General features: G+C 54.3%; 53 protein-coding genes and 2 riboswitches. Of the genes, 32 read left to right on the top strand and 21 right to left on the bottom strand.

The genetic code is table 11. The features are described 5' to 3' along the window. A partial coding sequence (locus tag D467_RS0118635) for an IS3 family transposase (RefSeq protein ID WP_018916814.1) occupies positions 1-260 on the top strand: 260 nt, incomplete at its 5' end. A gap of 76 nt (positions 261-336) precedes the next feature. Here the strand turns inward: D467_RS0118635 and D467_RS0118630 are convergent. Beyond that, a complete protein-coding gene (locus D467_RS0118630) occupies positions 337-2,010 on the bottom strand; it encodes a peptidoglycan DD-metalloendopeptidase family protein (protein ID WP_040460670.1) in 1,674 nt (557 codons plus the stop codon). Between the two features lie 815 nt (positions 2,011-2,825). Between D467_RS0118630 and D467_RS0118625 the strand changes: the two genes are divergently transcribed. Both D467_RS0118625 and D467_RS0118620 read left to right on the top strand, forming a co-directional pair. Continuing rightward, positions 2,826-3,737: a LysR family transcriptional regulator gene (locus tag D467_RS0118625; RefSeq protein ID WP_018919056.1), complete on the top strand. Its 912-nt coding sequence runs from the start codon at positions 2,826-2,828 to the stop codon at positions 3,735-3,737. A gap of 101 nt (positions 3,738-3,838) precedes the next feature. Then, on the top strand, positions 3,839-4,834 hold the full coding sequence (locus D467_RS0118620; RefSeq protein ID WP_018919055.1) for a glutathione S-transferase family protein: 996 nt from the start codon (positions 3,839-3,841) through the stop codon (positions 4,832-4,834). A 100-nt stretch (positions 4,835-4,934) separates the two neighbouring features. On the opposite strand, the gene D467_RS0118615 is transcribed toward D467_RS0118620, so the two are convergent. Together D467_RS0118615 and D467_RS0118610 are read right to left on the bottom strand one after the other, a co-directional pair. After that, positions 4,935-5,417 (bottom strand): PRC-barrel domain-containing protein, encoded by a 483-nt coding sequence (locus D467_RS0118615; RefSeq protein ID WP_018919054.1) that lies wholly within the window; start codon positions 5,415-5,417, stop codon positions 4,935-4,937. A 142-nt stretch (positions 5,418-5,559) separates the two neighbouring features. Further along, positions 5,560-5,757 (bottom strand): CsbD family protein, encoded by a 198-nt coding sequence (locus D467_RS0118610; protein ID WP_018919053.1) that lies wholly within the window; start codon positions 5,755-5,757, stop codon positions 5,560-5,562. Positions 5,758-6,283: 526 nt separating this feature from the next. Here D467_RS0118610 and D467_RS0118605 point away from each other — a divergent pair. Further along, a complete protein-coding gene (locus D467_RS0118605; protein WP_018919052.1) occupies positions 6,284-8,017 on the top strand; it encodes a DEAD/DEAH box helicase in 1,734 nt (577 codons plus the stop codon). Between the two features lie 138 nt (positions 8,018-8,155). After that, the gene (gene nfi / locus D467_RS0118600; RefSeq protein ID WP_018919051.1) at positions 8,156-8,866 is read left to right on the top strand and encodes a deoxyribonuclease V; all 711 of its coding nucleotides are present in this window, start codon (positions 8,156-8,158) and stop codon (positions 8,864-8,866) included. A 35-nt stretch (positions 8,867-8,901) separates the two neighbouring features. Here nfi and D467_RS0118595 read toward each other — a convergent pair whose 3' ends face one another. Then, positions 8,902-9,624, bottom strand: a complete 723-nt coding sequence (locus D467_RS0118595; RefSeq protein WP_018919050.1) for a glutamine amidotransferase — start codon at positions 9,622-9,624, stop codon at positions 8,902-8,904. A gap of 193 nt (positions 9,625-9,817) precedes the next feature. On the opposite strand from D467_RS0118595, the gene tpx reads away from it, so the two are divergent. Beyond that, positions 9,818-10,321: a thiol peroxidase gene (gene tpx / locus D467_RS0118590; protein WP_018919049.1), complete on the top strand. Its 504-nt coding sequence runs from the start codon at positions 9,818-9,820 to the stop codon at positions 10,319-10,321. Here the strand turns inward: tpx and D467_RS0118585 are convergent. Both D467_RS0118585 and D467_RS0118580 read right to left on the bottom strand, forming a co-directional pair. Next, positions 10,311-10,994, bottom strand: coding sequence for a gamma-glutamyl-gamma-aminobutyrate hydrolase (locus D467_RS0118585; RefSeq protein ID WP_018919048.1), 684 nt, complete (start codon positions 10,992-10,994; stop codon positions 10,311-10,313). The genes tpx and D467_RS0118585 overlap by 11 nt on opposite strands. 50 nt (positions 10,995-11,044) lie before the next feature. Beyond that, positions 11,045-12,052, bottom strand: a complete 1,008-nt coding sequence (locus D467_RS0118580; protein WP_018919047.1) for an amidoligase family protein — start codon at positions 12,050-12,052, stop codon at positions 11,045-11,047. 177 nt (positions 12,053-12,229) lie between these two features. Here D467_RS0118580 and D467_RS0118575 point away from each other — a divergent pair, with 177 nt between their 5' ends. Continuing rightward, complete coding sequence (locus tag D467_RS0118575) at positions 12,230-14,656, top strand: mechanosensitive ion channel family protein (RefSeq protein WP_018919046.1); 2,427 nt, start codon at positions 12,230-12,232, stop codon at positions 14,654-14,656. On the opposite strand, the gene D467_RS0118570 is transcribed toward D467_RS0118575, so the two are convergent. Then, positions 14,576-15,004 (bottom strand): hypothetical protein, encoded by a 429-nt coding sequence (locus D467_RS0118570; protein ID WP_026285846.1) that lies wholly within the window; start codon positions 15,002-15,004, stop codon positions 14,576-14,578. The genes D467_RS0118575 and D467_RS0118570 overlap by 81 nt on opposite strands. A gap of 38 nt (positions 15,005-15,042) precedes the next feature. Continuing rightward, positions 15,043-15,978, bottom strand: coding sequence for a J domain-containing protein (locus D467_RS0118565; protein ID WP_018919045.1), 936 nt, complete (start codon positions 15,976-15,978; stop codon positions 15,043-15,045). A 112-nt stretch (positions 15,979-16,090) separates the two neighbouring features. Between D467_RS0118565 and D467_RS0118560 the strand changes: the two genes are divergently transcribed. Beyond that, the gene (locus tag D467_RS0118560; protein WP_018919044.1) at positions 16,091-17,515 is read left to right on the top strand and encodes a hypothetical protein; all 1,425 of its coding nucleotides are present in this window, start codon (positions 16,091-16,093) and stop codon (positions 17,513-17,515) included. A 74-nt stretch (positions 17,516-17,589) separates the two neighbouring features. Here D467_RS0118560 and D467_RS0118555 read toward each other — a convergent pair whose 3' ends face one another. From D467_RS0118555 to D467_RS0118520, 8 genes are all read right to left on the bottom strand, one after another. Further along, positions 17,590-18,714, bottom strand: a complete 1,125-nt coding sequence (locus D467_RS0118555) for an aminotransferase class V-fold PLP-dependent enzyme (protein ID WP_018919043.1) — start codon at positions 18,712-18,714, stop codon at positions 17,590-17,592. A 219-nt stretch (positions 18,715-18,933) separates the two neighbouring features. Then, positions 18,934-19,341 carry a cytidine deaminase gene (cdd, locus tag D467_RS0118550; RefSeq protein WP_018919042.1) on the bottom strand — a complete coding sequence of 136 codons (408 nt, stop codon included), beginning with the start codon at positions 19,339-19,341 and terminating at the stop codon, positions 18,934-18,936. 43 nt (positions 19,342-19,384) lie between these two features. Further along, positions 19,385-20,110: a purine-nucleoside phosphorylase gene (gene deoD, locus D467_RS0118545; protein WP_018919041.1), complete on the bottom strand. Its 726-nt coding sequence runs from the start codon at positions 20,108-20,110 to the stop codon at positions 19,385-19,387. Between the two features lie 32 nt (positions 20,111-20,142). After that, positions 20,143-21,387 (bottom strand): phosphopentomutase, encoded by a 1,245-nt coding sequence (locus tag D467_RS0118540; RefSeq protein ID WP_018919040.1) that lies wholly within the window; start codon positions 21,385-21,387, stop codon positions 20,143-20,145. Between the two features lie 27 nt (positions 21,388-21,414). After that, on the bottom strand, positions 21,415-22,743 hold the full coding sequence (gene deoA, locus D467_RS0118535; RefSeq protein WP_018919039.1) for a thymidine phosphorylase: 1,329 nt from the start codon (positions 22,741-22,743) through the stop codon (positions 21,415-21,417). Between the two features lies 1 nt (position 22,744). After that, on the bottom strand, positions 22,745-23,548 hold the full coding sequence (gene deoC / locus D467_RS0118530) for a deoxyribose-phosphate aldolase (RefSeq protein WP_018919038.1): 804 nt from the start codon (positions 23,546-23,548) through the stop codon (positions 22,745-22,747). Between the two features lie 107 nt (positions 23,549-23,655). Beyond that, positions 23,656-24,939, bottom strand: coding sequence for a NupC/NupG family nucleoside CNT transporter (locus D467_RS0118525; RefSeq protein ID WP_018919037.1), 1,284 nt, complete (start codon positions 24,937-24,939; stop codon positions 23,656-23,658). 36 nt (positions 24,940-24,975) lie between these two features. Then, positions 24,976-25,740, bottom strand: a complete 765-nt coding sequence (locus tag D467_RS0118520; protein WP_018919036.1) for an outer membrane protein OmpK — start codon at positions 25,738-25,740, stop codon at positions 24,976-24,978. Positions 25,741-26,152: 412 nt separating this feature from the next. On the opposite strand from D467_RS0118520, the gene D467_RS0118515 reads away from it, so the two are divergent. The 6 genes from D467_RS0118515 (at position 26,153) to cyoE (ending at position 32,008) form a co-directional block, all read left to right on the top strand. Next, positions 26,153-26,947 (top strand): DeoR/GlpR family DNA-binding transcription regulator, encoded by a 795-nt coding sequence (locus D467_RS0118515; RefSeq protein ID WP_018919035.1) that lies wholly within the window; start codon positions 26,153-26,155, stop codon positions 26,945-26,947. A 280-nt stretch (positions 26,948-27,227) separates the two neighbouring features. Then, on the top strand, positions 27,228-28,214 hold the full coding sequence (gene cyoA / locus D467_RS0118510) for a ubiquinol oxidase subunit II (RefSeq protein ID WP_018919034.1): 987 nt from the start codon (positions 27,228-27,230) through the stop codon (positions 28,212-28,214). 2 nt (positions 28,215-28,216) lie between these two features. Next, a complete protein-coding gene (cyoB, locus tag D467_RS0118505) occupies positions 28,217-30,193 on the top strand; it encodes a cytochrome o ubiquinol oxidase subunit I (protein ID WP_018919033.1) in 1,977 nt (658 codons plus the stop codon). Further along, the gene (cyoC, locus tag D467_RS0118500) at positions 30,193-30,807 is read left to right on the top strand and encodes a cytochrome o ubiquinol oxidase subunit III (RefSeq protein WP_018919032.1); all 615 of its coding nucleotides are present in this window, start codon (positions 30,193-30,195) and stop codon (positions 30,805-30,807) included. The genes cyoB and cyoC overlap by 1 nt, the downstream gene beginning before the upstream one ends. Continuing rightward, the gene (cyoD, locus tag D467_RS0118495) at positions 30,804-31,127 is read left to right on the top strand and encodes a cytochrome o ubiquinol oxidase subunit IV (RefSeq protein WP_018919031.1); all 324 of its coding nucleotides are present in this window, start codon (positions 30,804-30,806) and stop codon (positions 31,125-31,127) included. The genes cyoC and cyoD overlap by 4 nt, the downstream gene beginning before the upstream one ends. After that, on the top strand, positions 31,085-32,008 hold the full coding sequence (gene cyoE, locus D467_RS0118490; protein ID WP_026285844.1) for a heme o synthase: 924 nt from the start codon (positions 31,085-31,087) through the stop codon (positions 32,006-32,008). Before cyoD ends, cyoE begins: the two co-directional genes overlap by 43 nt. 100 nt (positions 32,009-32,108) lie before the next feature. On the opposite strand, the gene pta is transcribed toward cyoE, so the two are convergent. Together pta and D467_RS0118480 are read right to left on the bottom strand one after the other, a co-directional pair. After that, positions 32,109-34,301, bottom strand: a complete 2,193-nt coding sequence (gene pta / locus D467_RS0118485) for a phosphate acetyltransferase (protein ID WP_018919029.1) — start codon at positions 34,299-34,301, stop codon at positions 32,109-32,111. Beyond that, positions 34,298-35,482, bottom strand: coding sequence for an acetate/propionate family kinase (locus D467_RS0118480; protein ID WP_018919028.1), 1,185 nt, complete (start codon positions 35,480-35,482; stop codon positions 34,298-34,300). Before D467_RS0118480 ends, pta begins: the two co-directional genes overlap by 4 nt. 153 nt (positions 35,483-35,635) lie before the next feature. On the opposite strand from D467_RS0118480, the gene D467_RS0118475 reads away from it, so the two are divergent. From D467_RS0118475 to D467_RS0118455, 5 genes are all read left to right on the top strand, one after another. After that, entirely contained in the window at positions 35,636-36,556 is a 921-nt protein-coding gene (locus D467_RS0118475) for an EamA family transporter (protein ID WP_018919027.1), read from the top strand. Positions 36,557-36,661: 105 nt separating this feature from the next. Beyond that, the gene (locus D467_RS0118470; protein WP_018919026.1) at positions 36,662-37,171 is read left to right on the top strand and encodes a porin family protein; all 510 of its coding nucleotides are present in this window, start codon (positions 36,662-36,664) and stop codon (positions 37,169-37,171) included. A gap of 219 nt (positions 37,172-37,390) precedes the next feature. Then, positions 37,391-38,452 carry an HlyD family secretion protein gene (locus D467_RS0118465; protein ID WP_018919025.1) on the top strand — a complete coding sequence of 354 codons (1,062 nt, stop codon included), beginning with the start codon at positions 37,391-37,393 and terminating at the stop codon, positions 38,450-38,452. Continuing rightward, positions 38,442-39,533, top strand: coding sequence for a DUF2955 domain-containing protein (locus tag D467_RS0118460; RefSeq protein WP_018919024.1), 1,092 nt, complete (start codon positions 38,442-38,444; stop codon positions 39,531-39,533). Before D467_RS0118465 ends, D467_RS0118460 begins: the two co-directional genes overlap by 11 nt. 112 nt (positions 39,534-39,645) lie before the next feature. Next, complete coding sequence (locus D467_RS0118455; RefSeq protein WP_018919023.1) at positions 39,646-39,825, top strand: CsbD family protein; 180 nt, start codon at positions 39,646-39,648, stop codon at positions 39,823-39,825. A gap of 68 nt (positions 39,826-39,893) precedes the next feature. Here the strand turns inward: D467_RS0118455 and D467_RS0118450 are convergent, their stop codons facing one another. Beyond that, positions 39,894-41,612, bottom strand: a complete 1,719-nt coding sequence (locus tag D467_RS0118450; RefSeq protein WP_026285843.1) for a hypothetical protein — start codon at positions 41,610-41,612, stop codon at positions 39,894-39,896. 314 nt (positions 41,613-41,926) lie between these two features. Beyond that, complete coding sequence (thiC, locus tag D467_RS0118445) at positions 41,927-43,837, bottom strand: phosphomethylpyrimidine synthase ThiC (protein ID WP_018919021.1); 1,911 nt, start codon at positions 43,835-43,837, stop codon at positions 41,927-41,929. A 74-nt stretch (positions 43,838-43,911) separates the two neighbouring features. Then, a riboswitch (TPP riboswitch) is annotated at positions 43,912-44,028 on the bottom strand. A gap of 151 nt (positions 44,029-44,179) precedes the next feature. Between thiC and D467_RS0118440 the strand changes: the two genes are divergently transcribed. The 6 genes from D467_RS0118440 to D467_RS0118415 are packed head-to-tail and all read left to right on the top strand — an operon-like array spanning position 44,180 to position 50,412. Next, a complete protein-coding gene (locus D467_RS0118440) occupies positions 44,180-45,175 on the top strand; it encodes a 3-oxoacyl-ACP synthase (RefSeq protein WP_018919020.1) in 996 nt (331 codons plus the stop codon). After that, the gene (locus D467_RS0118435; protein WP_026285842.1) at positions 45,172-46,176 is read left to right on the top strand and encodes an NAD-dependent epimerase/dehydratase family protein; all 1,005 of its coding nucleotides are present in this window, start codon (positions 45,172-45,174) and stop codon (positions 46,174-46,176) included. The genes D467_RS0118440 and D467_RS0118435 overlap by 4 nt, the downstream gene beginning before the upstream one ends. Further along, complete coding sequence (locus tag D467_RS0118430; protein WP_018919018.1) at positions 46,173-47,021, top strand: MBL fold metallo-hydrolase; 849 nt, start codon at positions 46,173-46,175, stop codon at positions 47,019-47,021. The genes D467_RS0118435 and D467_RS0118430 overlap by 4 nt, the downstream gene beginning before the upstream one ends. After that, positions 47,011-48,246 (top strand): hypothetical protein, encoded by a 1,236-nt coding sequence (locus tag D467_RS19500; protein ID WP_018919017.1) that lies wholly within the window; start codon positions 47,011-47,013, stop codon positions 48,244-48,246. Before D467_RS0118430 ends, D467_RS19500 begins: the two co-directional genes overlap by 11 nt. Beyond that, on the top strand, positions 48,239-49,399 hold the full coding sequence (locus tag D467_RS19495) for an ATP-grasp domain-containing protein (RefSeq protein ID WP_081621253.1): 1,161 nt from the start codon (positions 48,239-48,241) through the stop codon (positions 49,397-49,399). The genes D467_RS19500 and D467_RS19495 overlap by 8 nt, the downstream gene beginning before the upstream one ends. Continuing rightward, positions 49,399-50,412, top strand: a complete 1,014-nt coding sequence (locus D467_RS0118415; protein WP_018919015.1) for a Rieske 2Fe-2S domain-containing protein — start codon at positions 49,399-49,401, stop codon at positions 50,410-50,412. The genes D467_RS19495 and D467_RS0118415 overlap by 1 nt, the downstream gene beginning before the upstream one ends. An 18-nt stretch (positions 50,413-50,430) precedes the next feature. On the opposite strand, the gene tenA is transcribed toward D467_RS0118415, so the two are convergent. Next, positions 50,431-51,099 carry a thiaminase II gene (gene tenA, locus D467_RS0118410; protein WP_018919014.1) on the bottom strand — a complete coding sequence of 223 codons (669 nt, stop codon included), beginning with the start codon at positions 51,097-51,099 and terminating at the stop codon, positions 50,431-50,433. An 86-nt stretch (positions 51,100-51,185) separates the two neighbouring features. After that, positions 51,186-51,348, bottom strand: a riboswitch (TPP riboswitch). Between the two features lie 124 nt (positions 51,349-51,472). Here tenA and D467_RS0118405 point away from each other — a divergent pair. The 7 genes from D467_RS0118405 to D467_RS0118375 form a co-directional block, all read left to right on the top strand. Continuing rightward, positions 51,473-52,075: a class I SAM-dependent methyltransferase gene (locus tag D467_RS0118405; protein ID WP_018919013.1), complete on the top strand. Its 603-nt coding sequence runs from the start codon at positions 51,473-51,475 to the stop codon at positions 52,073-52,075. 439 nt (positions 52,076-52,514) lie between these two features. Continuing rightward, a complete protein-coding gene (locus tag D467_RS0118400; protein WP_018919012.1) occupies positions 52,515-53,270 on the top strand; it encodes a hypothetical protein in 756 nt (251 codons plus the stop codon). Positions 53,271-53,375: 105 nt separating this feature from the next. Continuing rightward, entirely contained in the window at positions 53,376-54,266 is an 891-nt protein-coding gene (locus D467_RS19775; RefSeq protein WP_040460665.1) for an FRG domain-containing protein, read from the top strand. Positions 54,267-54,397: 131 nt separating this feature from the next. Beyond that, complete coding sequence (locus tag D467_RS0118390) at positions 54,398-55,018, top strand: hypothetical protein (protein ID WP_018919010.1); 621 nt, start codon at positions 54,398-54,400, stop codon at positions 55,016-55,018. A gap of 103 nt (positions 55,019-55,121) precedes the next feature. Beyond that, on the top strand, positions 55,122-55,895 hold the full coding sequence (locus D467_RS0118385; protein ID WP_167324164.1) for an ADP-ribosyltransferase domain-containing protein: 774 nt from the start codon (positions 55,122-55,124) through the stop codon (positions 55,893-55,895). 94 nt (positions 55,896-55,989) lie between these two features. Beyond that, positions 55,990-56,766 carry a hypothetical protein gene (locus D467_RS0118380; RefSeq protein ID WP_018919008.1) on the top strand — a complete coding sequence of 259 codons (777 nt, stop codon included), beginning with the start codon at positions 55,990-55,992 and terminating at the stop codon, positions 56,764-56,766. Between the two features lie 109 nt (positions 56,767-56,875). Further along, a partial coding sequence (locus D467_RS0118375) for a transposase (RefSeq protein ID WP_018918092.1) occupies positions 56,876-57,207 on the top strand: 332 nt, incomplete at its 3' end.

Raw genomic sequence — 57,207 nt, 5'->3', positions numbered from 1 at the left:
CTGCTTACCGGCGCAAACTCGCGGAGTATGGTGTGATCCAGAGCATGTCACGCAAGGGAAATTGTCTCGATAATGCCGCCATAGAGAGCTTCTTTGGAACGCTGAAGTCTGAATATTTCTACCTGAACCGGTTCGACAATATTGAACAGTTACAGGCGGGCATCCGACGCTATATCCATTACTACAACTACGAGCGCATTAAGACCAAGCTAAAAGGCCTGAGTCCGGTACAGTACCGAAATCAGGCCTTGGCCGCTTAGTTTTTTTACTGTCCAAATTTATGGGGTCAGTTCAATTTGGGCGGCGTTTACGCGTGTAGCTTAAGCGGGCTGCAGGTCAATCAGTGTCTTGCCCTGGCTGGTAGCCTGCAACGCTGATGGTACCGGTTTGGCCGCTTTCAAGCGCCGCAAGCATTGGTTCAGCCTGGGCCTGGAAAGCAATCAGCGTATCGCCACTTAGCCCCATGTTTTCAGGCAACTCCACTGACATTGCATTCACCGGAGAGTTGTTAACGATGACTTCATAATGCAGGTGAGGGCCCGTGCTGCGGCCTGTGTTACCCGAAAGCGCGATACGCTCGCCCATGGTCACCCGATCGCCCTGGCTAACCAGCGGCTGGGAAAGGTGCAGGTAGCGCGTGCGGTAGCCGTTATCGTGGCGTACAACGATGTAGCGCCCGGCAGCCGGGTGATTGGCCACCCGCTCGACGCGGCCGTTGGCCGGAGCAATGACGGAGGTACCAATCGGCATGGCAAAATCGGTACCGTTATGTGGGCTGATGCGGCCGGTGACCGGATGCTTACGCTGAGGGTTGAAGCCCGAGCTCATACGGTAGCTGCCCTCAAACGGGTAGCGCGCAAACGAGGGGTCGAGGCTATTGCCATCAGGTGTATAGAAGTGGTTGTCGGTGGCATTGCGTACTACGGTCAGGTCCATGCGCTCGCCGTTGTATTTCACCGCCAGAACGCGTGAATCGAGAGCTTCGCCTTCAATCATGTCGGATTCGACCAGCACCTGGAATTGATCGCCCCGGCGGCTGTCACGACGGAAATCCAGTTTCTTCTCCAACAACTTGGTCAGCTCGGTGACTGAGCCGCTGCTTAAACCAGTGGCTTGAGCGGAGCGAGCAAAACTACCGCTAACGCTACCTGCATATAGGCGCTGAACCGGCTCGCCCTGGCGCTCGATGGCAGTCACGGCAAACTGGCTGTCTTCGCTTTCGACCAGCACCCCGTCGCGGGTGTTTTTCATCATGCGAAGCGATAACAGGCGACCGTTCTCGTCGAGCATATAGTCGAAACTATGGCCTGCCCGCCAATTAGTCAGCATTCGCGGTTCGGGCAAATCATCAAGCAGAGTTAATACTTCGCTATAACCTAAGCCCAGCTCATTTTGCGCCAGCACGGCAAAGGTTTCACCGGATTCAACAATATGTGTTTTCCATTCCGGTACAAACGGCTCTTCCGCAGCAAGTTCTAGCTCCAGGAACGAGACGTCGTCAAACAGATCGATTCCGTAATCTTCATACGAAGTGGCATCGGCGATTTCGACAGAAGAGCTGGGGTCGATATCGAGCATGCCGCTTGTCAGCGTACCCACAACAATGGCCATATGCAGTGCGCCGTTATCGATAGGGCTGTTGTGTAAGGCAGGGGGGCTGGACGAATGATGATCCGCTAAAGAGGCCTCTGCACTTGAAATAACGTCGAGATCAACAATCTCTTTAACGGCTAAATCGCTTAACGGAATATGTTCGCGGGTAGCATCAATCGCGCGGGTGGCCCGGTTGATGGCATCCGCGACAGGCGTTCGTTCTTGATGAAGGGAAGGAATGCCCGGCGCAGAATCGCTGGGAAGCGGCACTAAAACGCTTTCCAGTGGAGTATGAGGTTGGTTCAAATCTTGATACGTAGTGATTAACTTTTGTGCGCCCAGCACTGTGACCATCGTCGCCACAGGTAACAGTAATAATTTATGCGTGCGGGGCAGCGAATGGAGGATTCGCAACATGGGTAAATAGGCCGCCAAGTTCGTGATCAAAAAAGTAACATGAAAGTAGACGGAACCATACCCCATGAGTGAGGGGGTTCATAGACTGTATATCTATACATAAAAGATACTTCTGCTAAAAAGCAGAAATAGCTAACTAACCTTAAGATTTTTGAACACTGTTTGCTAACAAAGGTAAACGAGTAGCTGCCATATTCGTTTCGAAGCACTTACTCTGCTACCTTTGCCAAGCTTAAACAAGTGCTAATTAATGACTTAAGCATAGACAAGCACATCTCGATGTAAAGGTTGTATAACGTTTATTCATCATAGAAATATATGTGTTAGCTCAAATTTCAATTATTTTTTATTAAAAATCAATAAATTAAATAAGTTCTAAAAATAATTAACTGATTTCTTGACCCTTGGGAAAATTAGTCTGAAGCTAACCTGCATCATATCGGACGTAGAACGCACAGCTTAAAAGCATTTTTTTTGTAACAAAAAGTTAACCGAGAGGTTTTTGAGGCAGTTTACGCTCTGAAGCGTTCAGACTGATGGTTATTAATGGGGCCAATATGATGGCCTATCAAGCGCTCAGGGCGATTGAAGTGAGAGAGTGAACGCGCACAGTGGGCAATCAAGGCTTACTAAGGCTGCCTCATACCCCCGAAGACGCGAGGTTGCTTGTAACAATATGCTTAAGTCTTATTGAGCATTAATTTTGCTGAATAAATTCTAAATTAGCAGTGCTTATTTATGATTACTGGCATTCTAGGCATGGTTTTTCGAATATTAAGCGGATGGTTTCGCGATTTAGTATCGAGGGAGTCGAAATGTCCCGGGTGACACTTGCACAATGGAAAATGCTGGCAGCCGTCGTTGATCATGGTGGATTTGCGCGTGCGGCAGAGGTTGTACATAAAAGTCCCTCTACTCTGAATCATGCGGTTCATAAGCTTGAGGAGCAGTTAGGTGTTCAGGTGCTTGAGCCCATTGGGCGTCAGGTTCGTTTAACCGAAGCGGGGGAGTTGTTGCTTCGCCGTGCGCGTCAGCTCATCGAAAGTGCGGCTTCACTTGAAGATGTTGCCTCACGGCTGGCGGAAGGCTTGGAAGCTGAAATCGTGTTGGCGATTGACCAGGTTTTTCCCGCCGCCGCACAGGCCAAGGCCATGGAGCGCTTTTCCGAGATGTATCCCCAGGTACGCGTTCAGCTGCACGAGAGTGTACTCAACGGTGGTACGGAAATGCTTTACGATGGGCGCGCCGATTTAGTGATATCGGGTATGGAGGCGCAAGGCTTTTTAGGCGAACCGCTGGTCAGCGTACGCTTTATCGCGGTGGCGCATCCTGAGCATGCGCTACACCAGCTAGATAGAGCACTTGATTTACGTGATCTGGCTCAGTATCGCCAGCTTGTCGTGCGCGATTCAGCGCTACGCCAATCGACCGACGCTGGGTGGTTAAAAGCTGAGCAGCGCTGGACGGTAGGGCACTTGAACACGTCGCTTGATATGTTGAAACGCGGCCTGGGGTTTGCCTGGATGCCCGAAACGCGTATTGCAGATGATATTCGCCGTGGCGAGTTAAAGCCGCTGCCATTAACCGCGGGTAGTATCCGTGAAGTGCCTATTCAAATAATTTTTCGTGACCGTGATCGCGCGGGACCTGCGGCTCATGCGATGGCCACCGCGTTAAAGCAGGCCGTTGGCGAGCTATGCCCCGAAAGGTTCGATTCTCTCGAATGAAGCGCCTTAAAACATCCGCTTGAGCATCTGCTCGACAGGGTTATGCTTAATGAATACTAGGCCTATAGCTGGCTTTTAATCACCCTGTCAGGAGATTCTTTATGGGTCTGCTCGTTAATGGCGAATGGCAAGATCAATGGTATGACACTAAAAAGAGTGGCGGCGAGTTTGTTCGTGAGTCTGCTCAGTTGCGCGATTGGGTCGGCGTTGAGCCAGAAACCGACGGTGCTTGCTATCCTGCTGAAAAGGATCGTTATCATCTATACGTTTCGTTAGCCTGCCCCTGGGCACATCGCGTATTGATCATGCGCAAGTTGAAAGGGCTTGAGCCTCTGGTAGGTGTATCGCACGTAAGTCCTCTGATGCTTGATAAAGGCTGGACCTACCATCAGGATGAAGGCTCAAGTGGCGATGCGGTTAACGGCGTTGATTACCACTACCAGCTATATACCATGACTAATCCTACCTATACCGGCCGGGTCACGGTGCCGGTACTGTGGGATAAGCAGCGCAGTGCCATCATCAATAATGAGTCTGCGGATCTGTTACGTATTTTTAATCGCGCTTTTAATGAATTCACTGATAATCGTCTGGATTTCTACCCAGAGGATTTACGCGAAGCAATTGACGCGGTAAATGCCGATGTTTACGACCATATTAATAACGGCGTATATAAAACGGGCTTCGCCACGGAGCAGGACGTTTATGAAAAGCACGTAAACGCACTGTTTGAAGCGTTAGGTCGAATGGAAAAGCGTCTGGATACCCAGCGCTACCTGGCGGGTGAGTGGCTAACGGAAGCCGATATTCGTCTGTTCACTACGCTTATTCGTTTTGATGCGGTGTATTACGGCCACTTCAAATGCAATTTCAAACGTATCGAAGACTTCCCTAATTTGGCTAACTACGTGCGTGAGATTTATCAGTGGCCGGGCGTTGCCGAAACGGTCGATATGGATCATATAAAGCGTCACTACTATTACAGTCACGATACGATCAATCCAACACGTATCGTACCTGCAGGGCCGATGCTTGATTTTGAGCGCCCCCATGATCGTGAACGGCTGCCGGGGCAGGGCATATGGATTAGTCAATAGTGATAAAGCAAGCAGCAAATCTGCTGAATGATGCCATGAAAAAAGGGCTGCCGTTAGGCAGCCCTTTTTATTTTAAACTTCATCAACCAATAAACCGGTACTACTCGTTATTGGATACGGCGTCGCGTGTCGACTGCCAAGCACTTTGTGCACCATCCCGAGTAGTGTCCCAGGCATCGCGTGCATTAGCCTTGGTTTGTTCCCACCAGTCACGGTCGTAGGCTGGGAAGCCTTCGACTTCTTCGGCGGTCGCATCAAGAATAATACGATGCTCTGTGTCACCATCACTTTCGGTGTGCGTTTCAAGCGAGAAGTAATCGGTGCCTACTACAATTTCCCGGCCGCCAAGGCCCAGTACCGCGCCGCTTTCAATGACTAGCGCGTTAATACGCATCTCTTCATCAAACAAGATGTTTTCAACTTCGCCAATCTCATCGCCCGAACCGTTGGCAAAATACACCTCGGCATCAAGAATGTCTTCGGCGGAATACATGCCTTGCGGCTCTTGGGACGCTTGCGCACCAAACGCCAAGCTGCCTAATAGTGCAGTTCCGATAGCGGTTGTCAGCATTGATTTACGCATAGCATCTCTCCATGTCGCTAGTAATATCAGTAAGTACCGATGGGGATTCCTATTAATCACCAATACTTATAATCATCAGTACTTAGTAAATCGGTTAACCAAACATTAATGACGATATCAATGATTAGAGTTTTTTTGGTGATTACAGACCGTTGGCCCAGTCATCGGCACGCTTTTCAGCCTGCTCGCGCTCAAGACCGTACTTTTGCTGAAGCTTGCCAACCAGTTGATCCTTTTTACCACCAATCTGATCAAGGTCATCATCGGTAAATTCACCCCAGCTAGCGCGGGCTTTACCTTTCATTTCAGTCCATTTGCCTTCGATTTGATCCCAGTTCATATATCACTCCTTGAATTGCTGAACATGTTAAGGCACCTATTAAGTTAGACCATATTTAAACAAGTGCAAGTAATGTTGTTTAATTTGGGTAAAGTAAAAAGACTAGCCATTCGTCTATTGCGGTGTTAGGATGCGCGCTCCTCGCATGTGTTGACCCCTCCATCACGACGATAAGCGTTTGCCTACGTAGTTTTTACATCTGGGTAGTTTTTATATCTGGATACGTAGCAAGGCTTGCGGGAACATCTCGATAGCTGCAGATGTTCATTGCTGTGAAGATGGCGCGCCTCCAGCATTTCACCAAACGGGTGAAATCGGCGCAGAAGGTCGCCACAGCGGTTGGCCCGTAATGACGGTATTGCCAACCGGATGCTAGGTGCGACCGGCGTCTCCGACTCCACTGATGACATTATCCGTTTAACGGAACCTGTTTTTCGATGCTGCCTTTTTGTGGCGCGTCGATGTCAGAGTCAGAGACGCTTATGATGTTTTTTGCCGGTACGACCGGCCTACCAAGGTGTGATTAATGACCTCGACTTCTGTCGCCTCGCCGAGCTTCGGCGATCTGGCTCTATTGCCTGCCGTTCTGTCTGCTGTTGAAGCACAGGGCTACCTAATCCCTTCGCCAATCCAGGCGCAAACTATTCCTGCGCTGCTGGAAGGCCGCGATATGCTGGGCCAGGCACAAACGGGTACCGGTAAGACCGCTGCGTTTGCACTGCCATTATTGTCGCGTTTAGAACTTACACGTCGCGAACCACAAGTGTTAGTTATGGCTCCGACCCGCGAGCTTGCTCAGCAGGTTGCAGCCTCATTTAGTAAGTATGGTCAAAACCTGCAGGGTCTTGAAGTTGCGACACTGTGTGGTGGTCAAGAGTATCGTGAGCAGTTAGGCGCGCTGAAGCGCGGTGCCCAGGTCATCGTTGGCACCCCCGGCCGTATTATCGATCACCTGGACCGTGGCAGCTTGAAGCTGGATGGTTTGTCAGCCCTCGTATTAGACGAAGCTGATGAAATGCTGCGCATGGGCTTTATCGACGACGTTAAACGTGTGGTCGCCGATACCCCGAAAGATGCTCAGCGTGTGTTCTTCTCGGCAACCCTGCCGACTGAAATTGAACGTATTGTTAACCGCTATTTGGTTGACCCGGTAAAAGTGGCGATTGAGTCGCGCACGACGACTGGCGAAAACATTGAGCAGCGCATTGTACGTGTTGATGGCGGTGCCAAGCTTGAAGCGCTGTCTCGCATTCTTGAAGTCGAGGCGGTTGATGCGGCGATTGTGTTCGTTCGCACCCGTGCGGCGTGTACTACGCTGGTTGAGCAGTTAACCGCACGTGGCGTTAACGCTGCAGGCCTTTCTGGTGATCTTGACCAGAGCCTGCGTGAGCGCACCATTACACGCTTGAAGCGTGGCAAGGTTGACGTGCTGATTGCAACCGACGTTGCCGCTCGTGGTCTTGACGTGCCGCGCATTACGCACGTTATCAACTACGACCTGCCGCAAGACGCAGAAGCCTACACGCACCGTATCGGTCGTACCGGCCGTGCTGGCCGTAGCGGTATCGCGATTACGTTTGCCGGTTTCCGTGAAGGCCGTAAAGTAGGCTGGATGGAGCAGGCAACCGGTCAGAAAATGACCGAAATGCCGCTTCCTGACGAAGCCGCTATTCGCGCTCACCGTGACGAAGTCTTCCACCACCGTGTGGTTGCCGCATTGACCAAAGGTGCTGAAGAGCAGCTGGCACTGGTTGAGCGTCTGGTGGCAGAAGGCCATGACCCGATCGTGCTGGCCTGTGCATTTGGTGCAATGGCGCGTGCTGATGAAGCACCGATCGGTCGTCTGCAGGCGCCGCGTAAAGAGCGTGCACCGCGTGAAGGCGGTAGCAGTGCCAAACCGGGTGCTCGTCGTGAGCGTGGTGCAGAACGTGGTGGTGAGCGTGCTCGCACACCCAGCGAAGGCATGACCCGCTATCGTGTATCCGTTGGCCATAAAGATGGCGTCAAGCCAGGCCAGCTGGTAGGCGCGCTGGCCAATGAAGGCGGTATTGAAGGCGCACGTATCGGTCGTATTGATATTCGTAACGCTTTCTCTGTTGTTGAGTTACCTAGCGGTCTGCCCGCTACTATCCTGACCAAGATGGCCCGTGCGCGTGTCGCCGGTCGCCCGCTTGAAATCAGTGAAGACAGCGCGCCGGATCGCGCTCCGCGCCGTCGTCGTGACGATGGTGACGCGCCGGTCCGTCGTCGCGAAGCGTAATCGCTTAAGCGGTCGCTAGCGGTCAACGCCGCGTCTAAAATGCCCTCGCCCGGAAACGGTGCGGGGGCATTTTTTTGCTACGCTTAAAGAGGTTGAAGGTAGAAATACATCAAGGATACACGCGACAGGGAGTCGACAATGAACGCGCCGCTACATGAGTGGAATTTGTTACCTAAGGACGCCATCGCGCTGCAAAAGCAGCTTGCTAAACAGTTGGAGCTTGCCGATCGTATTGACCCGGTCACACATATTGCTGGAATGGATATTGGCTTTGAAGACGATGGAGCGACCACGCGGGCGGCCGTAGTGTTATTGAAATGGGATCCGGCAACAGCACCTGACTTAACCGTCGTTGAGCAGATCGTTCATCGCGAGCCAACGCGGATGCCCTATGTGCCTGGGTTGCTTTCCTTTCGGGAAATTCCGGCAGCGCTTGGGGCGTTTGAAAAACTCAGCATCATGCCTGAATTAATTATGGTGGACGGGCAGGGTATCGCCCATCCGCGTCGATTGGGTATTGCTGCGCATTTAGGCCTGTGGCTGGATTTGCCCACCATTGGAATCGCTAAATCACGCCTGTATGGAAAATACGCTGAGGTTGGGGAGGCGCGAGGGGACTGGGTGCCGCTGCGAGCAGGTAACGATACGATCGGCGCCGTGCTGCGCTCGCGGGCCAAGGTAAAGCCGGTGTTTGTTTCACCCGGGCACCGTATCAGCCTTGAAACATCACTTGACTGGGTAATGCGTTGTCTGGGGAACACCAAGCTGCCAGAGCCTACTCGCCTGGCAGATAGGCTCGCCTCGCGACGTGGTCAGCGTGCAAAACAGCTTCAGGATTCCCTGTTTTAAGCTGTCTAAATTTAAACCGGCTAAACGGTAAGACGTTATGACGCTAGAAGCGCTACAAAACGTTTTAACAGGCTCGTCGCGTCCGGCGTTTCGACCACCTGAGCGGCAATTGCCTCAGGGTCTTTTTCTTGATCAATTAATATTCCACGCTGGGCGTCTATATAAGCGCGCATCACGGGCATCGTGAACTCTGGGTGGAACTGAACGCTCCACTGGCGTGGGCCGTAGCGCAACGCCTGATGCGCGTCATGTGAATTGCAGGCTAACACTTCGGTACCTTCGGGCAGCGATAACACGGACTGAGCATGGGTCAGATGGGCCTTGAAGTGCTCGGGTAGCTGACCAAACAGCGGGTCGTTACGACCGGCATTCGTCAGAGCAACGCTATGGGTACCCAGCTCGCGCCCATTGGGGTGATAGTCGCTAGTACCCCCTAAGGCCGCCGCCATCAGCTGATGGCCATAACATACTCCCAGCATGGGTATATCTGCTTCAAGGGCATCCTGCAGCCAGGGTTTTAACCGTTCACTCCAAGGCTCTTTATCGCTAACCATACTGTGTGAGCCGGTAATCATGATGCCTGCCAGCTGTTCCAGCGGCACGGGCGTGGGGTCTCGCTTGGCATCCCACACGTGAAGTGTCAGCGGTTCAGGTAGCGTATCGTGTAGCTGTTTTTCAAAGAGCGTTTCAAAATCACCGTGCTGTTCGACGACATTAGGAAACGCATCGCCGGTTTTAACGATTACGACACAAGCCATGTTGATTCTCGGTTAGCCAGATAAATAGACGAAACAAACCCTTCCACGCATTATAAGGTCACATCATAAAATGCCCATTAGCCTACCACGAGCATGACACGTAACGGGTATTAATGGGGTGAAACATGGCATGATGCGATTGCCAACATGAGCAGGGAAACACTGCTCAAATCAGCCTGATAGAGGAAGTGCAATGCAACAGATTACGCGTGCCGGTGAGCCGATGGATGTGGCCGGAGTAATTCCAGCTGCCGAGCAAACCGCACCAGCCATGGTGCTCACCAACAGTGACCTTCAAGACGTAACGCTGGATACCTATGCGGGTAAGCGCAAGGTCCTCAATATTATTCCCAGCGTCGATACGCCGACGTGCGCCATGTCGACACGTCGCTTTAATGAGCTGGCCTCTAATCTTACCGATACCGTTGTGCTGGTCGTGTCGGCAGACTTGCCGTTTGCCGCCAAGCGGTTTTGCGGCGCGGAAGGGCTGGATAATGTCAAAACGCTCTCCACTTTCCGTCACCCGGAGTTTTTAGAAGCCTGGGGCGTTGCTCTGCGCAATAGTCCCATGGAAGGCCTGTGCGCGCGAGCCGTCGTGGTGTTGGATGCGGATAACCGCGTGCTGCATAGCGAGCTGGTCAGTGAAATTAAAAACGAGCCTGACTATGAGGCGGCATTAGCAGTACTTAAGGCGTAGCGCTTTTCTGACACTTTCTAGCAGCCTCCAGCAGCGCGCGAATCAGACGCTGCTGGGGGCGATTAAAAATCAGCCATTCCGGGTGCCACTGAACACCAATCAAAAAGTCATGCTCACGCGATTCGATCCCTTGAACCAGCCCATCCCGGTCGCGAGCGACAATCGCAATCCCTTGGCCTGCCTCGTTAACTGCCTGATGGTGTAGGCTATTTACACGGCACCAGGTCACGCCCAGCAGTTGGTAGAGCTGGCTTGCGCCCACAATATCGACCGTTTTACGGGGCAATACCGTGCGCCTGCGCTTTAAACCTTCGTGGGTCGTGTAAATGTCAGGATCCAGCGTGCCGCCTAAATGTACGTTGATTAACTGCGCGCCCCGGCAGATCCCCAGTACCGGCGTGTTCAACGGGATAAAGCGCTCAAGCAGGGCAAGCTCTAATTCATCACGGGCAGGGTCCAGGCGTACATCAAGCTGTAACTCGCCACCATACAGTGATGCCTGGATATCATCGCCACCCCCAATAATCAAACCATCCAGATATTCTGGCAGTGGGCGGGAAGGGGAGAGGCGTAAGGGTTTTCCACCATGGCGCCATACGGCGAACCAGTCAAAACACCAAGCAAGCTGGCTTTTATAATCCGAGGTGGTTATTCCAATAAGCGGCCGAGACATTCAGATAAATTCTCTTGTCGTCAAAAAATAGCGAGCTGTCCAAAACTGCCCTAGCGGCGGCGCACCAGCCTCATCAGTTTATCTTTCAAGCGCGTTAGCAGCGGCCGGTTGTGCTCAGCGATATATTCATCACAGCGCGCACGAAGCGCCACGCCGTCAGCGGCAAGCTTTTCCACTTCAGCCCAGCGGTTCCATTCAACCACCGCACCCCAACCCGGTTGCGAAAGCTGCGCATTGGGTAGTCGGTAATGAAAGGTAGGCCGTGGCTTTATAAGCTTGGTATGCAGCAACTCGTGAGGGTGGTCGGGGCGCAGGTAAGCAAATAAAGGGAGTAGATCGAGTTCGCGATTGCGTGTGGCGTTATGCACTAGATAATCATCAATAAAGGTATCCAGATCCGGCGCATAGTGGCTATCGAGTAGTTTTAAAGCGTACTCCTTGGGAAACGGATTCGCATGGGGCAGCATTTCCCGCGTGATATCCACTTTGATTTCATCCCGCAGCCAGTGGGCCAGTAGAAGATAGGCGCGCATCATCGCCAGCAGGTAACTAACGCTTGTGCACTCCACCTCGATATTAAGATGCAAGCCAAAACCATACAGCAGGCTGGCGTCGGTCCCTTTGGCGCCCTGGTCGCGCAACGCCTGGAAAATGGCATCCAGATCATCAAGCTCATTCCAGGGAATCGGCGGACAGACAAGTTCGGTAGGCACCAAGCCTGATACCATATCGCCAATCAGCTCGCGGGTTTTCTGATGAAATTCGACGCGGCGCTGCTGTTGGTGGCGCTGCCATTCGCTATCTGAGTCGCGATGTTCATCAAGCACTGCCTGGTCGGGGTGTGCATACTGAGTATCGAGCTCTATGCCGAATATGCCCCAGCGAGTTTTCTCAACCAGTAGCCGGTGAGGGCTGACCACGTTAAGCTCACCCCCAAATAGATCGCGAACGACAAGGGCCGTATCGCGCGGCGGAAGGCCGGCAAATTCAATTTCAACGCCTACGTGGCGTATCTTGCCGTCACTATTTAGCCGGTTCGGTGGAGCTTGTAGCGTCATCTCGGCATCCTGAGAGGTGAACGTTTAAACTACCAGCCTATCATAGTCGTTCATGAACACAGCCACTCATGAGCACAGCCGCGTATGAACATGGCCACGCAGCAAGGCTGAGCGTATTCCGTAAGGCAAGTATTAACAAACATGGTGTCATTTACTAATCCATTTCGGGAGCAATACGTGCGACAGCACTGGATAATCAATACTGTCATCAGCGTCGTTTTGACGGTACTGGTCAGCGTAATGGCGACCCAGGTTCAGGCGCAGAGCGTCTCACTACCCAGCTTGGCGGGAGAGCCCAGTGATGAAGTGAATGTCAGTAGCGAGGAGTTTCAAAGCTCACTCAATGACGTCATTTCAATGCTTGAGAATGAAGAGCGGCGCACGGAGCTGCTGGGTTCTCTGCGTGAGTTACAGGTAACGGCCGACGCCGCCGAAGAAGACACGGTGACGCGCCAGGGACTTTTAGGAGCGCTTGCCGATACGCTAACCGATATCGGGGAGCATGCGCAGGCGGGTGACTCGCCTATCGACGAATGGTCGCGGCAGCTGGTGCAAGGAGCGGCCGATTTACGCGCTCTTAACGACGGCGCAGGCCAGGGGGCGGCATTGCGTGCGGTGGCCGAAGGCACTGTCATGGCCGTCATCTGGATTACGTTGCTGGTCGTGATGATCGCTTTTGGGCGGCTGGTGGCAAGGCGCCGAAACTGGCCGCTGGATTTGCCCCGTGACCCCAAGGCATGGCTACTTGCGGCGCATTTTCTACGCCGTATGCTGCCTTGGGCGCTAGCCTTTGCGATCACACTCGGCATCGGCCAGCTATTGCCCTATAGTCCCGGCAGGACGCTGGTTTTAGTGGTTGCCTATATCTGCCTGTGTGGCCGCGCGCTCTCGGTAGTATTTGAAACCGTCATCGCCTTCTTTAGCCGGGGCCATCGTTTTATGGCTGTGCAGGTACTGCAGCAACGCGCCTTGCGCGGGCTGTTTGTGATCGGTGCGCTAATTGCACTCGGCGATGCGGTAAATTCAACCCGCTTAGTGGAGCTATTGGGCGGCGAACTTGCAGGTCTGGTATCGGTAATCGCCAACATGCTGGCCGCGCTGATGTCGGCGCGTTTTATCATCAAGTTTAAGCGTCCTGTACGTCACCTCATCTGTAACCGCCCTTATAAACAGCGTCGCGATGCCAATGGGGCAGTGGAAATGATCCGTGCCCTGGGTGGGCTTTGGCATATCCCGGCGTTGCTGTTAGTCGGTGGCTCGTTGCTGGCCATTTTTATAACTGTGGGTGATGTGGGTACAGCCCTTGCCCGTTCGATTATTTCCGCCAGCCTGCTGGTGCTGACCTTGGTGATAACGGGGCTTCTAAGGCGTCAGGCGGTGCGTATGGAAAAGCGTCGCCATCGTCACCGCTATAGCCAATACCGAAAGCGTCTGGAGCGCTTTGGTTTTGTGTTGGCGCATATCTGCTCATGGATGGTATTTGCCGAGCTTTCCATGCAGGTCTGGGGTGGCTCGCTGTTTGGCATTGGCCAACAGGCCGTTGCCAGCTCACGAATTGGCCAGGCACTGGTAAGCCTGGGCGCGACCGTTCTACTGGCGTGGCTGGTATGGATATTTGCCGATACGGCGATTCAGCGGGCACTTACCTCTTCCGTTCGCGCGCGCGGACGCCGGGTGAATCAGGCACGGGCCCAGACCATCACGCCGATGATTCGCAATGTGATCTTCGTGACCATATTGATCATCGCGTTCATTGCCGGGCTCGCCAATCTAGGGGTTAACGTAACGCCGCTGTTGGCGGGTGCCGGTGTGATCGGTCTGGCGATTGGTTTCGGCGCCCAGACGCTGGTTCAGGATTTAATTACCGGTATCTTTATCCTGATTGAGGACTCGCTGGCAGTAGATGATTTTGTGCGCATCAATAACCATATGGGCACGGTAGAAGGCCTTACACTGCGTACCGTGCGGCTACGTGACCTGGACGGCGTCGTGCATATCATTACCTTCAGCCGTATTGAATCCATCCACAACATGTCGCGTCAGTTCGGTATCGCGCTAATGCGGATTCGCATTCCGTATGATATGAAAATTGATGATGCGATTACACTGATGCAGGAAACCGCGCAGGAACTGCGTAAAGACCCGATGATGCGCCATTACATCTGGTCGCCGCTGGAAATGCAGGGTGTGCAGGGCTTTGAAGAAGGTTGCCCGGTATTGCGGATGCGTTTTCGCACCGCCCCAGAAATGCAGTGGGATGTTTCGCGGGCATTTAACTTGCTGCTTAAACAGCGCATGGAAGAACAGTCAATCGACCTAGGCGTGCCGCGTCTTAGTGTCAGTATGGAAGCGCGCTCAGAAGACCGTATGGAGCCGACCGAAGGCACTGACCTTTCGTTTGGCGATGCACAAACGTCAGATGGCGAGGATCAATCCAAGAAAAAGCCCGAGCCGCCTAAACCGGCTCCACGGCCTACCCAGGCAGAAGTGAAGCGTGATGAGCGTGAGCGTAATTTGCCTACCTCACGTACCGAGCATCTGACTCAGGGTGAACCCCGCAGCAATACCTACGCCCGCACCAATGCCGAAAGTGACGATGAGTAATCCAATGCCACGCAGGCCTCGCCAACGGTTGTGAAGCCCTACGGCGTGGCTGACACGGTCGACCAGCTCGTCGTGGCGGGAAGCCGTCTGATCCGGTGGGCGCGAAAAATCGTTGGCGACATCGCCTTGCCAGTGCGCGCCGTGAGTTAACCCCAGCCTGGCGCGCAGCTGGCCGATATCGTTAAGCGTCGCGTGGGCCTGATTGTAATCTGCACGCCGTTTGTCCACCGCGAAGACGGCCTCTGCATCCTGGCGTAAGGCACTGTTGGGGCAGCGGGCTACGGCTTGCTGAAGCTCTTCATCACTTGCCTGCGGCGAAACGCTAAGGCGTTGGTACAAGTCACGCATAGAGATCGGTTCTTATGGATAGTTTTTATAAATGGTTCTTATGAATAGTTCTGCATTAAGTAATCATAGGCGCTTTTGATTCTTTGAAAACGCGCCGAGGCGAGCGCAATTTGATGCTCGCTGCCGGTATAAAAACGGTCAGGGTGATTAAGCTGTGCCATGCGTCGGTAGGCGCGGCGTACCTCTGTTTGGCTAACTCCAGGCGTTAACCCCAAGACGGCCAGCGCACGAGTGGTACGATCCGGTGGCGGCGCTGTCCGTGGTTGGCCTTGCTGCGAGCTGCGTTGCTGTCTTGTCCGCTCATACTGCTTTTGGCGCTGCGCGGATTCTTGTTGCTGTCGGGATTTTTCGCGTTCGGCTTTTTCCTGAGCTTGCGCATGCGCCCGTTGGGCCTCTTCCTGCTGATGCTTTTTTTCCTGCTGTTCGGCTTTGGCCTGGGCGTCGCGGGCCTGCTGTCGTGCAGCTTCGGCTTCGCGGGCCTTCTGGGCATAATATTCGGCGTCGTGCACTCGCCAGTAGGCATCGCGACTGGGATCTTCTGGCGTTGCCAACGTCTGGCCCGTCAATTCCTGAAATAGCATGCTTAGCGTTGAGGGGGTAACGTTGAGTAAATCCGCCAGGAAACGCAAGATGTAATGGTTGGCCAGTGAAAGCTCGCCATTGTCTGTGGCGACTGTAATAGCCTGATGCATCACACTCAGGCTATGCTCTTGCGAGCACTCTTTACGAATGACTTCAGCAGCCAGTTGAATCGCTAGCAGGTCCTGCTGCTGAGCGATATGCATAACAGGCCCCAGCTCATGCCCATGGCGAAACTGTGCGGATACCTGGGCTAAGCGTCGGCGCCGCTGTCCCTCCGACACGTGTTGGCGGTGTACCAATACCCAAGCTAATACCAGTAGCTTTGCCGTATCCACTTGGCTGCGGCTTTTTAAAAGCAGCAGCTCAAAGGGAGAGAAACGGGCAATGGACATTCCCTGGCTCCAAAGGCGAAGAGGTGAATCATAACCGCATAGAGCGGATCACCGTGATGTTGCATGTCATGGTATATCATCGCGATAGGCAATGACGTAGGAGATTGTTCAGGTGATCAGCGTTGAGCGTAAAAACAGCTACCAGCTGCGCCTCACCCGGCGGCTCAAGGAAGAGACATCGCATAGGCTAGACGTCTATCTTTTTGTACCTGGTGAGCTGGGTCTAAACACGCATGTTATCTCTGAGGAGGCATTTTATCACGCTTCCATTAGCGTCTCGCGGACTTACTATAGTGATACCCACCATTTGCCGCTGGTGCAGAGCCGGCTTGTTAGCCGTAACCAATTGGGCAGTGAGCCCTATCGATTGAACTTGAGCCTGTACGCCTACCAGTATGTGGTGGCGATGGAGCGCACCACTCAGAAAATGCTGGTAAGTGAGCGCAAGCTGCGTGACGAAAGGCAAAAGGAGTCCAACGACGTTTCGGAGCTTAGCGACGAGCTATGCGCGCAGCTATACGAAATGCAGGATTTGAGTGAAGGCATTCTAAAACGGATGCGGCGTAATCAGCCCACTGATGAGAGCCTTTATAAGTATTTTGCCAATATCGACAATTATCTCTCCTGGTTTACCGAGCAACAGCTGCTCGCGCTGGTTGCGCATATGCCCCGTGGGGGCGAATTCAGTGAGATCAAGCGGCGCTATATCAGCGTATGCGAAGGCGAAAGCGAGTACCGGCGTGAACAGCAGTACAACGCCGAGCGTGTGATGGCGGACCCCACTCGCATGTCAAACAAGATGCGCCTGCTGCGCCGGTTGATTGAATACCCGATTACGCTGAAACAGACGTCTCTTGAGCTGGGCAGCGGTGAGCAAAAGGCGGTCAAAGCCATTGCTACCGCCGTCGTCATGGCCTGCGTAACGCTTGGTGTCTTGCGGGTGCGTGAAGTGGTGGGCGATATCACGGCGCTGTTCGTGCTGGCCATGGCGTTACTATATGCCATGCGCGAGGTATTTAAGGACGACTTGCGCAATACGCTCTGGCGCTTATTGCGGCGCGGTCGGCCAAAGTGGCGTCGCCAATACGAAGACCCTACGCGTAATTCGGTAGTCGGGCGTCAGCTTGAGTGGTTTGACTATAAGCGCTATGCCGCGCTGGATGAAGATATTCAGCAGATGCGTCGACGTACGGTCGCCCAGCGTGAAGAAGTCGTGATGCACTATCGCTCCAGCTCGCGGATGTCGCCCACTCGGTTTTTAAGCGGCTACGAGCATACCCGTGAAACGCTGCATATTGATCTCTTGATGCTGACTCGTCTGATGAGCAAAGAGAAGCACCATATCTACCGCTTGAAAGATGGTCAGTCGGTGCGTGAAAGCGTCGAGCGGCGCCATTTGTTCAACCTGGTGGTGCGCGAGACGGGAAGCGAAGACACGCCGTACTTAGCGCGTTGGAAAGTCGTCGTCGGCCGCTCGGGTATAGTCGATGTTGAAAAGGTGGCGGAGAGTAGCACCTCAATAGACCCCGCGCATTGATTGAGCGGGCCACCCTAAAACCGCCTGCAAGCGGCGGTTTTAGGGTGGCCCATAAAGCCCGATCAAGCGTATGACTAGCGTAGCGAATCGATCGCCTGTTCCAGGTTATCCACACTGCGTTGCGTGTGGTGCAGCTTATCCAGGCCGAAAAGGCCGATGCGGAAGGTCTGGAAGTTGTCGCCTTCATCCACCATAAGCGGCACGCCGCCCGCCACCTGAATGCCCGCCTGGGCAAACTTGCCCACAAGCCCGGCATCACTGGTGTAACTTACCACGACGCCTGGGGCCTCATAGCCTTCAGCGGCAACGCTGATAAACCCGTGGCGTGCGAGCATGTCCCGAACGCCCTGACCAATGGCCTGCTGCTCTTGCTTCACCTTGGCAAAGCCGTATTCACGAGTCTCCTGCATGATATCGCGCAGCTGGCGCAAGGCATCCGTTGGCATGGTGGCGTGATAGGCGTGGCCGCCGTTTTCGTAGGCCTGCATGATGGCGTGCCATTTGGCCAAGTCACACGCGAAACTATTGCTTTGCGTTTCGCTCAAGCGCTGTGTGGCGCGTTCGGAAAGCATGACCATGGCGCAGCACGGCGAGCCGCTCCAGCCTTTTTGCGGGGCGCTGACCACCACATCGATGCCCAAATCCTGCATATCCACCCATAGCGTGCCTGCGGCAATGGCGTCCAGCACAAACAGGCCGCCAACGTCGCGCGTCGCTTGCGCCACGGTGCGAATGTAATCATCGGGCAGCAGTAAACCCGCAGACGTTTCGACCTGCGGTGCAAACACCACGGCGGGTTTTTCCTGGCGGATACGCTCGGCGGCTTCTTCCGCGGGTACGGGCATAAACGGCGACTGCGGGTCATCGGCAGTCACGCGGCGCGCTTTGAGCACCGTGTGCTGGTCGGTTAAACGGCCCATTTCGATAATCTGCGTCCAGCGGTAGCTAAACCAGCCGTTACGGATCACCAGGGTTTTCTGATCCAGAGCAAACTGGCGCGCCACGGCCTCCATGCCAAAGGTGCCGCTGCCGGGAACAATCGCCGTCGAGTGTGCGTTATAGACTTCTTTCAGCGTGGCCGAAATATCACGCATGACGCCTTGGAACTGTTGCGACATATGGTTGAGCGAACGGTCGGTATAAACCACTGAGTATTCGAGCAGTCCAGCGGGGTCGACATTGGGCAGTAGGGCCGCCATGGCGTTCTCCTTGATCAATAGGCGCAGGAAAGGCGCAAGGTAAGCGCGCTTTTTAGTGCTACACAGAATACGAGGAATTGCGAGGAGAGGCTAGCCGCAGCCGGTGCAGGTAGCCTGCATGCAAAAGCCGCCGTTTATAAAAACGGCGGCTTGAGGTTACCGCTAATCTGCGTTTGCAACTAACCAGGCATTACCACCAAGCCGGTATAACAACACGCCTTAGCGCTGAGGCAGTTGCTCGGGGCCAAAGGCGTCTGGAAGCAAAGTTTCCATGGTGTAGGTCTTGAGCACCTCGCCCTGGCGGGAGATGACCATGATTTGCGTATCGGGCGTGGCGAACTCACGAATACGCTGACGGCAATCGCCACAGGGCGTGCACAGGTGCTCGCCCGGGCCCATCACATACACCTTGGCAAGCTCGCGCTGGCCAGCGGTTACCATCGCGCTAATGGCCGATGCTTCCGCACAAAGCCCTTTGTAGTGAGCGACTTCGACGTTAGCGCCTACGAACTGCTGGCCGTCCGGGCACTCCATGATGGATGCCACCGGGTGGTCGGAGTACGGAACGTAGGCATTATTCAATGCATCAAGCAGCGTGTTGACCAGAGCAGAGTCTGCTTGGCTCATAGATGATTCCTCGGTTTAACCCACTTAAGCATTGTTGACCCACTTAGGCGTTAGCGGCGTCATCACGCAGGACCGTATCCAGCGCGATGATCATCATATCGTTGAAGGTGGTTTGACGATCGGCGCTGGAGAGCGCTTCACCTTTCAAAATATGATCCGAGACGGTGCAGATGGTCAGCGCGCGGGCACCGAACTCGGCGGCAACGCCGTAAAGGCCGGCGGCTTCCATCTCGACACCTACAATGCCGTAGCGCTTCATCAGCTCGGCCATATCGGTCTGCGGGTTGTAGAACAGATCAGCGGAGAAGATGTTACCCACTTTCACCGGCACGTTTTGCGCCTTGGCGGCGGCCACGGCGTGGCTTGTCAGCTCAAAATCGGCAATCGCGGCAAAGTCGTGGTCGTTAAAGCGCATGCGATTCACCTTGGAATCGGTGCATGCGCCCATGCCGATCACCACGTCGCGAACGTTAACGTCGTCGCGTACCGCGCCGCAGGAGCCTACGCGAATAATCGACTTCACGCCGTAATCGGTAATCAGCTCTTTGGCATAGATGGACACTGACGGAATGCCCATGCCGTGGCCCATCACGGAAATTTTGCGGCCTTTATAGGTGCCGGTATAGCCCAGCATGCCGCGCACGTCGTTCACCTGACGCACGTCATCAAGGTAGGTCTCGGCAATGTACTTGGCGCGCAGTGGGTCGCCGGGCATCAATACCGTATCCGCGAAATCGCCCTGTTCAGCATTAATGTGCGGAGTAGCCATGTGGTTTCCTTATGTCTTGTTAAATGGCGCCATCAGGCAGCATAAGATAGAAAGCTTTTACCATCGTCCATTGCGGGGAGGGCGAAGTAATCCGCCAGCGTCTGGCCAATATCGGCAAACGTATCGCGTGCGCCCATCGGCCCTGGCGCGAACCCGGCACCGCTGACCATCACCGGGATGTATTCACGCGTGTGCTCGGTGCCTTCCCAGCTTGGGTCGCAGCCGTGATCCGCGGTAAGAATCAGCAGATCGTCGTTATTCAGCGCAGCCAGCAGCTCGGGCAGGCGAGCGTCAAAATGCTCGAGGGCGGCTGCGTAGCCCGGCACATCACGACGATGACCGTAGACCGAGTCGAAATCGACAAAGTTGGTCATGATCATGGTCGGGCGGTCGCTGGTTTCAACGGCGGTACGCGCCACTTCACCCAGCGTCGCGTCCATCAGTGCGTCGTGGCCGCTGGCTTTAACCTTGTGAGTAATGCCGCAGTGGGCATAGATATCGGCAATCTTGCCAATCGATACCATTTCACCACCGGCATCGGCGAGCTTTTGCAGTACGGTGGGCGAAGGCGGCTCAACGCTGTAGTCGCGACGGTTGCCGGTACGCGCAAAGCTTGCGCTGTCTTCACCCATGAACGGGCGGGCAATCACCCGGCCGATGTTGTAAGGCTCTAAAAGCTCACGCACGGTTTCGCACAGCGCGTAAAGGCGATCCAGGCCAAAGTGTTCTTCATGAGCGGCAATCTGGAAGACCGAATCCGCCGAGGTATACACAATCGGTTTGCCGGTCTGCACGTGCTCATCACCCAGGCGTGCGATGATCTCGGTGCCTGAGGCGTGGCAGTTGCCGATCACGCCGGGCAAGTTCGCTTCCTGAACAATCTTGTCCAGCAGCTCAGCGGGGAAGCTTTCAGTCTTGTCGCTGAAGTAGCCCCAGTCAAAACGTACCGGCACGCCGGCGATTTCCCAGTGGCCGGACGGGGTGTCCTTGCCGCTGGAAATTTCCTGGGCGTGGGCGTAGGCGCCTTCGAGCACCTTGGGCAGGGCAACGCCTTCGGCAACCGCGCCGGTGCTATCCCGGTGGGCGTGAAACAGACCCAATTTGGCCATGTTGGGCAGCTTCAAGGGGCCCGAGCGTTCAGCCGTATCGGCTTCGCCACGCGCGCAGGCAGCGGCGATATGGCCCAAGGTGTCCGAGCCTTCATCGCCAAAGGCGGCGGCATCGGCGGCGCTGCCAATGCCGAAGGAGTCTAGTACCAACACAATTGCACGTTTCATGGCGTTTTCCTCGTCAGACGGTGCTAATTAAAGCGCTTCACCGCGATAGGTTTCCTGGAGCAGTGAATCAATTGTCGCTTCACCTGTGCCAATAGTGATGGCAGTACGTAGCTGGGCAGCGGCGCGGTCGGCTTCTTCATCGCTACGCGCGTGAACGAAGGCTAGCGGCTGCTGGTTATCCACCTGGGTGCCCAGCTCGGCAATCGCACTGAAGCCCACGCTATGATCGATACTGGCATCGTTACGCAGGCGACCACCGCCCAGTTCCACCACGCTCATGCCCACTGCACGGGTATCGATGCGCAGCACATTGCCCGACTGCTCGGCGTACACGGGCTTGACCACGTTGGCCTTGGCAAGGTAGCTGTCAGAGCGCTCCATAAAATCACCCGGGCCGCCCAGTTCGCGTACCATGCGCGCGAATACTTCGGCTGCGGCACCCGAGGTCAGGGCTTTTTCAAGCTGGCTCAGGGCGTCTTCACGGCTCTTGGCCAGTTTGCCCGCCATGAGCATTTCTACCGCCAGCTCACGGGTAACCTGCATCACGCGGCTGTTGGGGCGCTCGCCGCGCAGCAGCTCCAGCGTCTCGACGATTTCAACCGCATTGCCCGCGCACGGTGCCAGCGGCTGGCTCATGTCGGTCAAGAGTGCGGTCGTCGGCGTACCGGCCTGGGTCGCCACCGAGGCGATGCTTTTGGCAAGCTCGTGGGATTTTTCGGTGGTAGGCATAAACGCGCCACTGCCGACTTTGACATCCATGACCAGCGCATCAAGGCCAGAGGCAAGCTTTTTACCCAGAATGGAGGCGGTAATCAGCGGAATGGATTCAACCGTTGCGGTGACGTCACGCACGCCGTAAATACGCTTATCCGCCGGTGCCAAGTTGCCGGTCTGGCCGATGATCGCCACGCCGGTGGATTTCACCACATCGCCAAAGCGCTCAGGAGCAGGGTAGGGGTCGTAGCCGGGGATCGACTCAAGCTTATCCAGCGTGCCGCCGGTATGGCCAAGGCCACGGCCTGAAATCATGGGTACAAAGGCGCCACATGCTGCGACCCACGGGCCGAGTACCAGAGACACCAGATCACCCACGCCGCCGGTGGAGTGCTTGTCGACCACAGGTCCAGGCAGGTTGAGCGAATCCCACTGCATCACGTGGCCCGAGTCACGCGTGGCGGTGGTCAGCGCCACGACTTCTTCACGGCTCATGCCGTTAAGAAATACCGCCATGGTGAACGCGCCAATCTGGGCGTCGCTGATGCGGTCATCGGCAATGCCTTGGATAAAAGTTTTGATATCCGCCGCTGCCAGTGGATTGCCATCACGCTTTAAACGAATCAGTTCCTGCGGGAGCATATTAATAGCCTCCTTGTGGTGCCGCGCTTTCCACGCCGCCCAGTGTGTTTAATAAATTGGCTAAAAGACTCGAGGCGCCAAAGCGAAAGTGCGCAGGTGTTACCCAGGCGCTACCCATGATCTTGCTCGCCAGGGCCAGATATTCAGCGGCTTCTTGTGTGGTGCGCACGCCGCCAGCAGCTTTAAAGCCCACGTCTTTGCCGCTTGCCTTAATGGCGTTCAGCATAATCTCGGCGGCTTCAAGTGTGGCGTTGGTAGCCACTTTGCCGGTGGAGGTTTTAATAAAGTCCGCGCCGCCTTCAATGGCAAGCTCGCTGGCGCGTTTGATAAGCGCTGGCTCCTTGAGCTCGCCTGACTCAATGATGACTTTCAGCAGGGCCTGGCCCGCGCAGGCGGCTTTGCACATTTCAACCAGCTCAAGGCCGGTTTCTTCGTCGCCCGCGATGAGTGCGCGGTAAGGGAAAACCACATCAACTTCATGAGCGCCCGAGGCAACCGCATCGCGGGTTTCACGGGCGGCAGCCATGATGTCCTCGTCGCCATTCGGGAAGTTGGTAACCGTCGCGATTTTCACCAGCTCGTTTAATTTGTGAGCAGTAAGCGCACGCTGGGCGGTAACGATGAATTGCGGATAGACGCATACGGCTGCCGGGTTGCCGTAAGGCGTTTTAAGCTGCTGACAAAGAGCTTCAATGGTCGCGTCGGTGTCGCTGTCGTTTAAGCTGGTTAAATCCATCAGGGCTAACGCGTGGCGGGCAGCCTGTTGGTCAGCATGGTTAGGGCCAGTCGAAGTGGAAGCGGTCATGAAGTTCTCTCAAATCAGGAAAAGATAAACGGGCACTGCAAGTATAAATCGCAGTGCCCGGTACGCTGGAGCTTAAGCGCTCAACTTCGCGCTTAAGCTCTTGACGGTTAGCTGGTTAGATTACTTAACGAGATAAAGAAACCAGCAATGGTGGCGGACATTAAATTGGATAAAGTACCGGCCAGCACGGCTTTTACTCCAAAGCGGGCAATCTCAGCACGGCGTGTCGGTGCAATGCTGCCCAGGCCGCCCAACAAAATAGCGATAGACGACAGGTTGGCAAAACCGCATAGGGCAAACGATAAAATTGCCATGGTGTGCGGCGTCATCAACTGACCCGTGGCAGCCACTACTTGTTCCCCATCGATGTAGGGTGCAAGGTTGATAAAGGCAACGAACTCGTTGACCACCAGCTTCTGGCCGATAAACGAACCAGCAAGCGTTGCTTCAGACCACGGTACGCCAAGCAGGAACGCCAGCGGGGCAAACAGCCAGCCCAGAATCATCTCAAGGCTCAGTGACTCAAACCCAAACCAGCCGCCAACGCCGCCTAAAATACCGTTGACCAGTGCGATCAATGCAATGAAGGCCAGCAGCATGGCGCCAACGTTGGCAGCCAACATCAGGCCGGAGGTGGCGCCCGATGCGGCAGCGTCCAGTACGTTAGCAGGTCTGTCGTCAAGCTCTTGAAGCTCTTCTTCAACCTTGGTGATGCTGTCGCTGTCGGTCGCATCCTGGGTTTCCGGCATGATCAGCTTGGCGAACAGCAAGCCGCCAGGGGCTGCCATAAAGGAAGCGGCTACCAGGTATTCCATGGGAATGCCCAGCGCGGCATAGCCTGCCAGTACGGAGCCTGCCACTGATGCCAGACCGCCACACATCACCGCAAACAGCTGCGAAGGCGTCATGCGGGCAATAAAGGGGCGAACCACTAACGGGGCTTCGGTCTGGCCCACAAAGATGTTGGCCGTAGCAGAAAGCGACTCGGTGCGTGAAGTACCCAGCGCTTTTTGCAGCGCGCCGCCCAAAATGCGGATGACCCACTGCATGATGCCCAGGTAATACAGCACGGCAATCAGTGAGGAGAAGAAGATGATGACCGGCAGCACTTTGATGGCAAACACAAAGCCGACGTTATCGACGTCAGCCAGGCCACCAAACAGAAAGCCGATCCCATCATTGGCGTAAACCAGTATCTGGCTTACCCCCGCAGAAATGGTTTGTAAGACGGCCTGACCAAAGGGCACGTACAGTACAAAAGCACCGATACCCGCCTGAATGGCAAAGGCGCCCAGCACGGTACGCAGGCGAATCGACTTGCGATCATAAGAGAAGATCAGGGCGATGATCACAAGAGTGACCATACCCACCAAGCTCATAAGGAGTGTCATATGGGGATCCTTTGAGTCCGCGAGGCGCGCCTCAGGTTAGAGTAAGTTGAGCTTGACGGAGTAGATCATCGCATTCTGATAATCGTTGGGCGTGCCCAGCTTGTTATCGGAGTAGCGGTACTGAACACCGGTAGTAATCAAGTCGCTGGGGTGCCACCAAAGGCTCAGCGCCCCGTTGGTGCCCACACTTCCGGCCTTGTCGCCGACATAGTTCTGCTCCAGGTAGTCGTCGTCACGGCCAAAAGTCTGTTCGTGCCAGTTGGTCACGCTGAAGTTCTGATCAAGCGCGGCGAAGTCATAGCCTGCCACCCAGCCAGCCATATAGCCGTTCATGCCCGTGTAGCCATCACTTTGTACTCGTGCCGCGCCGATGAATGGTTTGAACCATAGACCGTTTGCGAAGGTAGTGCGATAGCCAAGACCCAGAATTTGATCCTGCTCACGGCTGTTATAGCCGTAGTCACGAAAATCGTAGACGTGGGCATAAAGTGACAACGGGCTATCGCCCAGATAAATGTGCGACGTTACCTTGCCAGCAGTACGGAAGTTATCTTTACCGCCGCTTGATTCATCGAACTGGTCGTTGGTTGGGTTCTCGAAATCGAAGAAGCCGTAGAACTCACCCCAGCTAAAGCCAGCGCCGCCTTCAATTTCTACATAGGTGAAATCACTTTTAGCCGCGTTAGAGGCGGTGCGACGTTCGGTACCGTTGGACCAGTCCAGGTAGTTAACCGAGACGTTGGCAAATGACCATAGTGGCGACTGGGAGTCGTTTGCCAACGCCGGGGTGAACCCCGCCATTAATACGCCAGCGCTAAGAGTGGCGAGATAAGAAGTACGCATAAGAGTCGGAGCGATCATGTAAGCCTCAAGAAAATTGCCACGGTTTTAATCGGGTTTGGAATTATGTGGTCTGGCGTGAATGTTAGAATTATAACATTGCATGTTATTTTTTTAACGCCGAATTGCAATAAAGCCTGGCCAACGCTATTTAAATGTCATGGCCGTGGTGCAACATCTAAAGTGCCTAAGCGTCCAAAGTACTCAAGGCCTAACGTTTCTAAGCATCTAAAGTGTCCAAACACACTAAGGCGTGGCAGGGGAGAAAGGGTGGTAGGCATGGTTTTGAGGCTAAAGGGGAGTAGCCAGAGGATGGCCGCTCGCGCAGCATAAACATAACTGGCAATAAGAAATGACAAAGGAGATGCCTTGTATGAACGGTCGTAGTGCTCAGCGATTGACCATGCTTCAAGAAGCGTTGGCCAGTGGTGGCACATTGCATTTACGCGATGCCGCTATTTTATGCGGTGTTTCGGAAATGACCATACGCCGCGACCTTACAACGCAGCCTAGTGCCATGGCGCTTCTCGGTGGGCGGCTAGTGATGACCAGCTACCCTGGCGCAACGCAGGTATATGATTTAACCGAGCAGCAGGCCAATTACTATCCGGTAAAGCACGCGTTATGCCAGCAGGCCGCTGGTTTTATCGAAGAGGGTGATACGCTGTTTATCGACTGTGGCTCGACCTTGATACCGCTTTTAGGCCAGCTCAAGAGTTTTAACGAATTAACCGTGGTTACCTATGCGCTCAATGTGGCCACGGTGGTGTCATCCCTGTCCAATGTGCGTTTGGTGTTAGCAGGTGGGCTGTTCTATGCCGCGTCACAATCATTTGGTAGCGACGAGATGCGCGCGACGATTGAGCGCCTAGGAATTAATAAAGCGTTTATCTCGGCGGCAGGGGTTGATTGTGGTCGGGGCGTTAGCTGCTTCCACTTTCATGAGGTTGCGCCCAAGCAGGCGGCGATTGCCTCAGCATTACGGCGTTTTCTGGTGGTAGATGCGAGTAAGTTTGGTGTTATTCGTCCTGCTTACTTTGCCTCATTGAACGATTTTGACGTTATTGTGACTAACGACGAGTGCACGTCTGAGTTGCTTAACAATTTTCATGGGCGCACGATTTTTACCCGCCTACCTGCATTATCTACCCGCGAGCATGCGCATTAAACTGTCGCAGTTGGGTGCGTCAAATCGTCGCTTTGATTCGTTGTTTAGATCAAAGGAAAATACTCCTCGTTAGAGCTAGTCCTTATTTTGTATTAGGATTGGCTCAATCCGCTACCTGCTTCCTACCCTGGTAGCGCATATTTTTCCCGGAGCAAGAGCAGTAACTGCTGGCAGAGTGTTTTGGGAAAGGTATGGGGTGTTAGTTAGCTGGCATATGGCATATCGTTTGGCTTGCTGTGTGGCGGCTAGTTTTGTAACGCAACTCTGACGAGATCGCACCATGCAACAACCTTTCTACTGGCGCAGGGCAGGCACCTTGGTGCTCCTGGCGCTATGCTTGCTGCTTGCAGGCTGTAGCTCGGCCTTAATGGACCCGAAAGGCGTTATTGGTGAAACCCAGCGTTCACTGATTCTGAGTTCTTTTGGCCTGATGCTGATCGTGGTCATCCCCGTTATTGTCATGACGATAGTGTTTGGTTGGTACTATCGCCGTAGCAATACAATGGCCGAATACCTGCCTGACTGGGCACACTCCAACTGGATCGAAGCAATCGTTTGGCTGGTTCCGGTGGTTATCGTCGCTATTTTGGGCGTAATTACCTGGAAAAGTTCGCACGATCTTGATCCTCACCGCGCACTTGAAAGCGACGTGGCCGAGCTTGAAATTCAGGCTGTGGCGCTCGACTGGAAATGGCTGTTCATCTATCCCGAGCAAGGCATTGCAACGGTCAATGAAGTTGCCTTCCCGGTAGATACGCCCGTTCGGTTCCGCGTGAGCTCCGGTTCAGTGATGAACTCTTTCTTCATTCCTCAGTTGGGTAGCCAGATCTACGCCATGGCGGGAATGGATAACGACGTTTATCTGCAGGCCAACGAAATCGGTACCTACGGTGGTCGTTCGACCAACTATAGCGGTGCTGGCTTCTCTGGCATGATCTTCGACGCTCATGTTACGTCAGACGAAGACTTTGACGCCTGGGTTGCTGAAGTTGAGCAGTCGCCACAAACACTGAACTATCCGGAAGGATACTCCGAGCTTGCTGAGCGCTCTACGTTCCACCCCGTTGAGTACTTCTCAGACGTTACGCCTGAATTCTATGAGCGCTTAGTGTCCAGCTTCCATACCGGTAGCGACCCTGACACCGAGACTCAGGATGCGCCCCGCGCACCAGCAGTCGATAGCAATGAAGCCTATCAAACGACCGACAACCAAGCGGATGGCGAGGCTGAGGATGGCCAAACCATGAGCAATGAGGCGGGAGAGTAACCGTGTTCGGTAAATTAAGCTTAGAAGCAATTCCCTATCACGAACCCATTCTGGTAATAGCGGGTCTCGTGGGAATTCTAGGCGGCGCGGCATTGTTGGGCGCGTTGACCTATTTCCGTAAGTGGGGCTGGCTGTGGAACGAGTGGTTCACGTCAGTCGACCATAAAAAGCTCGGTATCATGTACTTCATCGTGGCGCTTATCATGCTGCTGCGTGGTTTTGCCGATGCCCTGATGATGCGTGTACAGCAGGCGATAGCTGCTGGTGGCTCGGCAGGCATTCTGCCGCCTGATCACTACGACCAGATCTTTACCGCCCACGGCGTTATCATGATCTTCTTCGTGGCGATGCCCATGGTTATCGGCCTGATGAACCTGGTTGTTCCGTTACAGATCGGTGCGCGCGATGTTGCGTTCCCGTTCCTTAACAACCTGAGTTTCTGGCTGTTCGCCGTTTCGGCTCTGCTGATCAACGTTTCTCTGTTCGTGGGTGAGTTCGCGACCACAGGGTGGTTGGCTTATGCGCCGTTATCGGGGATAGAGTACAGTCCCGGGGTCGGGGTCGATTACTGGATATGGGCGTTGCAGATATCCGGGATAGGTACCACGTTAACCGGTATCAACTTCTTCGTTACTATTCTGAAAATGCGTACCAAGGGCATGACCCTGTTCCGCATGCCGATCTTTACCTGGACGTCGCTGTGCGCCAACGTACTGATCATTGCCTCTTTCCCGATTTTGACCGCTACTATTGCGATGCTGACGCTGGATCGTTACCTGGGGATGAACTTCTTCACGAACGATATGGGCGGCAACGTAATGATGTACGTCAACCTTATCTGGGCGTGGGGTCACCCTGAGGTTTATATTCTGATTCTGCCGGCGTTCGGTGTGTTCTCAGAAGTTATTGCCACCTTTGCTCGCAAGCGTCTATTCGGTTACCACACCATGGTGTGGGCAACAATTGCCATTACCGTGCTGTCGTTCATCGTTTGGTTGCACCACTTCTTCACCATGGGTGCAGGCGCCAACGTCAATGCCTTCTTCGGCATCATGACGATGATCATTGCGATCCCGACCGGTGTGAAAGTCTTCAACTGGCTGTTCACTATCTTCCGTGGCCGCCTGGAACTGACTTCACCGGTACTCTGGACGCTGGGCTTCATCATCACCTTCACGATTGGTGGTATGACCGGCGTAATGCTGGCACTGCCGGCGGCTAACTTTGTACTGCACAACAGTCTGTTCGTTATTGCTCACTTCCATAACGTTATCGTTGGTGGCGTGGTCTTCGGCATGATGGCGGGTCTGACCTACTGGTTCCCGAAAGCCTTCGGCTTCACGCTTGACGAGAAGTGGGGCAAGCGTTCCTTCTGGTGCTGGATAATCGGTTTCTATGTCGCGTTCATGCCGCTGTACGTACTGAGCTTCTACGGTGCTGCGCGCCGCATGAACTCATACCCGAACGCTGAATGGCAGCCCTGGTTTATCGTTGCTTTGATCGGTGCACTGCTGATCGCTGCGGGTATCGCTTGTACGCTCATTCAGTTCTACGTAAGCGTACGTAACCGCGATAAGTATGCTGATGTGACCGGCGACCCATGGGATGGCCGTACGCTCGAATGGGCAGCTTCTTCCCCGCCCGCGTTCTACAACTTTGCGCGCCTGCCCGTCGTTGGTGATATCGACAGCTTCTGGTCGCAAAAGCAGCGTGGCAACGAGCAGTTGGAAGATGCGCCATACACGGATATCCATATGCCGAGAAATACGGTGGCCGGACCTATCATCAGTGTCTTTGCGATGATCTTTGGTTTCGCCATGGTATGGCACATCTGGTGGCTGGCTGGGTTCAGTGCAATCGGCATGCTGGTGAGCTTCCTGATGCGGGTATCTAACGACGATATCGATTACTACGTGCCTGCTGCAGAGGTCGAGCGAATCGAGCTTGCTCATCAACAACGTGTGGAGGCCCAGGCGTAATGGCTACTGAATCCTTACATCACGATGCCCATGCTGAAGAGCATGAGCACCACGATGCCGGTCCTACCAAGGTATTTGGTTTCTGGGTCTACCTAATGAGCGACTTAGTGATCTTCGGAACACTATTCGCCACCTACGCCGTGCTCATGAAGGGCACGGCCGGTGGGCCGACCGGCGCGGATATTTTTGAACTACCTTTGATTCTCTTCGGCACCTTTGCACTGCTGATCAGTAGTTTCACCTTCGGCATGGGCGTTCTGGCGATGAACGCCAACCGTGTCGGTCAGGTGAAGATGTGGCTGGGCATTACGTTCGTGCTGGGCCTGATGTTCCTGGGGATGGAAATCTATGAATTCCATCACCTGATCCATGAAGGTTTCGGCCCGGATCGTAGCGCCTTCCTGTCAGCGTTCTTTACCCTGGTAGGTACCCACGGCCTGCACGTGACCTTCGGTATGATCTGGATTCTGGTCATGCTGGTTCAGCTGTCGACCAAGGGTCTGAATGATAAAACGCGTCCGCGTATCCTGTGCTTGAGCCTGTTCTGGCACTTCCTGGATATCGTCTGGATCTGTGTATTCTCCTTCGTCTACTTGATGGGAGTGCTGGTATGAGTTCTTCTAGCCAACCGTCCGGTCACGGCACTGTAAAGTCCTATGTAACGGGTCTTGTGCTGTCGTTGGTCCTGACTGTCATTCCATTTGGCGCCGTTATGCTGGGTTCGTTCAGCTTGCCTGTGAACGTGGGAATCATCGTTGTAACTGCCGTCTTGCAGGTTCTGGTTCAGCTTGTGATGTTCATGCATTTGGACTTCAAGACTGAAGATGGCTGGAACATGCTTTCCTTCGTCTTCACGGTGCTGATTCTCGGCCTAGTGGTAGGAGGTTCGCTGTGGATCATGCAGCATCTACATCTCAACATGATGATCGGCTAACCAGCATGCCCAATCGGTGGCACGATCTGCTTGAGCTAACCAAGCCAGGAATCATCGGCGGCAATCTGATTGCCGCCCTTGGCGGCTACTTTCTAGCCGCGCACGGTGAATTCGATCTGGTGACGTTTGCTTCGGTCATGTTGGGGATCGCATTAGTGATCGCCTCAGGATGTGCGTGTAACAACGTGATTGATCGGGATATTGATGCTCTGATGGCGCGCACGCGCCATCGTCCTCTGGTTAGGGGAAGCGTCTCTATCACTCAAGCATTGGGTTTGTCGGCGCTGCTGGGTATCAGTGGTGTGGTCTGCCTGGCATTAGGCACCAATGGATTGACGGTGGCCTTGGCCGTGATTGGATGGGGCGTGTATGTAGGGGTGTATAGCCTTTATATGAAGCGTAACTCTGAATACGGCACCGTGGTAGGCAGCCTGTCAGGTGCTATGCCGCCAGTGGTAGGCTACTGCGCGGTGACGGGTACTTTTGACAGTGGGGCGATTGTTCTGCTGTTGATCTTCTGCCTCTGGCAGATGCCGCACTCCTACGCTATTGCGATTTTCCGCTATGCCGATTACCAGCGCGCTTCGATTCCCGTTCTGCCTGTTGTTCACGGTATCAAGCGCGCAAAGCATCATATCCTGGGCTACATCTTGGCGTTTATTCCCGCCTCGTTAGCCTTGGTACTGGCGAGCCAGGCAGGTACTGGCTACCTGTGTGTCGCGCTGACCATGGGGGGCTACTGGCTCTACCTGGCGATCTGTGGCTACCGGCTGGATGATGATGTACGTTGGGCCAAGCGCGTGTTTGGTGTCTCGATTCTCACCATCACCGCAATGAGCCTCGTTATCGTGCTGGAATCCATGGTGCCAATGTGGACGTAATCGATTCACACCGCTAGGCGGTTGAATTAAAAAAAGCCCCGTACAGCTTAGCTGCACGGGGCTTTTTCTTGCCTTGAGAAGCCTATTCTTGTCTCGAAATCTACTGCTCGGCCATCGCTTCGCGTTGGCTTGCCTGAATGGCGGTCAGGGCGATGGTATAGACGATATCGTCCACCAGCGCGCCGCGGGAAAGATCGTTTACCGGCTTGTTCAACCCCTGAAGCATGGGCCCCACGCTGACTACGCGAGCGCTACGCTGCACCGCCTTGTAAGTCGTATTACCCGTATTCAGGTCAGGGAAAACAAACACCGTGGCGCGGCCTGCAACGGCCGAGTCCGGCGCTTTTTGCTTACCCACGCTTTCAATGGCCGCTGCATCGTACTGCAGCGGGCCATCGATCAATAGGTGGGGGGCACGTTCCTTGGCGATGCGGGTGGCTTCACGCACTTTATCCACATCCGCACCCGTGCCTGAATCGCCGGTTGAGTAGCTGATCATGGCTACGCGCGGCTCGATACCAAACGCTTCTGCTGAGCGAGCGCTTTGCAGGGCGATTTCGGCAAGCGTTTCAGCATCCGGGTCCGGGTTGACTGCGCAATCGCCATACACCACGACCTGTTCGGGCAGCAGCATAAAGAATATCGACGACACCTGGTTATATTCAGGCGCGGTCTTGATCAACTGAAACGCCGGGCGTACGGTATTGGCGGTAGTATGTATGGCCCCTGAGACCAAGCCATCCACTTCATCCAGCTGCAGCATCATGGTGCCAAGCACTACGTTATCCTGCAGCTGGGCCTCAGCGGTCAGCTCGTTAAGCTTGCCGCGCCGACGCTCTACCATCGGCCCAATATAGTTTGCTCGAGTGCTTTCCGGGTCAATGATCGTAAGGTCATCAGGCAACGTTAGGCCGCGGTTGCGGGCGACGTTCTCAATATTCTCGCGGCTGCCTAACAGTACGCAGTTGGCAATGCCGCGCCGCTGGCAAATAATGGCAGCTTCCACCGTGCGCGGCTCGTCACCTTCGGGTAGGACAATACGCTTTTGAGCTTGCTGCGCCTGTTTGACCAGCTGATGGCGAAATGCTGAAGGCGACAAGCGCTGCACATAGCTATGGCTCAAGGTGGTCTTTAGCCACTCCAGGTCCATATGCGCTGCCACATAGCGCGCAACCTGCTCGGCACGCCCGAAGTCATCGATAGGAATCTCGCTGCTCAGCTGGCTCAGGTGTTGGGCGGTGGTCAGACTATCGGTTTCCACCGCAAGAACCGGAAGCCCGGTTCTTAGCGCGGGTCTGCACATCTCAATCATGTTGTCGTTGGGCAGAAAACCGTTGGTCAGTAAAACGCCCGCCAGCTGGGTGCCGTTCATGCTCGCCAGTGCTGAGGCCAGCACAACGTCATCACGGTCGCCTGAAGCTACCACCAGGCTGCCAGGCGTGAAGATATGCAGCGCATTGGCTGCGCTACGAGCGCACAGACTTGTCGACAGCACTCGACGACTGGCGGCTTCGCCTTCATTTAAAAGCGTGGCATTAAGCGCACGGGCCACATCCAGGGTACGTGGCGCAGTCAACGTTTTGCTTTGCGGCACAATGCCAATTAAATGGAAACTTTCAGTGGCAAGCGAGGGCGAGTAGCGACGCAGCTCTGCAAGCACCGGCTCTTCAAGCTGAGGTTTAATCGTGCCGGGAGCTGCTGAAAGATCGTCCTCCTGACCGTAGGGCAGATTTTTCATGCGCATCAGGATGCCGCCCAGCGTACGGTTGGAGCTGACTCCGCCAAAGCTTCGCGCATGCATGTCCAACTCTTCGGCAAGCTGTTGAGGTTCGTTCAGGTCACCGGTGCTGACTAAAATAATACGTGCGTTAAGGGCGTGGGCCAGTTGGGCATTGGTCTGAGTGGCATAGGTGGTGTGCTGGGTGGGCACCACGCCTTCTACCACGACCAAGTCCAGGGCGTTGTTATCGCGCTCGGCCTGCTGTACTACCTGATCATAAAGCTCCACCACGTTTTCCATCAGCTCGTCGATCTGGTCGTCGCGCAGCAGGCGCTCTAACCGGGCTTGAGAGATAGGCGAAGGCGGGCGCTGGTTTAGCGTGCGTGAAACCAGCGCGGTTGAGCGATCAAGGCCGGGCCCATTGAGCTCGTTTTGCATAAACGGTTTTAAAAAGCCAGCTTTCAGGCCGATGGTATCGAGTGCCTGGATGAGCCCCAAACAGGCCGAGGTTAACCCGGCACCTACGCTAGTGGGCACTAACAGTATGACTTGAGGTTGAGCAGGGGTAGTCATGCCTGGGCCTCCACACACTGGCGTGTTTCCATCGCGATACGGCCTTCTTCATCGGTAGGAATGACCCATACTTCAGGCCCGGTATGGTTCTCGATGTCCAGTTTGCCTTCTTTTCCACGTATCATCGCTGCGTTGCTCTCCTCATTTAGGGCAAAGCCAAAGTGGGGCAAGAGGCCGATTACCTTACGGCGCACAGTGGGGGAGTTCTCACCGATACCGCCGGTAAAAATGACCCCGTCCAGCCTAGGTAGCGCACAGGAAAGCGCGGCCAGCGATTTGGCAATGCGATAGCAGAAAACGTTCAGTGCCAGCAGGGCGCCTTCGTGGCCTTTTTCTGCTGCTTCCTCAACTTCGCGCATATCATTGGTCAGGCCAGAGAGACCCAGCAGCCCACTTTGCTTGTTCAGCACGTCATCGATGTGATCCAGCGACCAGCCCAGTTGGCGGTGCAAATGCGCGTGCAGGCCAGGGTCGACATCGCCGCTGCGGGTGCCCATCACCAAACCTTCCAGCGGTGTGAGCCCCATGCTGGTGTCTTTACTCTGATTGTTCCATATCGCGCAGGTCGAGCAGCCGTTGCCCAGATGAGCGGTTAGCCAGCCGCCGGCACCGCGTTCACTAAGTGTGGCCGCACGCTGGCTGACAAACGCGTGGCTGGTGCCATGAAAACCGTAGCGGCGAATACCGTGCTCGGCGTACAGACTTTCCGGCAGGGCGTAGCGGTAAGCCGTGGGCGGTAGGCTCTGATGGAACGCGGTGTCGAATACCGCCACCTGGGGCAGCTTGGGAAACACCTTTTGGGTAGCGGCGATCCCGGCCAGATTGGCAGGATTATGCAAGGGGGCCAGAGCCGCAGTACTTTGAATGGCGCTGACTACGTTCTCATCGATCAATGCGGCCTGAGTGAACTGTTCGCCACCATGAACAATGCGGTGGCCGATGGCCGCAGGAATACGTCCTTCCAGACGCTCTAAAATAGCGCTTAACGCTTGCGTATGGTCGGCATTGGGCAGTGGCTGGTCAAAGCGCTCACCGGCACTGTTCTTACCTTTTAAACAGGCATCGGCACCGCCCAGGCGCTCGGCCAGCCCGGCCAGACGCGGCGCATTCGGGTCTGAGTCGATCAGCGCATATTTAATAGAGGAAGAACCACAGTTAATGACCAGCACCGGTGCATTCATAAAAATTATCCGCCAAGAAGAAAGCTGAAGTTTGGACCTTAGTTTAATACGCGGCAAGCGGCATCACTAACAGTGGGTATTTGTTTAGCCTTCTATGTAAAATACAGGCATGTTTGGCTATTTAGCCCCACTTATTCTGAGCGTTTGGTACCTATGTCCGCATCGTCGCTACCCACCCCGTTGCCCCGCCATCTGGCCATCCTGTTAATGATTACGGTTGGCACCATGTTTGCTGCTAACCATGTATCTGCACGGCTAGCCTTCGATAATGGTACGGGGTTGCTACTGGCCGTGTTAACCCGTTCGGGCTTGGCCTGCTTGATTCTATTCACCCTAGTACTGGTTCAGAGAAAAAGCCTCTGGCTACCGGCGGGAACATGGCGCTGGCAGCTGGCGGTGGGCGTGCTTATTACCATTCAAAGCCTAAGCCTCTACTCTGCCGTGGCACGGTTGCCGGTGGTGATCGCCTTGCTGCTGGTAAATACCTTTCCTATTCAGTTAGCGCTGTTGAGTTGGGCGCTGGGTGGGCCCCGGCCTACGCTGCGCAGTTGCATCATCATGGGAACGATATTGATCGGACTTGTCGTGGTGTTGGATATCCCCACTTGGCTTTCCAGTGCTGATGCGATGGGCCCCGAATGGGTCGCCGGGATTGGTTTTGGCTTAGTGGCCGCTTTCGTGTTCGCCTGTGCGCTATGGATCACCGAGCATCGTTTAAGTCAGGTGGGCAGTACCCTGCGTAGCCTGTTAACCATGCAAACGGTATTTTTCGCCATGATCATTGGCGGAATTTTAGGCGCGGTGCCGGGCGGGATGAGCCTACCTGAAAATAGCCAGGGCTGGCTGGGTCTGGTGTTTCTGGCGCTGCTCTATGCAGGCGGGTTTTCAACGCTGTTTATTTTCGTGCCGCGCCTGGATATGGCACGTAATGCCCCGGTGATGAATATCGAACCCGTTGCATCGTTAGTGATCGGCTATTTTGTTCTCGGGCAGATGCTTAGCCCAAGCCAGCTGGTGGGTGGCGCGGTGGTGGTGGGTGGTATTGTTGTGCTTAGCCTTTCCAAACGGCGTTAAACAGGGATCTTTCCAAAACAGTGTTACATATTGCGTTATCTCCGAGCATCGGCCACAATAGGAAAGTGTAAGGAAACACTGTTTTTTAACTGAGGTTCAATGACTATGAAGATGACCGTATTATCACTCACCTCTGCAGCACTCCTGGTTGGCACGAGTGCATTCGCGGCATCGGCACAGGCACAGCAAGCGTTTGGTTACCCGGAAGGTTATATTGGCGGCGACGCCATGGCTTGGAGTCTGGATCCTGACCGCGGCTCCTCGCGAGATAGCGTAGGTCTACGCTTACGCGGTGGCGCTCAGTTTAACGATTATTTTGCCCTGGAAGGTCACTTGGGTACGGGCGGCTCCGATGGCGGCGCTGAACTCGATTACCTGGTAGGCGCCTACGCAAAAGGTATTGCCCCTATTGCGCCCACCGCACGCCTGTATGGCTTGGTGGGTATGACCGAAGTGGATTTTAACCTCGATCGTGAAAGCGGCTTCTCTTATGGTGCAGGCGGCGAGATTGATGTAGCCAACAACTTATCGATCAACGCTGATTACATGCGCTATCTGGATAAGTCCAACTACGATTTTGATGCTGCCAGCATTGGTTTACGCTACCGGTTCTAATAGCGCTTAACAGCGTTAATGTACTCAAGCCCCAAGACCGTTCAGTCTTGGGGCTTTTTTATATCTGTAGCGTTAAGCGGCTAGCCTCTTAAAAGCAAGACTGTCGCGTTATTGTTAGCTTGCTAATTGTTTGTTAGACTAAGGTATTCAACGATACCTGCGCGAGTAGAAGCGCAAGCGGCCTGTCAAAGGCGGCGAGAAATAGCGAGTGAATACCCCATGTCCCCTGATCAACGCTTTGCCCTCTGGGTAAAAGTGGCGCTGGCTGCTTTTGCCCTTTTATTTGCCTACTTTCTGGTGGCCGACAGTTTTATGCCCATGACGCCTGAAGCGCGGGTCATGCGCCCGGTCACGCGCATTGCCCCGGAGCTTAGCGCGCCAGTCAGCGAAGTGGTGGTCCGCGATCATCAACAGGTCGCTAAGGGTGATGTGCTGTTTCGCCTCAATCCTGAACCCTTTGAGATCGCGTTAGAGCAAGCAAGTCTTGAGCGAGAGCAGGCCCAGCGCGAAAACACTCAGCTTGAAGCGGAGCTTGCCGCTGCACGCGCCATGCTGGCATCTGCCCAGGCAACCGCGGAAGAGCGTGCAGGCGAGCGGCGCCGTGGTGAGGCGCTGATCGGGCGACAGAGTATTTCTCGCCAGCAGTACGATCAGCAGATAGCCGCCGAACATACCGCCCAGGCGGAAGTGGCGTCCGCCCAGGCCAAAATCGAAAGCCTGGAAGTACAGCTGGGCGAAGAGGGCGACACCAACCTGCGGCTGCGCCAGGCGGATATCGCGCTGGACAGAGCCCAGCTTGACGTTGCCCGCACCGAGGTACGCGCGGTAGAGGCAGGCCAAGTCACCAATCTGCAGCTCCAGGCGGGCGACTACGTGCAGGCGGGCCAGCCGGTCATCGCACTGGTCAGCCAGCGTGTGGATATCATCGCCGACTTCCGCGAGAAGAGCTTGCGCCATGTGCATCCTGGCGACGAGGCTGCCGTGGTATTTGATGCCTGGCCTGGGCATATCTTTGAAGGCCGGGTAAGCGCCTTTGATGCCGGAGTACGCGAAGGCCAGCTGGCCGCCGACGGGCAGCTGGCGGATATTCCGACGTCTGATCGCTGGGTGCGCGACGCTCAGCGTCTACGTATTCATATTGCCCTGAACGAGCCATTATTGGCGCCGCCGCCCAGCGGTGCCCGGGCCACAGTCCAACTGCTGCCCGGCGAGCATCTGCTGGCCCACCCGTTTGCTTGGCTACAGACGCATCTGATCAGCTGGCTACACTATGTCTATTAAGACTCGGTTTACTAAGATCAGGTTTACTAAAACCAAGCCTGCGCCGAAGGCTCACGCTCATCCTGGGCTAAATGAAAACGGCCTGCGCCAATGTCTGCGCGTAGCTGGCGGCGGCGCGCTTGGTTTTGTCGTAAGCCAGGTCATGGGCTGGAACTATGGGGTCTTCTTTACCGTATTTCCGATGTTTCTACTGGGCATGGTGCCCATCCTGAACGCCAGCATCATTCGCCAGTTTCTGGCCAACGTCTCACTCAATGCGTTGGAAGTCAGCGTGGTGGTGGGCTTGCTCAAGCACATGCCGGTGGTCATGACGCTGGTAGTGCTGTGCATGTTCCTGTTTCGCTTCAACCTGATGGCCAAGGGTCCGCTGTTTTTGTTTGGCGCCAACGGCGTGCTTACTCTGAGTATTCTGCTGCATTTCGCAAGCTACCCAAGCGTCGATTTAAGCGATCTGCTTGCCTCCAACGTTGTGGCAAGCGTGTTGGCCGTGTTTATCGCCATGCTGATGCATACAATTTTTCCAGATGTTGAGCCCCGCCAGCCACCGCCCAGGGCAAGCAAGACTCAGGCGCAGATACGTCACGAAACACTGATCGGCGGGATTACCGCGACCCTCTCGTTCATCGTGTTTCAGGTGTTTGACCTGCAGGGATCACTCTCGGCGCAGATGGCGACCATTTTAGTGCTGTTTGCCATGGGCTATGCGGGCGCCCGGGTATCAGCACGCAAACGTGCCATCGGCACGCTGCTGGGCTGTAATCTGGCGCTGGTCATGCAGCTTTTGCTGTATACCCAGAGCAATCACTTCCTGCTGGTCATCATGCTTTACTGGGTAGGGCTCTTGCTGTTCGGCCGCGAGCATATCAAGGAGGGCGGCGGCTCAGGCATCGGGTTTGGCGGGCTTACTACGCTTGGCATTCTGTTTGGGCAGTCGCTCGGGCCTAACCAGGATCTGGTGTATAGCGCGCTGTACCGCTTTTCTTCCATGAGTGTGGCGCTGGTAGCAACGCTTTTGGTCATGGCATGTTTACATGCTTTGCTTAATAGTTGGGCACCCACAAAAATATCTATAACAAATTGAGGCAACTTTTTTTAAAAAGACTACTCTGATAATGCAGCTGCGATGTTAAAGACATATGAATGTCTCGCCGCACGCAGCGTATTTCCCTACTAACGGATTAGAGGTTTATGTCATGAGTGGAAAAGACGATAAAGCAAAAGGCGCAGCTAACAAGGCCGCTGGTAAAGTTAAAGAAGCCGCTGGTAAAGTGACCGGCAGTGAAAAAACTGAAGCCAAGGGTAAAATGCAGCAGGCTAAAGGCGAAGCTCAAAAAGGTAAAGGTGAGGTGAAAGAGAGCCTCAAGAAAAAATAATCTTACCGTGTTAGCGTAATACGTCGACAACAGGGGCCTTTGGCCCCTGTTTGCGTTTTGAACTAGCTTTACGGAGCAATGAGTTCGACTGAGAAGCTCATCTCCACGCCTGCGTCATCCACTTCGACCCAGTACGCCATGTTGTTCAGAATATCGCCAAACTGTTTAAACGATTCAATATCCGATGACGACAACTCCGGTGAAGGCGACTGCTCCATTATATCGGCCAATGATTGATAGAACTCACCCGTGAGATGCCCATAAGCCAGCAGGTTGCGCTCGGAAGCTGGCGCCTCTAGCCCTGCCTGAAGTGCTGCTGGGTCGCTGATGTCAGCGCCCAATACAAGAGCATTGTCAGACATGACGGCATAAAGCGCCGGTGCTTCTGGCGGCAGCATCATGCTCTCTATTTTCTGGGGCTCTCCACCGGGTGCCAGTTCAAGGGCTCCAAGCTCAGGCATAAAGGCACTGAGGGTTGACAGCAGGGCCATCGGGTTTTGCGAAGCAAGGGTCAGTATGCCGGCAACGGAAGGCTCGCCATTCACCATTTTTAGATCATCAAGGCGCACATTGAAGCCCGAAAGCGCGGGCCCAATCATCATGGTGATCGGATTGTTGATCGCCATGTTGATATCTCTCCAGGAGTTGTTCAAGTCCTGTAGCCCATCACAGCTGAAGGGGTTTTCACGCAACTCCTGCGCATATTTCTGAATGGTCTGAACCAGCACCGGCAGGTTCATATTCAGCCCAACGCTGGCCATGCCTTCTGAGCTACCAAATCCTGGCACCTGAGTGGTCAGGCCACGCAGGTCGCTGACGATTCCCTCATCGGTTTTCAGAATGAAATTTAACTCCACGCGATCGGTACTGTACTCACGCATACCCATTGCGAGCCCGGGGAAACGGCCGGTGAGGCGGTCGATATCGGCTTGGCAGGTAGACAGATCCAGCGGCTCTTCATCAATCGCTTCCATCAGTGCCAGCGTACCGGGGTGCTCGGGGGTACTCAGCTCATCAAACAGGCGGGAAGAGGAGAGCAGCCCGGCACCGTAAGGTGTGAAATCGTGGCGCTGTTCAAGCTTAACCAATGCGTCGGTATCGCCAATGTTGCTGTCGGGTAGCGTTTTACCCAACACGTGAGCCAGTAGCTCATCGCTTGCATCTTGCGGCACCACCGATACGAGCAGCTGCTGGTCATCAATGACCATGATTACCTGGAGCGGGCCTTCTAGCGTTATCACCCAGTACTCAGTGTCATTGGTCGTTGCTTTGCCCAGAGTAATATCGGCTTTGGTCAGAACGCGCTGCAACGTCTTGCGGAAAGCTTCTTCATCCTGCAGTTCGAAACGCATGACCGGCAGGATGCCCAGGCCATAAAACGCGGCCTGAGGGCTCATCTTCATCCCCAGGGCGTGGATATCTTCAAGTGACTCTACACCCACCAGCTCTTCACCCAAGGCGATTAGTAACGTAGTGAGGGTATATAGGACTTCATCGTCCTGTATTTGGGGCAGCGTGTCGCGCATCTCATCCAGGTCGGAATCAAGAGAACCCGTGGGCTGGGTGCGCTGAAAAATGGCAAAGGCATCCTCTTCCGATAGCGTTTCACGCGATGCCATGAAGTAGGGCGAATCAGCCGGAATGTATTTCAGCATGGGGGCCGCATTGTTTTTCGATGCTTCCTGCTGTGAACCTGTTGCTGCTGGCTCGTTATTATCGCCGCAGCCGCTGATCAGGCCTGCACTGATCAAAGCAAGGGTAATCGCTATCGAAAGTTTGGTCTTCATCTGAAATCCGTCTTGTGTATGACAGGTTTTAATTTTAGGTTCGCCATTACGAACGAAACCCATAAAAATGAGAACCATACACGAGTGTTACTAAATTATCTTTAGGTGGAGTGTATAAAAATATTTCTTAATGGTAATTCTAATACTTACTTAACTAATTCCTTAAGCGCGGGATCAAATCATATTGATCGGCGTTAAGGTTTAAAAAGCGTGTCGTTATTACGCTCGTTATAAGTAAACATAAAAATGGCCCTTGAGGTTTTTGAACCCCAAGAGCCATATTCAACCGCTATGTTGTTAATAACACCGCTGTTTTACACTTCCTGATACAGCTTGCTGCCTTCCTGGCGGAACTTCTCCGCCTGCTCCTCCATGCCTCGCTTGACGGATTCCGCGTCGCTGGCGCTTTCTAGTGTGCGGTCGCGGTAGGTATCGCGTACCTCCTGGCTAATCTTCATTGAGCAGAACTTGGGCCCGCACATGGAGCAGAAGTGCGCGACCTTCGCCGAGTCCTTGGGCAGGGTTTCGTCGTGATAGCTACGTGCGGTATCCGGGTCCAGCCCGAGGTTGAACTGATCCTCCCAGCGGAATTCGAAGCGCGCTTTCGATAGCGCGTTATCGCGCCGCTGCGATGCCGGGTGCCCCTTGGCTAAATCCGCCGCGTGGGCGGCAATCTTGTAGGTGATGATGCCGGTCTTTACATCCTCCTTGTTGGGTAGGCCGAGGTGCTCCTTGGGCGTCACATAACAAAGCATGGCACAACCAAACCAGCCGATCATCGCAGCCCCAATGCCCGAGGTAATATGATCGTAGCCCGGTGCGATATCGGTCACCAGCGGGCCTAAGGTGTAGAAGGGCGCTTCATCGCAGTACTCAAGCTGCTTGTCCATGTTCTCTTTAACAAGGTGCATGGGCACGTGACCGGGGCCTTCAATCATCACCTGCACATCGTGCTTCCAGGCAATATGGGTCAGCTCGCCCAAGGTCTTGAGTTCGGCCATTTGCGCTTCGTCGTTGGCGTCCGCAATGGAGCCGGGGCGCAGGCCGTCACCCAGAGAAAACGCCACATCGTACTGCTTGCAGATCTCGCAGATCTCCTCGAAGTGGGTATACAGGAAGCTCTCTTGATGGTGGAACAGGCACCACTTGGCCATGATCGAACCGCCCCGAGAGACAATGCCGGTTACACGGTTGGCGGTGAGCGGTACATAGCGCAACAGCACGCCCGCGTGAATGGTGAAGTAATCCACACCCTGTTCGGCCTGCTCAATCAGCGTGTCGCGAAACACCTCCCAGGTGAGGTTTTCGGCCACGCCGTTGACCTTCTCCAGCGCTTGGTAGATCGGTACCGTGCCGATGGGCACCGGCGAGTTGCGGATGATCCACTCACGGGTTTCGTGGATGTTCTGCCCGGTGGAAAGATCCATGATGGTATCCGCGCCCCAGCGGATACCCCAGGTCATCTTGTCCACTTCCTCTTCAATAGAAGAAGTCACCGCTGAGTTACCCAGGTTGCCATTGATCTTGACCAGGAAGTTACGCCCAATAATCATCGGCTCACTTTCCGGATGGTTGATGTTATTGGGAATGATCGCCCGGCCGCGAGCGACTTCATCGCGCACAAACTCTGGCGTAATCTCCTCCGGAATGCTGGCGCCAAAGTTCTGGCCGGGGTGCTGGTGGCCCAGAATCCGCTCGACCTCGGCGGTGCCCAGCGCTTGGCGACGCTGGTTCTCGCGAATCGCAATAAACTCCATCTCCGGCGTCACGATGCCAAGGCGGGCGTAGTGCAGCTGGGTCACGTTGCCTGACCGGCCGTCTTTTGTAGGGAGTGCCCGGCGCGGAGTGCGTTTGAGGTCGAAGCGCAGCTGGGCAAGGGTCGGGTCGTTGGCGCGGCGCTTGCCGTACTCCGATGACAGCCCCTCCAAAAATTCGGTATCTCCGCGCTCATCGATCCACGCCCGACGCAGTTCTGGCAAGCCCTGGCGCAGGTCGATCTGTGCTGCGGGGTCGGTGTAGGGGCCGGAAGTGTCATACACCAGCAGCGGCGGGTTTTCCTCATCGATGCCGGTGGTCTTGGTGGGCGATAACGTGATTTCACGAAACGGCACGCGGATATCCGGGCGTGAGCCTTCAACGTAGCGCTTTTGCGAAGCGGGTAGCGGCGCGATGGCGGCGGCGTCTACCTGGGCGGTTTCGGCCAGAAAGTGAATTTTTGTAGCCATGTATATTCTCCCTATAGAGCAAGTAGGGAGGACAAGCGGAGAGAGACAGGGGCAGGGTGGTTCTAGCCTGTGGTATCTGCATGTCGCTTGATCCCTACGCTGGTCCTAACCAGATCAGGTTCAACGGGATCAGTGCTATTATTGAATCGGCACCATCTCAGCCAGCGTTACCGGCACCCCGTCAAGCGTTACGCGCGACAGCCTGCCGCGCTAAAAGCAGTTTGATGCAGCCAGGGAAATGAATCAAGCCATCCAGTGGCGGCTAATTTTATTATGTCCATGGTCGCATTTAGTGCTGAGGCCGGTTTAAAGTAGGCCAGCGAAGTGAATAGATGAGCATCCATGATCAGTAATTTTGCGCTTGCAGGCTGGGGCAGTTATCGGCCTCAAAGAAGGCTCTCCTCACTCGACCTGGATAAGGAGCAGGGCTTTACGCCCGGTTGGACAGAGCGCCAGTTCGGTATCGCCGTTCGCCACGTTGCCAACGGTGACGAAACCACCTCGGTCATGGCAGCTATCGCCGCTCGTGAAGCACTGTCTCAAGCGGGATGGGGCGAAAAACGGCCGGATGTGATCATCGGCGGCTGTGGGGTAATGGAGCAGCCCATCCCTTCTACTGCCGCGCTCGTGCAGCACCATCTTGGCCTGGGCAGTTCCGGCGTTCCCAGCTTCGATGTCAATCAGACCTGTCTCTCTTTTGTAACGGCGCTGGATATTGCCGCTATGGGCATTGCCTGTGGGCGCTGGAAGCGGGTACTGCTGTTTGCCAGCGATATCGCTTCGGCGGGGTTAAACCCCAATGATCCCAAAACGCGCGCTATTTTTGGCGATGGCGCAGCGGCGTTGGCGATCGAAGCAAGCGACGATCAGCAGCAGGGGTTATATGGAAGTGCATCGGCCACCTATGGTGCACACCATGGCCTTGCCCAGCTACGCGCGGGCGGCACCAGACTGCGCCTCGAAGAGGGCTTCGAGGCGTTGAAGGCAGGTGCTTATTTCAAGATGGATGCCTTCGGAATTTTCAAGGCATCTGCCAAGACGCTACCTGGCGTCATCGATAAAGCTCTGAAGCAGGCCAATATCACCCGCGACGAGCTGAACTGTGTGGTCTGCCATCAGGCTAGCGCGCCTGGCGTCGAGCATGTGCGGCGGCTATTTGCACCGCGCAGTGAGCGTGTGATCAATATCTTTGCCACCACCGGCAACCAGATTGCTGCCTCTATTCCCACTGTGCTTGCGCATGCGCTGACCACTGGTGCGGTCAAGCGGGGTGATTATCTTTTACTGCTGGGCACGGCGGCAGGCATAAGCGCCAGCGCCATGGTGCTGCGCGTATGAGTCGGCGTCTCTTGATTACTGGAGCCACTGGTGGGCTAGGCATGGCATTGGCCCGTGAGGCGCTATTGCGCGGGCACGAAGTTCGCGCGACCGGACGCTCACGCGCCGCAGGCGAGGTATTGACAGCACTTGGGGCTGAGTTTATCGCGGCGGATTTGACACACCCGCAAACCGATCTGGCGCAGCTTGTGGCAGGCATGGATAGCGTCGTTCATGCCGCTGCCTTGTCAGCCAGCTGGGGGCCGAAAAAAGCCTTTGAGCGTCACAACGTGACAATGACCGAACAGTTACTTAACGCTGCGGCGCAAAGCGGTGCGTCACGCTTTGTGCTAGTCTCTTCGCCGTCGATTTTTGCCGCCTACCGCGACCGCCTCCTAATTGACGAGCAGAGCCAGCCCGCGAAGACGCCACTCAATCACTACGCGCGCACCAAACTGGCCGCCGAAAGGCTCGTACTGGCGTCGCGGCGAGACGCTCTGCATTGTTGTACCATTCGCCCCCGCGCGTTGGTCGGTCCAGGGGATCGCGTGATTCTCCCCAAACTTGCCGAACTGGCCGGGCGCTCGCGAGTGCCGCTACCCAGAGGAGGGCGAGCACTGATCGAGCTGACCGACCTGCGCGATGCGGCATGGGCAGTTTGTGAAGCCGAAGCCCGCACGCCACAACTTGCCGGGCAGGCAATCAATATTTCCGGTGGCCAGCCCGTTACGGTGCACGAAGTGGCGTATCGATTGGCCAGGGTACTGGGTAAATCTCCGCGGTTCATTTCATTACCGGTAGGACTGGCCCGTGCGATTGCCGTGCTTCAGGAGCAGTGGGGAATGCTGACCCGCGCCGAACACGAACCGCTGTTGACTCGCTACAAGCTGGCCACGCTTGCTTACTCGCAAACCTTTGACCTGGCGCCCGCCCGACATCTGTTGGGCTATCGGCCCCGCTTTGATGCCATGGCCACCTTGCTGGCGCAAGCCCAGCAGCTAGCTTTGCAGGAGGCTTCATGATTCGCGTTGGCTTTCGGTGGCTGGCGCGCGGCCTTTGCCGCCACCCCGAAGCCGCAACGCTCTCCGGCGGGCGTTTCAACCCGGTGGATTTTCCCGCGCTAGTCGGCGTGATTGAACATCCCACCCGCGGGTTGTTGCTGTTCGATACCGGCTACGACCCTGCATTTGTGGAGGCGACGGCCCCTTTCCCGGAACGCTTCTACCGCTGGGCGACGCCAGTTGAGGTGGGTGCGGAACACGCCTGGCATACCTGGCTTGCCGCCCATGGCATCAACGATAGCGATATTACCGCGACCATTATTTCGCACTTTCACGGCGACCACGTTGCCGGCATGCGCCACTTGGCTGAGCGGCCTATCTACTGCGCCCGCGCTGGATTGACCGAGCTGCGCGCGCCCGGGCGTTTCAAACGAGTGCGCCAGGGGTTGCTTCCCGCGCTGGTGCCTCAGGCCGCTGATGCCAACGCCCGTTTTTTTGAAGAAGCCCCCGCGGTCGCGCTGCCCAGTGGCTTCGCACCCTTCAGTGAGGGGCGCGATATTCTTGGCGATGGAAGCCTGTTGGCCGTCGAGCTGCCTGGGCACTGTGTGGGGCACTGGGGGCTGGCGCTGCGCACCACGCAGGATCAGCTCATACTGCTAGCCGCCGATGCCGTTTGGCTCGGCAAGTCGATTCATGAGCGCCGCCCGCCGCCACGGCTGACCACCGCGCTGTTGGGGAACACTCGCTGCTATCGGGCTACCCTCGCTAAGCTATGCGCCGCCGCCGAGCACAACACTGAACTTACCATTCTGCCCTCGCATTGTGCCGAGAGTGCGCAACGCTTTCGAGAGCCCCATGCGCGTTGACCAACTGGCTGCCGCCTGGATGCGCACCCGGCGGGCACTGCATCTCTCGTCTAGCCAGCTGGCGGCGCGGCGCGCTCGCCAATGGAGGCAGCTACAGCCGGTGCTGGCGCGCACTCCTGCGCTGGCGGCGGTTGCCTGGGGGCCGTGGGAAGCGGTCCCGATTACCGAAATAGCCGCTCTGCGCGCTGACTACGGCGCCTGGAACAGTCTTGGCCTGAGCACGAAAATGCTGCATGCCATGGCGGATGCCGCCGAGCAGGGCCTGGCAACGGGGTCGCTGTCAGCCGGCTGGTCGACCGGCAGCAGCGGCGCTGCCCGCGGGCTCTTTTTGGCCACTCCTAAAGAGCGTGCCGATTACCTGGGCCAGAGCTTGGCGCGGCTGCTGCCCGCTCGCGCGCTGCTGGCCCGCCAGCGGTTGGCCCTGCATCTCCGCGCCAGCAACGCTCTCTACAGTGATGTACAGCGCAAGCGCTTCGTCTTTGGTCATTTCCCATTGGATGACTCAAACGAGCAGACGCGCAGCGCACTGGAGGCGTTTGCGCCCACGATTCTGATCGCGCCGCCTCACCGACTTGTCGCACTGGCAGAGGCGGGCATGAACCTGCCGACATTGCGCCATCTGTTTGTGGGCAGCGAGCCACTGGGGGAGGCCGAACGCAGCGCCATCACCACGCGGCTGGGGTGTGCACCGCGATCGATCTATCAAGCCACCGAAGGGTTTTTGGGTGCCGAGTGTGCCCATGGTCATCTGCATCTCAATGATCATTCGCTGATCATCGAGCTTGAACCGGTGCCCGGCACGCCGGGCTATCGGCCGATCATTACCGATCTGCGCCGGGTCAGCCAGCCCATTGTGCGTGTACGCGGCGATGACTATATAGAGCTAGGCGCGTCCTCCTGCCCCTGCGGATTTGCCGGGCGCATCATTTACCCGCCCCAAGGGCGAGTGAGCGACGTATGGCGCTTCGCCCAACGCACCGTAACGCCGCCTCAGGTAGTCGCCGCAATGGAGAGTGCACTGGGGGGTGATGCACTCTGGCAGGCAGAGGCCCGGTTTGAGCGTGTGGTGTTGCATCTCTCGCCCCACTGCCTGGCCCGCGACGCCGAGCGTGCCAGCGCCACGCTTATCAGCAAGTGCCAATTGCCGGTGCCGGTTGAAGTGGTGCGTGACCTGACGGGCTGGCAAGGCCCCAAACGTCGCCGCGTAGTTAGCCATCATGGCTAGGCGGGTATTGATTACCGGCGCGCGCTCGGTGGCGGCGCTTGAGCTTGCTCGTGATTTTTCCGCTGCTGGCTGGGAGGTGCACCTGGCGGACAGCGCCGCCGCGCGAATGGCACGCTGTTCGACGCTGCCCGTCCGGCTGCATCGTCATCCCGCGCCTCGGCAGCAGGGCGGTGCGTTTCGTCAGTGGGTGAGGGCGCTGGTCGAGGAGTACTGTATCGAGCTGGTGGTACCCACTTGCGAAGAGGTGTTCCATTTAGCGGCGCCCAGCCTGCATGCCTGGCTGGGCGGTAGGCTAATGGCGCCTTCGCTCGAGACATTACGCACGCTTCACGACAAGCTCTGCTTCGCACGCCATTGCCAGAAAGCGGGGTTGCCGGTGCCCGAAAGCCAGCCCATAGAGAGCGCCGACCAGCTCGCGACGTATCGCACGACCTGCCACGAATGGGTGTTTAAACCACGCTTTAGCCGCTTTGGTGATCGAGCGTTGATCGCCCCGAAGGCGGCTCGCTTTGCCCAGTTGCGCCTGGACCCCGCACAGCCCTGGATGGCTCAGGCGTATATCTATGGCGAAGAGGCCTGCTTTTACGCCGTTGCCCATCATGGCCAACTCACCGCGTTCAGTGCTTACTGCTCGCGCTGGCGAATGGCGGGCGGCGCCAGCTATGCGTTTGAGCCGCTAGACGCATCGCGCCATGCCAAGCTTCGCACGCTGGCCATCCAGTTGGCGGCCAGCGCCAGGCTGCATGGTCAGTTCGCCTGCGATGCCATCTTTGATGTCAATGAGACGCCTTTTCTACTTGAATGCAACCCGCGGGCAACCAGCGGTGTACACCTGCTTGGCGGCGCAGGGCACCTTGCCCGGGCGATGGGCGATGGTATACCGGCCCCCGATACGCCGCCCACCATACGCTACCTGGGCGCGGCCATGTGGCTGTTGGGCTTGCCTACGGCGCTCCGCCATGCCCGTTTGGCCCGTTGGTGGCGCTGCCTGCGGGCAGGCCGGGATGCGGTCTCTTCCCCAGGTGACCGCTGGGTACTGGTCGGTGCCCTGGCCGACGCGGCAGGCTTTGCGCTTAACGGCCTTCTTCACCAACACTCTACCAACGCCGCCACCACTCATGATCTGGAATGGAACGGCGAGGAGCTGCCCTGATGAGCTTTCCCCAAGCGGTGCTGGATGCGTGGCATCTGGTAGCCTTGTCTCGTGATATGCCGCGCGGAAAAGCGCGCAAGGTAATGTGTTGCGATACGCCCATCGCTCTTTTTCGGACTGACGAGGGCGTTGGGGCGTTAGTGGACCGCTGCCCTCATCGCAACTACCCGCTATCCGAAGGGCGTGTGATGAATGGCACACTGGAATGCCCTTATCACGGCTGGCGCTTTGCTCGCGATGGACGTTGCGCCGAGGTGCCGGGATGCCAGGTCGAAACCGCCTGCGATGTGCGCCTGGCGGCAACGCCACTGTGGGTACTGGAGCGTCATGGAGGGATTTTTGTCGCGCTCTCGGATGCCGCGCCCGCTGAACCAGCATTCCCACCGGATCTAGGCAATCCGGCGCTGGATCACTTCTGGTGGCAGCAGGGCACTTGGCGGGGGCGCGCCTTCGATGCCATCGAAAACGTGATGGACCCCTTCCATACCAATCACCTGCATCACGGCTTTATCCGTCGCCGTGATAAGCGTTTGCCCGTGGAACTCATTGTTACCAGCCATGGCAACGGAATAGATATGAAAATTGAGCAGACCCAGCCTGATACGGGCCTGATGTCACGGTTTCTCGAGCGCGACCGCTCGCACAGCGTCTCGCGCTACTACCCGCCCACCACGGTGCAGGCGCGCTGGGAAGGGGAGACGCAACTGACGCTCTGCGTCACGGCGATTTTTACGCCGGCAACCAAGGACACCTTTACGCCCTTTGCCTGTTTTTCAACGCCTAACGGAATGGCGCCTGGCTGGCTCAAACAGGCTGCCATTCGTCTGTTTCTGGCCCCAGTCGTTGCTCAGGACCGCAAAGCCCTGGAACGCCAGCACGAGGTGATGACCCACTTTGGCCAGCCAAAATTCATCTCAGGCCCTGGCGATATCCTGAAAACTCGCTTGCACCACCTCTGGATGGGCGAGACGCTGCCCAAAGGGGAAGACCCGGCCGTGAAGGTAATGCTTTAGAGATGGCACGCGTTGCGCCTATTCGGCCAGCGTCAGCCCCATCTGCCAGAAGTCGATCTCCAGGCGCGTGGCATCACGAAATATCTTGCTAAGCTCCGCGAAGCGGGCAGGTGTGACATCGGCCAGGCGCGTATCCAGCCACTCAAGCTCGGCGCGCATTGCGTCTTGAAACTCCTCGCCTTCGTACATTGCAATCCAGGCGTCATACGCGTTATCCCCACCGCGCACCGTAGTGCCCTGGGCGTTCAGCCAGTTGGCAATTTCACCGTAACCCACCAGGCAAGGCGCAAGCGCCACGTGTAGGTCGAGCAGATCACCACGATTGCCGGTATCCAGCACGTAGCGTGTATAGGCCAGCGTCGCCCGCGCTTCGGGCAGCTCGGCAAGCTCCTCTTCCGAAATACCCCATTCGCGGCAAAAGCCGATATGCAGCCCAAGCTCCACATCCACGATGGCTTTCATACCTTCATGAGCCTGGCGCAAGTCGGCAAGGGTGGGGCTTTTATAAGCGGCCAAGGCATAGGCACGGGCGAAATGAATCAAAAACAGGTAATCCTGCTTCAAGTAGTGGCGAAATGACGCTTCAGGCAGCGTAGCGTTGCCGAGCTTTCGCACGAAGTCGTGCTCGATATAAGCGCGCCAGTCGTCCTGGCAAGCGGTGGTGAGATCGGTAAAGCAGTAACCCATACATCCTCCAGAGTAGTGATCCAAAGGGCAGGCGAGAAGATCGAGGAAATGGCGCGGAGGGTGGCTTGCGATCATGAGAGAGATAGCCGGCGCCATCGCTTGATCCCTACGCCGGTACCCGCGCTGCGAACTTATGTAAGCAATAGCGCATTAGCCGGATCAGGTTCAGCGGGACCAGCGCTTGGCATCCTCAAAAGGACACGCCCTGCGCCATCTCAGCCGGATTCACCGGCACCCCGTCAAGCAGTATCCAGCGCAGTGTAGGAGGCGTGTGGGGGGAGATGCAAGAGAGCGGACGAGGGTGCTACGTGTTAATTTGAATTGATTATCAACACTCATCATTAAAGCATGATGCGATCAGGAAGTACCGCCATTGACTACTGATAACAAGACGGGTTGGGAAGCCTTCTATTGCGCCAATCAAACGCGAGCCACCTCACCGCTATTACGACGCGCTCTAGGCGATGAGTGCTTACCCAAAGGCAACGGCCATGCTATCGATTTAGGCTGCGGAGGCGGCATCGAAACCGCGCTACTGTTGAAGGCGGGTTGGAAGGTATTGGCTATCGACAAAGAGCCCAACGCCATTGCGCGAGTTGAAACACTGAAAGCTGAATTACCCAGCGCTGATCTGACCATTTTGACTTCGAGTTTCGAGGAATTGAAAGGTCTGCCATCGTCAGCCCTGATCCATGCGGGGTTAAGCCTGCCGTTCTGCGAGTCTACGCATTTTCCCGCGTTATGGAACATGATCCTTTCAGCGCTTGAGCCGGGAGGCTTATTTGTCGGGCACCTCTTCGGTAACCGGCACGATTGGGCCAAGCATTCAGCAATGAGCTTTCATTCGACACAAGGAGTAGAAGCCCTTTGCAACGGTTTGGAGGTCGAGCTTTTTCGCGAAAGTGAAGGTGAGGGCGGACTGGTAACGCACCACTGGCACCGGTTTGATCTTATCTTAAGAAAGCCAGCGGTTTGATTGAATCGCCTTATTTAATGTGGGAGGCACGTGCCTTAATCGCTTAATAACCCAAGCATTACCTCACTTCAGCGCCCGTCATCGAGGCATGGGCCCCTGTTCCCTGAAAGCGAATCCATTAGCAATATGTCTTCTTAGTACGAAGGCTATCGCGTTTCATCCGCAAGGTAGCCCGGACCCTATCCATTAGCTTGATGGGTATCCCTTTGTATTAATCTTTATATGTGTTTATGCACAGTGTTATTAAGAATGGCAAATCGTGCCAGCATGCGAATTTTGGATAGGCAGCCAAAATTTACTTTGCTAGCAATAGAATCAATGAGGTAGATTTGGTTTAGGCGGCTAGATAACCTCAATGAACGTGCTGGCGCGTTCATTGAGGTTATGCCGCTGGCTATATAATCACTGTTATGCAGTCAATGAATAAAGTAGTATTCAAATGGAAAAAATATACCACTACACAAGTTTTGAAACGTTCAAAAAGATAATTGAATTTGGGACGATCAGGTTAAACTCGCTAGCTAATGTTGACGATGCGGAAGAAGGTTTGTTGCTTGATATGCCTTCTCAGGCACCGTATACATTTGCAAGCTGTTGGACGAAAGATGCTAAAGAAAATGTGCCATTATGGAAAATGTATGTTGACTCCCCTTTCGCCGTAAGAATAGGAGTCTCACCGGATATCCTAGTTCCAAAATTTTCTGAAAAGCATTTTATATCCAACCAAAAAAATAAAGATTCTTATGTTTTTTTGATGCATCGTGGTGGTTTAAGAGGTATGGAGTTTTTATCAGATGTTATCTACACAGATAAGCCCAGACTTAAAATGCTTAAGAATCTACTCGGGATATTTGACACAGACTATCTCTCTCATTATGGCCTGACTAAAAGTTTGCACTGGGAATTTCAAAAAGAAATAAGATTCATTGTCCAAGCTGTACCTAAATCACAAGTCAGGAAGAGGCCTGATGCATTGCTCTATACTTGTTGCCAAGAAGTTATGGATAATGCCGACCCTACAGATATAGATTTTATTGATATGGAGTACGAAGTTAATAAAATGCTTACGGCTGAAATAATGTTAGGTCCATCCACACTTGAAGAAGATGAAAAAGAGCTTAAAAGCTTTCTAGCTGAAAAATTACCACGTTTTTCTGGAGAAATTTCAAGAAGCGAAGTTTATATCAGGCGCTAGTAGTGGAAGGCATAACAAAGCGCTGCTACGGAAAATTTACTCGCTGGCGCTCCCAATTTCCGCAGAGCGCGGCGTTAGAGCTTTAAGCAAATAATGGAGTGTTCCTTGAAAAAGTATGTAGCAAAATCATTATCGGAATATGTATCAATAGCCACCTCAGTTGCAAATAATTCTGATGATATATGGTTTAGAGGCCATGCTAGCGCTTCATACAGGTTGGTACCCTCTGCGTTGCGAAACACAACAGCTTTTACAGACGGTAGAGGAAATAAAGTTGAAGACGGTCAAATAGTAATATCAGAAGGGGGCGAAGTTACAGGCGTTAGTCCAGAGAATATGTTTTATGAGTTTAAATCTCGAGCCGTGCCCTTTTTAGAAAGAGAACCTGCAAACAATTTTGAGTGGATGTTCTTAATGCAACACTATGGAGTTCCAACTAGATTATTAGACTGGACTACAAACGCATTAGTTGCATTGTTTTTTGCTATAGAATCTAATCCAAGCTCTAACGAAGAAAGGTTATATGACTGTTCTCCGGAGGAGCAGTTTTTAGAAAATGATGAATTTTGCACCGAAGGTGCAGCCATTTTTGCTATGAGCCCGTCCGAATTTAATAATTGCTCTCTTTCAAGTCCATCGAAAATATACATCTGCGAAGATTATGACAGATGGAGCCATTATTTTGATCCAATGAATGAGAACAGTCGGGATAACTTCCTACCTATTGCTGTTCAGTCTAGCCATATAGATACCAGAATAAGGTCTCAATCGGGTCACTTTACTTTGCATGGAGCCAATATATGGGAGTTAGATTATTACAATGATATACGAGCAATATTAAATAAAATTTTTATTCCATACGAGGCGGTTCCTCAAATGTTGCGAGATTTACAAGGCTTAGGTATAACAGAATCATTTATATATCCAGGGTTAGAGTCGCTGTCACGTGATATTAAAAGAAATGAATCAATCAACTTTCACCGCGAAAAGCTCTAACAAATTGCTTAAATAGGACGCAAACAGCTTGGCTTGCGCTCCTACGTCGCTAATTTTAGCCAAGCGTTTTGCTCCTCTTAGCAAGGCGTTAGCAGTTCGAGTTGCCCATGAACTAAGAGTTGAGATATATAATGAGTATGGATTACTGGGAGTGTCAGCAAGAAGAAGCCATGAGCGAGTATTACGAAGGGCTTTATCTTTCTGAATTTAAAGAGCGTGCAATTGATGAATTTACAGCCGAACGACTAAGCTCTTATTATATTGATAATTCAAATCTCTTAGCTGACTCATTTCGTGCGCTTGATGAGGCGAAGAAGGTTTCTTCTCTTTCACCCACATCAGGTTTAATAATGGCTGCAATTTCTATTGAAATTGCATTTAAAATAGGCTTGCTAAAACCAATAGTTTTTGGTTTCGTCCACAGTGAGGCTGTCGCTGAGTCAATATCAGATACAGTAATTAAACAGACAGGAATTGACCGTTTCAAGGCTTTATTGGTTGCTTTGATAAAAGATATATCAAATATTGATATAGTTACATATAAAAGGTATGGTCAACAGCAGAGCTCTCTTTGGGATGAGCGAGGAAAGGTGCAAAACTTGAGAAATGCAATTTCTCACCGAGGCTCTCTTAGCTCCGTTGCAGAGTGTCAATTTGCAATTGATGTTGCAGACGCAGTCCTACACGAACTTTTGCCAGGTGTTTTAAGCTCATTAGGGTTAAGCTTGCAAAATAAAGTTATCGTCGAATGAAACTGCTAACAAGTTACTGCACCGGAAAAATAACTCGCTGGTGCTCGTCATTTTCCGGTGAGTAAAGCGTTAGAAATATGGAGGTGGCAAGTTGAGAGATAGGTTGTCTAAGTCAGCGGTCAGCGAGCTGGCCCCGCTGACATTTAGCGAAGACCTTTCTTTTTGGGAATGCGAAAACTTCGTATTGGAAACAGCTGTAACGAAACATGATTTTGCATATTGGGCAGCTCACGTCCTTTATCTGCAGCTCTATTTCGACAAGTCCGATGATCATTATTCAAGTAAAGAAGAATTCCCAAAGCTTAAGCAAATTATTCTAGATGGCCTAGAGCATCATGGATTTACACAGCAATATGCAGAGATTGACTTATGCTCAACAGAGGCAGAGTTAAATAAAACTGTTATACAACAATATACAGATGAAACTCCTTTGTATTCAAAAGTCAATAGTTTGTTACGTATGGGGAATCTTGGTAATGATGTTGGTGGAGACCCGTTAATACCTTGGGTTTTGCATTTGAATGCTATATTGCGTAAAGAGGAGGAGTATCTGGGCACCGTTTATAGGGGAGCTCAATTATCAAAAAACGATTTAGATAAGTATGTTATAGGGCATCAATTTGTCTGGTCATCTTTTACATCGGTTTCAAAGACTGAAGCTAATTGCTTAGGTGGCAATGTAATATTTAAAATAGTGCCAAAAAGCTCGTTATCCACCTATGGAAAAAGAGCTGCAAGAGTGATTAATCAATACTCCTTCTTCCCCGAAGAAGAGGAAGCTTTGCTACCGATCGGTTGTGCTTTTAGAGTGGAATCGAATAAAGAAACGAAATCCGGGAAGTACGAGATTGAACTGGCGCTATATGACCATTTATAGAAATTTCTAACAAGCGCATTTTATCGGACTGTTTTCCGCTGCGCTCCAAACCAGCCGCAAATGCGGGCGTTAAGCAATAGAAGGAGTACCACAATTGATTGACGAGAGTAATCCTGCGGGAAGATTGCACAAGATATTGTCGGATGCGAAAAGACGAAAGGACCAGGACAAAGTTCGGGAAGTTTGGGCATCTGTCCTAGGTATTGAGCAGGATGAGGTGGTAATTACTAAAGCGGTTGTGGAGCTATACTCCCTTTCAAATGAGATTCAATCTCTAATAAAGATGAACAACCAGTTGAATCACCAATTGTACTTGAAATCATTCAGTCAAATTAATCGAGCATTTTTCCCGCTTAACTTGGGCACTAATTGGAATTCAGTCAAACAACACCTCACTGATGAGGCACTTACAAGATTACAGTTTTGCGCTGAAGAATTATCCACATTTTATACGGAAGATACGTTATCGGATGAGGACCTAGCGGAAATAATCTCGAAAACGGAAGCTTTGTTTGAATCGGTATTCAATTCATCTCTTCCAGATGTACTGCGATTAGCGCTCCTTGAAGAAGTGGAGCGCTTAAGAAGCTCAATAAGCATGTATAGAATTAAAGGTGCTAAAGGGCTTAAGGAGTCGCTACAGGGAACTATCGGAGCTGTAGTAGCCAACCAAGAAGAATTAAAACAAGCAGCACCCCAAAATCCTGACGTGCTAAAGCGATTAGGCGAGCTCATTGATAAACTGGACTCATTCACTGCTAGAGCTCTCAAACTAAAAAAAATGGTAACCAAGCCCATCCGACATTTGCTAGAGAAAGTAACAGATGCGGATATAACGGATGGTGATTATGAAGTGGAATCCGACGCTTAACAAAGCACTGCAGCGGACGAGCCGCTGAATGCGGCGTTGAGGCTGTAGAAAAATCCCGCTGATGGCCAGGTTTTGGTAGGATCGAGGAAACAGACGAGGAGTGGTCAGCATGCCGCGCTTCAAGGCTTATAACTACGATCAGAACGCCATGGTGGTGATCAACTACCAGGATCAGCTCCAGCCAGGTACTTTTGAACACGCCGTGCACTACCTGATCGAGCACAAGCTCGACCTATCCGTTTTCCATCCCAAGTACCGCAACGATGCGACCGGTCGGCTGGCCTATGATCCGGCTATCCTGCTCAAGATTATCCTGTTTGCTTACTCAAAAGGCATCACCTCCAGTCGTGAAATGCAATGGTGCTGCGAGACCAACATCATTTTCAAAGCCCTTTCCTGCGATACCGTTCCCCACTTCACCACATTGGCCAGCTTCGTCAG

This window comes from Vreelandella zhanjiangensis DSM 21076 (assembly GCF_000377665.1).
Lineage (GTDB): Bacteria > Pseudomonadota > Gammaproteobacteria > Pseudomonadales > Halomonadaceae > Vreelandella > Vreelandella zhanjiangensis.
The sequence above is the reverse complement of the archived record's forward strand: the minus strand, read 5'-3'. Positions and strand labels throughout refer to the sequence as shown.

Excerpts from the sequence above, each read along its gene's own strand:
- D467_RS0118460 (WP_018919024.1), top strand. The coding sequence starts at position 38,442 with ATGTCTATTAAGACTCGGTTTACTAAGATCAGGTTTACTAAAACCAAG.
- D467_RS0118610 (WP_018919053.1), bottom strand. The coding sequence starts at position 5,757 with ATGAACTGGGATCAAATCGAAGGCAAATGGACTGAAATGAAAGGTAAA.
- D467_RS0118475 (WP_018919027.1), top strand. The coding sequence starts at position 35,636 with ATGTCCGCATCGTCGCTACCCACCCCGTTGCCCCGCCATCTGGCCATC.
- tenA (WP_018919014.1), bottom strand. The coding sequence starts at position 51,099 with ATGGGTTACTGCTTTACCGATCTCACCACCGCTTGCCAGGACGACTGG.
- cyoC (WP_018919032.1), top strand. The coding sequence starts at position 30,193 with ATGGCTACTGAATCCTTACATCACGATGCCCATGCTGAAGAGCATGAG.
- D467_RS0118525 (WP_018919037.1), bottom strand. The coding sequence starts at position 24,939 with ATGACACTCCTTATGAGCTTGGTGGGTATGGTCACTCTTGTGATCATC.
- D467_RS19500 (WP_018919017.1), top strand. The coding sequence starts at position 47,011 with ATGCGCGTTGACCAACTGGCTGCCGCCTGGATGCGCACCCGGCGGGCA.
- tpx (WP_018919049.1), top strand. The coding sequence starts at position 9,818 with ATGCAACAGATTACGCGTGCCGGTGAGCCGATGGATGTGGCCGGAGTA.
- D467_RS0118455 (WP_018919023.1), top strand. The coding sequence starts at position 39,646 with ATGAGTGGAAAAGACGATAAAGCAAAAGGCGCAGCTAACAAGGCCGCT.
- deoC (WP_018919038.1), bottom strand. The coding sequence starts at position 23,548 with ATGACCGCTTCCACTTCGACTGGCCCTAACCATGCTGACCAACAGGCT.
- nfi (WP_018919051.1), top strand. The coding sequence starts at position 8,156 with ATGAACGCGCCGCTACATGAGTGGAATTTGTTACCTAAGGACGCCATC.
- D467_RS0118450 (WP_026285843.1), bottom strand. The coding sequence starts at position 41,612 with ATGAAGACCAAACTTTCGATAGCGATTACCCTTGCTTTGATCAGTGCA.
- D467_RS0118400 (WP_018919012.1), top strand. The coding sequence starts at position 52,515 with ATGGAAAAAATATACCACTACACAAGTTTTGAAACGTTCAAAAAGATA.
- D467_RS0118480 (WP_018919028.1), bottom strand. The coding sequence starts at position 35,482 with ATGAATGCACCGGTGCTGGTCATTAACTGTGGTTCTTCCTCTATTAAA.
- D467_RS0118625 (WP_018919056.1), top strand. The coding sequence starts at position 2,826 with ATGTCCCGGGTGACACTTGCACAATGGAAAATGCTGGCAGCCGTCGTT.
- cyoA (WP_018919034.1), top strand. The coding sequence starts at position 27,228 with ATGCAACAACCTTTCTACTGGCGCAGGGCAGGCACCTTGGTGCTCCTG.
- deoA (WP_018919039.1), bottom strand. The coding sequence starts at position 22,743 with ATGCTCCCGCAGGAACTGATTCGTTTAAAGCGTGATGGCAATCCACTG.
- D467_RS0118415 (WP_018919015.1), top strand. The coding sequence starts at position 49,399 with ATGAGCTTTCCCCAAGCGGTGCTGGATGCGTGGCATCTGGTAGCCTTG.
- D467_RS0118615 (WP_018919054.1), bottom strand. The coding sequence starts at position 5,417 with ATGCGTAAATCAATGCTGACAACCGCTATCGGAACTGCACTATTAGGC.
- D467_RS0118580 (WP_018919047.1), bottom strand. The coding sequence starts at position 12,052 with ATGACGCTACAAGCTCCACCGAACCGGCTAAATAGTGACGGCAAGATA.
- D467_RS0118585 (WP_018919048.1), bottom strand. The coding sequence starts at position 10,994 with ATGTCTCGGCCGCTTATTGGAATAACCACCTCGGATTATAAAAGCCAG.
- D467_RS0118520 (WP_018919036.1), bottom strand. The coding sequence starts at position 25,740 with ATGGCGGGGTTCACCCCGGCGTTGGCAAACGACTCCCAGTCGCCACTA.
- D467_RS0118440 (WP_018919020.1), top strand. The coding sequence starts at position 44,180 with ATGATCAGTAATTTTGCGCTTGCAGGCTGGGGCAGTTATCGGCCTCAA.
- D467_RS0118465 (WP_018919025.1), top strand. The coding sequence starts at position 37,391 with ATGTCCCCTGATCAACGCTTTGCCCTCTGGGTAAAAGTGGCGCTGGCT.
- pta (WP_018919029.1), bottom strand. The coding sequence starts at position 34,301 with ATGACTACCCCTGCTCAACCTCAAGTCATACTGTTAGTGCCCACTAGC.
- D467_RS0118605 (WP_018919052.1), top strand. The coding sequence starts at position 6,284 with ATGACCTCGACTTCTGTCGCCTCGCCGAGCTTCGGCGATCTGGCTCTA.
- D467_RS19495 (WP_081621253.1), top strand. The coding sequence starts at position 48,239 with ATGGCTAGGCGGGTATTGATTACCGGCGCGCGCTCGGTGGCGGCGCTT.
- cyoD (WP_018919031.1), top strand. The coding sequence starts at position 30,804 with ATGAGTTCTTCTAGCCAACCGTCCGGTCACGGCACTGTAAAGTCCTAT.
- D467_RS0118390 (WP_018919010.1), top strand. The coding sequence starts at position 54,398 with ATGAGTATGGATTACTGGGAGTGTCAGCAAGAAGAAGCCATGAGCGAG.
- deoD (WP_018919041.1), bottom strand. The coding sequence starts at position 20,110 with ATGGCTACTCCGCACATTAATGCTGAACAGGGCGATTTCGCGGATACG.
- D467_RS0118435 (WP_026285842.1), top strand. The coding sequence starts at position 45,172 with ATGAGTCGGCGTCTCTTGATTACTGGAGCCACTGGTGGGCTAGGCATG.
- D467_RS0118430 (WP_018919018.1), top strand. The coding sequence starts at position 46,173 with ATGATTCGCGTTGGCTTTCGGTGGCTGGCGCGCGGCCTTTGCCGCCAC.
- D467_RS0118555 (WP_018919043.1), bottom strand. The coding sequence starts at position 18,714 with ATGGCGGCCCTACTGCCCAATGTCGACCCCGCTGGACTGCTCGAATAC.
- D467_RS0118470 (WP_018919026.1), top strand. The coding sequence starts at position 36,662 with ATGAAGATGACCGTATTATCACTCACCTCTGCAGCACTCCTGGTTGGC.
- D467_RS0118630 (WP_040460670.1), bottom strand. The coding sequence starts at position 2,010 with ATGTTGCGAATCCTCCATTCGCTGCCCCGCACGCATAAATTATTACTG.
- thiC (WP_018919021.1), bottom strand. The coding sequence starts at position 43,837 with ATGGCTACAAAAATTCACTTTCTGGCCGAAACCGCCCAGGTAGACGCC.
- D467_RS0118540 (WP_018919040.1), bottom strand. The coding sequence starts at position 21,387 with ATGAAACGTGCAATTGTGTTGGTACTAGACTCCTTCGGCATTGGCAGC.
- D467_RS0118570 (WP_026285846.1), bottom strand. The coding sequence starts at position 15,004 with ATGCGTGACTTGTACCAACGCCTTAGCGTTTCGCCGCAGGCAAGTGAT.
- D467_RS0118595 (WP_018919050.1), bottom strand. The coding sequence starts at position 9,624 with ATGGCTTGTGTCGTAATCGTTAAAACCGGCGATGCGTTTCCTAATGTC.
- D467_RS0118565 (WP_018919045.1), bottom strand. The coding sequence starts at position 15,978 with ATGTCCATTGCCCGTTTCTCTCCCTTTGAGCTGCTGCTTTTAAAAAGC.
- D467_RS0118620 (WP_018919055.1), top strand. The coding sequence starts at position 3,839 with ATGGGTCTGCTCGTTAATGGCGAATGGCAAGATCAATGGTATGACACT.
- cdd (WP_018919042.1), bottom strand. The coding sequence starts at position 19,341 with ATGAGCCAAGCAGACTCTGCTCTGGTCAACACGCTGCTTGATGCATTG.
- D467_RS0118515 (WP_018919035.1), top strand. The coding sequence starts at position 26,153 with ATGAACGGTCGTAGTGCTCAGCGATTGACCATGCTTCAAGAAGCGTTG.